This window comes from Mesorhizobium sp. B2-4-19 (genome assembly GCF_006441315.1).
Classification (GTDB): Bacteria; Pseudomonadota; Alphaproteobacteria; order Rhizobiales; family Rhizobiaceae; genus Mesorhizobium.
Genome location: NZ_VFUV01000002.1, coordinates 283351 through 339511, shown reverse-complemented (window position 1 = coordinate 339511; position 56161 = coordinate 283351). Strand labels below are relative to the sequence as shown.

Below are 56161 nucleotides of genomic sequence, written 5' to 3'. Positions count from 1 at the left end.
TCGCTCCTTTACCTGGTTGCCCGCCGAGGACGCTCTTGCAGTGCCACCCCGTTCGCCACTTGCCAACATCGGACACGGCAAAAATATGCGCTTGACTTCAATACGTACGTACGTATTATTTGACCATGGCTAGACAATCAGTCCGTGAAAAACTTCTCGACGCCGGTTTCCGGACCATCTGGAATTCAGGCTATGCCGCCGCCGGCGTGCGAGACATCGTTGCTGCCGCCGACGCCCGGCCGGGATCCTTCACCAATCATTTCGCCTCCAAGGAGGCGTTCGTAGGCGAAGTGCTGGACCGCTACTTCACCTATGTCAGTGGGCTGGTCGAGGCTGCGCTGGCGCAGGACGGCACGCCGCCCACGGGCAGGCTGCGCCGCTACCTCGACGTCATCACTTCGAAGCTCGAGGCGCATGACTGGGCGCGCGGCTGCATGATCGGCAATCTCAGCCTCGAGACAACCGTGCACAGCGAGCCGTTGCGCTTGCAACTCGTCGCCATCTTCGAGCGCTGGCGCCAGCCATTCGCCGTCTGCATCGCCGAAGGCCAGGCGGCTGGCGACATCGCCAAGACCTTCGAGGCCGAGGACCTCGCCGACTTCCTGCTGTCGTCCTGGCAGGGCGCCATGCTGCGCATGAAGGTCGAGCGCAGCCCTGAACCGCTCGAGCGGTTCAAGAAAGTCATCTTCAGCACAGTGTTTGCAAAGGAGCCGACCCCATGAGTTCGAAAGCCAACCCGCCTCAGCCCGTCGCCACCGCGCCGAGACGCTTGCAGATTCCCGTACTCGATTCGACCATGTCCTATGTCGAGGCGGGAGCGTCCGGCCCGACCGTGCTGTTCCTGCACGGCAACCCGACCTCGTCCCACATCTGGCGCAACATCATCCCGCATGTCGCGCCGTTCGGCCGCTGCATCGCGCCCGACCTGATCGGCTATGGCCAGTCCGGCAAGCCCGATATCGACTATCGCTTCTTCGACCAGGTCCGCTATCTCGATGCCTTCCTCGACGCCCTCGACATCAGCGATGTGGTGCTGGTCGCGCAGGATTGGGGCACGGCCCTTGCCTTCCATCTCGCGGCAAGGCGGCCGCAGCGCATCCTCGGTCTCGCCTTCATGGAATTCATCCGCCCCTTCGAGCGCTGGGAGGATTTTCACCAGCGCCCGCAAGCCCGCGAAATGTTCAAGGCGCTCCGCACGCCCGGCGTCGGCGAAAAGCTGGTTCTGGAGGACAATGTCTTCGTCGAGAAAGTGCTGCCGGTCTCGGTGCTGCGCACGATGAGCGACGAGGAAATGGCCGCCTATCGGGCGCCGTTCCCGACGCCGCAGTCGCGCAAGCCGGTGCTGCGCCTGCCCCGGGAGATGCCCATCGAAGGCCAGCCCGCCGACGTCGCCGCCATCAGCGCGCACGACCATCGCGCGCTGCGGCTGTCCACCTATCCGAAACTGCTGTTCGCGGGTGATCCGGGCGCGCTGATCGGGCCGCAGGCCGCGCGCGAATTCGCGGCCGGTTTGAAGAACTGCAGTTTCATCAATCTTGGGCCTGGTGCGCACTATCTTCAGGAGGATCATGCCGACGCGATTGGCGGCGCCATAGCCAGCTGGCTTCCGGAGGTCGTTTGGGCGAACCGGATGGGCGAGATGGCCTGAGGCAAGCCATGGCATCCGGCGGCGTCCGCGCCGCCGGACCGGTCGACAGCCCGGCACTACGCTGCTAGAAGCCCGGCCTGTCACACGGAAATCCCAGAGAATGCCCGAAACAATACCAGAGGAAGTGGCGCGCCGCCGCACCTTCGCGATCATCGCGCACCCCGACGCCGGCAAGACGACGCTCACCGAAAAGCTGCTGCTGTTCGGCGGCGCCATCCAGCTTGCCGGCGAGGTCAAGGCCAAGAAGGACAAGATCCAGACGCGCTCCGACTGGATGAAGATCGAGCGCGAGCGCGGCATTTCGGTCGTCACATCGGTGATGACCTTCGAGTATGAAGACAACGTCTTCAACCTGCTCGACACGCCCGGCCACGAGGATTTCGCCGACGACACCTACCGCACGCTGTCGGCGGTCGACTCGGCCGTCATGGTCATCGACGCCGCCAAGGGCATCGAGCCGCGCACCCTGAAACTGTTCGAAGTCTGCCGGCTGCGCGACATCCCGATCATCACCTTCGTCAACAAGATGGACCGCGAAAGCCGCGATCCGTTCGAGATCCTGGACGAGATCGAGCAGAAGCTGGCGCTGGATACCGCACCCATCACCTGGCCGATCGGCCGCGGCAGGACGTTTTCCGGCACCTATCACCTGGCGTTGAACGCGGTGCGCAAGGGCGACGACGAGAAGGAACGCACGCCGGTCAACGGTCCCGATTCCAACCGCGTCGCCGGGTTGCTGCCGGAAAACGAGCGCGAGGCCTTCATCGAGGAACTGGAACTCGCGCGCGAAGCCTGCCGGCCGCTCGACATCGACGCCTTTCGCGAGGGCCATCTGACGCCGGTCTATTTCGGATCCGCACTGCGCAATTATGGCGTGCGCGACCTGATCGAGGCGCTCGGCGCCTTCGGGCCTCCGCCGCGCGCGCAGGAGGCCGACACCCGCAAGGTCGAGGCGACCGAGGACAAGATGACCTCCTTCGTCTTCAAGATCCAGGCCAATATGGATCCCAACCACCGCGACCGTATCGCTTTCGTGCGCGTCTGCTCGGGCAAGCTCGAGCGCGGCATGAAGGCCAAGCTGGTGCGAACGGGAAAGCCGATGAGCCTGTCGGCGCCGCAGTTCTTCTTCGCCCGCACCCGCGTCACGGCGGATGAGGCCTTTGCCGGCGACGTCGTCGGCATTCCCAACCATGGCACGCTGCGCATCGGCGACACGCTGACCGAGGGCGAGGAGATTCTTTTCAGGGGCGTGCCGAACTTCGCCCCGGAAATCCTGCGCCGCGTGCGCCTCGGGGACGCCATGAAGGCCAAGAAACTCAAGGAAGCGCTGCACCAGATGGCCGAGGAAGGCGTCGTGCAGCTGTTCTCGCCCGAGGATGGCTCACCGGCCATCGTCGGCGTCGTCGGCGCTCTGCAGCTCGATGTGTTGAAGGAGCGGCTGAACTTCGAATACACGCTGCCGGTCGAATTCGAAATGCCGCGCTTTTCCGTCTGCCGCTGGATTTCGGCCGACGACAAGGCCGAGACGCTTCGCTTCATCGAGGCGCATCGCGGCGACATCGCCAGGGACCTCGACAACGACCCGGTGTTTCTGGCCCAGCACGCTTTCTCGCTGAACTACGAAGCCGAACGCTGGAAAGCGATCCGCTTCGCCACGATCAAGGACTACCAGGTCCGCGACAAGGCGGCGTGAGCCAGCCACTTTCCTTCTCCACGTTCATGGGGGTGAGGAGTGGTCCGCGCAGCGGACGAAAAGCCAATTGCTTGGCTTTTCGAACGACGAACGCCCGACGGCGACGGATGAGGGGTGGCGCCGACATCGAAGGCTAATACTCACCCTTTCGCCGCCTCTTCTAGCTTGGCGATGTCGATCTTGCCCATCTGCATCATCGCATCCATCACCCGGCCGGCCTTGGCCCGGTCCGCATCCCCGAGCAGGCGCGGCAGTTGCTCCGGCACGACCTGCCAGGAGACGCCGAACTTGTCCTTCAACCAACTGCATTGCGATGGTTCGCCGCCGCCTTCGATGAGCCTGTCCCAGAAATAATCCACCTCTTCCTGCGTCTTGCAGTCGATCGACTGTGACATCGCTTCGTTGAACTTGAATTGCGGTCCGCCGTTCAGCGCCTGGAACTGCACGCCGTCGAGCTCGAACGTGGTCACCAGCACCTTGCCTTCATCGGCGTGCCCTTCGGGCCAACGCATCACGCTCAGCACCTTCGAATTCTTGAAGATGGAGACGTAGAAATTCATCGCCTCTTCGGCCTGGCCGTCAAACCACAGGCAGGTGGTGATCTTTTGCATGTCGTGCTCCTCGGTTGCTTTTTGCTGTTACGATGAAACGGTTGGCTCCGAGAATGGTGCCATCTCCGTGCCGTCCGCCCAAGGACGGCCGTGCGCGACGCGATCCGACAGCCGCATGTAATTTTTTTGGAAGCTCGCGTTTTTCGCGAGACTCTGGCGCATTGCAAAAATGTGGCCAGACCATACTTGCGCGTCTATAAAGCCTGCGATCCGAATTCAGCTCCGCCGCGTCATTCCCGGGCCGAGGCCAGCCACCAAGGAAAAAACATGCCTGCCTATCGCTCCCGCACCACCACCCATGGCCGCAATATGGCCGGCGCCCGCGGCCTTTGGCGCGCCACCGGCATGAAGGATTCGGATTTCGGCAAGCCGATTATCGCGGTGGTCAATTCCTTTACCCAGTTCGTGCCGGGCCATGTGCATTTGAAGGACCTCGGCCAACTGGTGGCACGCGAAATCGAGAAGGCCGGCGGCGTTGCCAAGGAATTCAACACCATCGCCGTCGATGACGGCATCGCCATGGGCCATGACGGCATGCTCTATTCGCTGCCGTCGCGCGAGCTGATTGCCGATTCCGTCGAATACATGGTCAACGCCCACTGCGCCGACGCCATGGTCTGCATCTCCAATTGCGACAAGATCACCCCTGGCATGCTGATGGCCTCGCTGCGCCTCAACATCCCGACCGTCTTCGTCTCCGGCGGGCCGATGGAAGCCGGCAAGGTGGTGCTGGCCGGCAAGACGCAGGCGCTCGACCTGGTCGACGCCATGGTCGCGGCCGCCGACGACAAGATCTCCGACGAGGACGTCAAGGTCATCGAGCGCTCGGCCTGCCCGACCTGCGGCTCCTGCTCGGGCATGTTCACCGCCAATTCCATGAACTGCCTGACCGAGGCGCTCGGACTGTCGCTGCCGGGCAACGGCTCGACACTGGCCACGCATGCCGACCGCAAGCGGCTGTTCGTCGAGGCCGGCCATCTCGTCGTCGATCTCGCCCAGCGCTATTACGAGCAGGATGACGAGACGGCGCTGCCGCGGACCATCGCCTCGAAGGGCGCCTTCGAAAACGCCATGACGCTCGACATTGCCATGGGCGGCTCGACCAACACCGTGCTGCACATTTTGGCCGCCGCCCATGAGGGCGAGGTCGACTTCACCATGGAGGATATCGACCGGCTGTCACGGCGGGTTCCGGTGCTCTGCAAGGTGGCGCCGGCCAAGTCCGACGTCCACATGGAAGACGTTCATCGCGCCGGCGGCATCATGGCCATCCTGGGCCAGCTCGACAATGCCGGGCTGATCAACCGCGACCTGCCGACCGTGCACACATCAAGCCTCGGCGAGGCGCTCGACCATTGGGATGTTTCCCGCACCTCCAGCCAGAATGTCCGCGGCTTCTTCCTCGCCGCCCCCGGCGGCGTGCCGACGCAGGTCGCCTTCAGCCAGGACCGCCGCTGGGACGAGCTCGATCTCGATCGTGAAAAGGGTGTCATCCGTTCGGCGGAAACGCCATTCTCGAAAGATGGCGGTCTTGCCGTGCTGAAAGGCAATCTGGCGCTCGACGGCTGCATCGTGAAGACGGCCGGCGTCGACGAGTCGATCCTGAAATTCACCGGCCCGGCGCGGGTGTTCGAAAGCCAGGACGCTTCGGTCAAGGCAATCCTGTCCAACGAGATCAAGGCCGGCGACGTCGTCGTCATCCGTTATGAGGGGCCGCGCGGCGGCCCCGGCATGCAGGAAATGCTCTATCCGACCAGCTATCTGAAGTCGAAGGGCCTGGGCAAGGCCTGCGCACTGGTCACCGACGGCCGCTTCTCCGGCGGCACGTCTGGCCTGTCGATCGGTCATGCGTCGCCGGAAGCCGCCGAAGGCGGCACGATCGGACTGGTGCAGGAAGGCGACACGATCGAGATCGACATCCCCAACCGCACCATCCGCCTCGCTGTCAGCGACGCCGAACTTGAAGCGCGCCGGGCGGTGATGGAAGCCAAGGGCGCCCTGGCCTGGAAGCCGGAGGAAAAGCGCAAGCGCAAGGTGACGACCGCGCTGCGCGCCTACGCCGCCTTCGCCACCAGCGCCGACAAGGGGGCCGTGCGGAAAGTGCCGGAGTGACCTGCCGAGGCTAGTGGTACTGGCCGTACCAAGGCCATTCCGCATTGGGAAGATAGGGCCAATCCGCTCGGGTTGGCAGCGATCGCTTTGCGTCCTCCGCCTGTGACGGTGTCAAGAAGATGCCGAAGAGATCGTTTCCGCCGTTAAGCGCATAGAAGCGCACGTCCGAACTAGCGAGTTGGTCGTTGATGATTTTGAAGAATACGTAAGTGGCGGTGCCCCAGCTTTTGCGCTCGCTATCCGGAACATCTGGGGCATATATCACGAATTCTTGGGCTGCTGCACGCACTACATATCGGGTCGCGTGCGCGTCGATGCTCTCCTCGATAGCGATCGGGTTTTTCAGATACTGTCGAAGCTTTGGGAAAACCTGATAGTACGCCTTAGCTATTCCTTGCTCAGCCAGGTTCTCCGCATCGAGCATGTGCGCCTTGTCGTAGTCGATAGCCATGGCCGGAGATTGCACGGCAAAGGTGCCGAACAAAACGCACCGTAGAAAGGACACGAGTCGAGCACAGCGCATAACCGAACTCCGCTACGGCATCAGCTGATATTCATAAAGCTTCTGGTAAAGCCCGCCCTGCGTGAGCAGAGCACGATGCGGCCCGCTCTCCACCAGCTTGCCGCCTTCCAGCACGACGATCGTGTCGGCCTGGTGCACGGTCGACAGGCGGTGCGCGATGACGATCGTCGTGCGGCCTTCGGTCAGCTGCTGCAGCGCGTCGCGGAACAGCGCTTCGGATTCGGCGTCGAGCGCGCTGGTCGCCTCGTCCAGCAGCAGGATTTCGGCGTTGCGCAGCATGGCGCGCGCGATCGAGATGCGTTGGCGCTGGCCGCCCGACAAGAGGCCGCCATTCTCGCCGACATCGGTCTCGTAGCCTTTCGCCTGCGCCATGATGAATTCATGCGCGTTGGCGGCCTTTGCGGCGCCGATCACCTCCTCGTCGGTCGCGTCCTGCCGCCCAAGCCGGATGTTGTGCATGATGGTGCCGGCAAACAGGAACGTGTCCTGGCTGACATAGGCGATCTTTTCCCGCAGCGAGGCGAGGGTGGCATGGGAAATGTCCTGGCCGTCGAGCAGCACCTTGCCGCTCTTCGGGTCATACATGCGCATGATCAGGTTCAGGATCGTCGACTTGCCGCCGCCGGAGGGCCCGACCAGCGCTGTCATCTTTCCCGGCGCAAGGGTGAGGTCGAACCGGTCGAGCACCGGCGGCCCATTCTGGTAGGCGAAGCTGACGGCGTCGAACCGGATCTCGCCCGGTCCGGCCGTAAGCGGCTTTGCATCGGGCTCCTCGGCCAGCGTCAGCGGCTCGTCGGCGAGTTGGAACATCATGCGCACGCCGACAATGCCGCTTTCCAGTGAGATCCGCACGCGCGCCAGGCGCTTTGCCGGTTCATAGGCGAGCAGCAGCGCCGCGATAAACGCCATGATGTTGCCGGGCATCTGGCCGCCCTGCAGAACCAGGAGGCCGCTGACCATGACGGCGCCGGCGATCGCCAGCCCGGCCAGCGTCTCCATCACCGGGCTGGTCACCGCTTCCAGCGCGGCAATGTTGTTGGCCCGATCCTCGACGTCTGCCACCGCCTTGTACATGCGCTTGCGCATCAAGCTTTCGAGGTTGAAGGATTTGACCACGCGCACGCCGATAGCGGTTTCCTGCATCACCTGAATGATCTGGCCAACCGAGCGGAACTCCATGGCGGCGAACTTGCGCACGCGCTTCAGGATGCGGTTGACGCCATAGATGGCCACAGGCCCGGCGACGAAGCAGATCAGCGACAGCACCGGCTGCTGCCAGACCATGACACCAACCAAGGCAAGCAGGGTCACCAGATCGCGCACATAGGAGGTGACGATCAGGTCGAGCACGTTGCGTGCCGCCTGGGCATTGTTGGTCATGCGGGTGATCAGGTCGGATGAGGAGGTCGAATGGTAGAATTCGATGCCTTGCGCCAGGATGCGGTCGTAGATCTTGCGCTGCCGGTCGGCGATGATGGCATTGCCGACCCGGCTCATGAAATAGGCCTGGACGAAATTGGCGAGGCCCTTGAGGATGAAGATCCCGGCGACCGCCGCGGCAATCATGTTGACGCGGTCGACCCGCTTGTCGATCACGAATTCATTGGTGATTTCGCGCAGGATCCAGGCGCTGGCGGCGGTCATGCCGGCCACCACCAGCATCGAAAGAATGGCCGCGCCATATCCGAACATATGCTCCCGGAACGATTCCTTGACCAGCCTTGCCACGAGGCGCTGGTTTTCCGTCGAGCGGAAGAAACGAAACAAAGGCTGATCCTTGGTGGCGCAATGACGAAGGCGGCTTATAGAGGGTGTTGTCGCCGGATGGAACCATTGGCGGCTTCTGGAAAGAAACCGCTGCGTCATGCTGTCTTTTGCGACACGATGGCAAAGTGATTCTTCAGGCGAGATGACGACAGATGGATTTCGACCTTATCGTTCGTGGTGGCACGCTGCCGGATGGCAGGATTGCCGATATCGGCATCAGCGGCGAGACAATCGCCGCGATCGAGCCCAAATTGCAGGGTTCCGCCCGGGCCGAGGTCGATGCCGGCGGGAATCTGGTCTCGCCCCCCTTTGTCGATCCGCATTTCCATATGGATGCCACGCTGTCCTACGGCATTCCGCGCATCAACGCCTCGGGCACGCTGCTGGAAGGCATTGCGCTATGGGGTGAGCTGAAGCCGCTTTTGACGCACGAGGCGGTGCGCGACCGGGCGCTCGCCTATTGCGACTGGGCGGTGTCGATGGGCCTGCTCGCCATCCGCACCCATGTCGACGTCTGCGACGACAGGCTGCTGGCGGTCGAGGCCCTGCTCGACGTCAAGAAAGCGATCGCGCCCTACATCGACCTGCAACTCGTGGCCTTTCCGCAGGACGGGTTCTACCGCTCGCCGAAGGCGCGTGAAAACACCATCCGTGCGCTGGACATGGGCGTCGACATCGTCGGCGGCATTCCGCATTTCGAGCGCACCATGGCCGACGGCACGCGCTCGGTGACGGAACTGTGCGAGATCGCGGCCAAACGTGGCCTGATGGTCGACCTGCATTGCGACGAGACCGACGACCCGCTGTCGCGCCACATCGAGCAACTGGCTTATGAAACGCAGCGCCTTGGCCTGCAGGGCAAGGTGGCCGGCTCGCACCTCACCTCCATGCATTCGATGGACAATTACTATGTCTCGAAGATTCTGCCGCTGATCGCCGAGGCCGGCGTTTCAGCTATCCCCAATCCGCTGATCAACATCATGCTTCAGGGTCGCCACGACACATTTCCAAAGCGCCGCGGCCTGACCCGGGTCAAGGAGATGCAGGCGCTCGGCATCCGTGTCGGCTGGGGTCAGGATTGCGTGCTCGATCCCTGGTATTCGCTGGGCACCGCCGACATGCTCGACGTCGCCTTCATGGGCCTGCACGTCGCGCAGATGTCGAGCCCCGCCGACATGGCGCGCTGCTTCGACATGGTCACCAACGTCAACGCCGCCATCATGGGTCTGGACCATCTCGGTCTCGCCGTCGGCAAGCGCGCCAGCCTCGTCGTCCTCGACGCCGGCAATCCGATCGAGGCCCTGCGCCTGCGCGCCGAGCGCATCTGCGTCATCGCCAGGGGCAAGGTCGTGGCGCAACGGACGCGGCAGGATACAAGGCTTTCCATCCCGGGCAGGCCGGCACTGGTCAACCGCAGGCACAAAGCCACGTAGGCCCAGCCGATTCCCGGTCCTGGTCTGGCGATTTCCCGGATTCTTCTCGTCAAAGCCGCCGCTTCCGTCTACGACGCGACTTGAGCGAGGGAGGAATCGGGATTGGCATGACGCAACCCGTTGCGCAGAATTCCACAATCAGGAACGTGCTTCTGGCCGGCATTCTGCTGATGCTGGCCGGCGACTTCCTGTTTGCGCTGAACGATGCGATGGGCAAGTGGCTGGTCGCCAGCTTCTCCGTCGGCCAGGTGGTGCTGATCCGCTCCATCGGCGCCTTCTTCGTTCTCGCGCCGATGATCGCGCATCAGGGCCCCGCCAGGCTGTTTCGCATGGAACGCCCTGAACTGCAGATCTTGCGTGTCGTCATGACCACGCTCGACACCGCACTCTTCTATGCCGCGGTCGTCTATCTGCCGCTTGCCGACGTCATGAGTTTCTACATGGCGGGGCCGATCTATGTCGCGGCGCTCTCGCACCTGCTGCTCGGCGAAAAGGTCGGCTGGCGCCGCTGGGTGGCGATCCTGCTCGGCTTCTGCGGCGTGGTGATCATGCTGAAGCCCTCCTCGGCCGCGTTCTCGCTGTCGTCGAGCTTCGCGCTTGCCGGCAGCATCGCCTTTGCCTTCGCCATCATCCTCAACCGGCGGCTGCGCGGCACCAGCGACACCAATCTGGTGACATGGCAGACGATAGGCACGCTGCTGGTCGGCGGCGTGCTGACCATTGGCGCCTGGCAAACCCCCTCGGCGCTCGATTTCGGCGCCATGCTGCTGCTCGGCATCGTTTCCTGCAGCGCCCATCTGATGATCACGCGGGCGCTCAAGCTGGCGCCGGCCTCGACGCTGGCGCCGCTGCACTACACGCTGCTCCTGTGGGCCGTGGTGTTCGGGCTGGTGTTCTTCGGCGACGTCCCCGGTCCGCGCATCCTGATCGGCTCCGGCATCATCGTGCTGGCGGGCCTGTTCATTTTCCATCGCCAAAAGGTGGTCGACGCCACTGTGCCGCCCGAAAACGTGCCGAAGGGCGTGAATTAAGGCGGTTCCAGGAAAGTGTAAGAAGGCTTTCCGTCCGCGATTGCGTCGAAACAAAGCATACGGCACGTCACAGGCTGCCGTTTCGAAGCTCCGCATCCAGCGGCCGAAGGCTATCATGCGGAATTGTTGGAGTCTCTGGCCAGAAAGTCCGATATTTACATCGATACTTTGCGGTGTACGTTGCCATTCGGGCGCAATACGGGATTGATTCTTGCCTGGGAGAGGCAGGATCGACATCTCAAAAAAACGCGGCGACAGAGGGGGTGATGATGGGAAGTTTTTCCATATGGCATTGGCTGATCGTTTTGATCCTAATCGGCTTGCCGCTGGTGTTTGTTCTAAGAGCAGCAACCGGTGCGAACCGGTTCGGAGAAATGCCGCCTTCGATGAATTTCGGTGAAGCCGTTTCAAGCTTCTTTCGAAATTATGTGAATTTTTCCGGCAGGGCCAGCCGCTCGGAGTTCTGGTATTCCTATCTCTTCATTTTCATTGCCGGCGTCGTTCTTGTCATAGTCGATGCCATCGTGAAGAATGAAATCGTCTCATCGATCTGGAATCTTGCCATCCTTCTGCCGACCCTTGCCATGACCGCTCGCCGGCTGCATGACATCAACAGAAGCGGTTGGCATCAACTCCTTGCGGGATTGGTCCCCATCGGTCCCATCGCGCTGATCATTTGGTATTGCAAAAAATCCGACGACACGGTGACTTTGACCGAAATAGAGAGGGTTTTCAGGTAGGCTGGAGCCCCTGCCATATGGATTTGCTTTAACCCATACGCACAGCCGCCAGATGCCTTGAAAATTCCGGCGTCTCCATCAACGCCTTGCAGCGGGCGAAGCGGCCGTCGGCATAGGCGCGGAAATCGTCGACGGGATTTTCGTTGGCAAGCTGGATCAGCCCCCACAGCGTCCAGAGCAGATCGCACATCGCCTTGTAGATGACGACGCGGCCGCGTTCCGCCGGCCTCGCCTCGCCGCCGAAATAGGCGCGCATCAACTCTTCGTCCTGGTCGGCATCGAACTTGCCTTCCACGCTGAGGTCGCCGAGATCCCAGAGCGGGTCGTTCATCCCCGAATATTCCCAGTCGACGATCCACATCCGCTCGCCCGTATCGAGGAAGTTCTCGCAAAGCGGATCGCAATGGCAGGCGACGAGCGGAAGCGGATGAGCTGCAAGCGCCGAGCGCACGCTGCCGGCCTCGCGCACCACGTCGTGATAGCCGGCAGGCAGGGTCACGTCCTTGGTCGACAGCACCTTGAGATAGTCGTCGATCATCGCGAAAAGTTCGAAGCGGAAGGGGAACACCGCACCGGACGCGTGCAGCTTGCGGAAGGCTTCGCCGGCCCGGGCGGGACTGCCCGGTCTCTCCCTGAATTTCTCCGGCGACATGGTCTGCGCGCCCGCGATGAAACGCGTCACCATCACACCGGTATCGGCGTCGGCCTGCAGCACTTCGGGGCTGACGCCGGCTTTGGCCGCTTCGCGCGCGGCCACCGCTTCGTTGGCGCGGTTGATGTATTCCTCGGTGCCCTTGCCTGGAATGCGCAGGCAGAGATCGCCGGCTCTGAAGACGAGATTGGTAAGGCCGCCGAGCCGCTCCAGTGGCCCGGTATAGCCGGCCAGCATGGGAATGGCAGCCAGTTTTGCCCGCGCCTCGTCTGTCACCATGCCCGCGCCCCCACGCCGTTATTTCTCACCGCAACGGTTCCACAATTTTCGCCGTTTGGCTATCATCCCCTGTGAGACCCATGGATTGGTGGACAGGACAAAAGTGGCGGACAACAGACATCAAGGCGCGCTTGGCGCGGCCTACGCAGCCAAGCGCCCTGAAGAGGTGGCCGCACTCTATGACCGCTGGTCACAGACCTATGACGCCGACATGTCGGCCGCCGGTTATCGTCATCCGACGATCTGCCTTGCCCTGCTGGCCCGCCATTTGCCGCGCGGCGCGGCGCCGTTGCTCGATGCCGGCGCGGGCACCGGGCTCATCGGCGAATGGCTCGATATTGCCGGCTATCCTGAAGTCGAGGCGTTGGACATCTCGCAAGGCATGCTGGACCAGGCCGCCCGCAAGGGCGTCTATTCCGCGCTGCATTGCCTCGCGCTCGGCGGCACGCTGCCCTTTGCCGACGATGCCTATGCCGGGATCGTCTCGGCCGGTGTCTTCACTTCAGGCCATGTCGGCGTCGAAGGGCTGGATGAGCTGATCCGCATCTGCCGGCCCGGCGGGGTGATCGTGCTGACGGTCAAGAACACGCTGTGGGATCAGGGTTTTGCCGCACGCATCGCCGAACTGGAGGCGCAAGGCGCCGTCACCCGTGTCGAGGAGACGCGCCCTTACGTCTCGATGCCGGGCGAGGCCGACACCGTGCCCAGCCGCGGCCTCGCCTTGCGGGTGAACTAGGCCTTTACCCTCTCCGCTGTCGGGTCGAACATCGGCTCAAGATGGATTCTGGCCGGCGTCCGCTCCATTGCGACAACCAGTTCGTAGTCGCCGGCGGCGAGGAAATCGTCGCTCACCCCGTCGCCGTTGCGCACATAGCCGTAGCCGATGTTCTTGCCCAGCGTGTAGCCATAGCCGCCGCTGGTCAGATAGCCCACCGGCTCGCCATTGCGCAGAATGGTCTCTCGGCCGAGCAGCACGATCTCCGGATTGTCGACCGTGAAACCGGCAAAGCGCTTCTTCAACGGCGCGCCGACCACTTTCTCCAGTGCGCGCCGTCCGACGAAATCGGTGTTCTTCCTAAGCTTGACCGCCCAGCCGAGGCCGGCTTCCTGCGGCGTGTCGTTGGGTGTGATGTCGGAACCCCAGGCGCGGTAGCCCTTTTCCAGCCGCAGCGATTCCAGCGCCCGGTAGCCGACCGGGCGGATGCCGTGCGTCTTGCCGGCCGCCATCAGCGCGTCGAAGACTTCGCCTGTCGCTGCGATCGGAACATGCAGTTCCCAGCCGAGTTCGCCGACATAGGTGACACGCAGCGCCCGAATCGTGTGGCCGGCGATGGTGACCTCGCGCACATGGCCGAACGGGAACGAAGCATTCGACACATCGGCATCGGTGACAGCGGAGAGCACGTCGCGCGCCCGCGGACCCATCAGCGACAGCGTGCCGAAATCCTCTGTGACATCGGTCAACTCCGCATCATGAGCCTCGCCTATATGGTCGCTGATCCACGAGGCATCATGCGTGCGGAAGCCGGTGCCTGTGACGATGTAGAATTTCTCCTCGGCCAGCCGCGCCACGGTCAGGTCTGCCTCGATGCCGCCGCGCGTGTTGAGAAGCTGCGTGTAAGTCAGCCTTCCGACCGGCTTGCTGGCGTCGTTGGCGCAAATCCAGTCGAGCGCCTTGGCCGCGTCGGGTCCGCTCAATTCGTACTTGGCGAAGGACGACTGATCGAAGATGCCGACCTTCTCGCGCACATGCCGGTGCTCGTCGCCGACCGCCGAAAACCAGTTCTGCCGGCCCATGGAATAGATGTCCCGCGGCTCGACGCCTTCCGGTGCGAACCAGTTCGGCCGCTCCCAGCCGAGCTTCGAGCCGAACACGGCGCGCTGCTGCTTCAGCCTGTCGTAAAGCGGCGAGACGATGCGCGGCCGGCCGCTGGCATACTCCTCGTGCGGGAAGCCGATCGTGTAATGCTTGCCATAGGCTTCCAGCGTGCGCTCGCGTACCCATTGCCGGTCGCGGTGCAGGTTGGAGAAGCGCCTGATGTCGACCACCCACAGGTCGAGCGGCGCCTCGCCGTCGACCACCCATTGCGCCAGCACCCAGCCGGCGCCGCCGCCAGAGGCGATGCCGAAAGCGTTGAAGCCGGCGCCGACGAACATGTTGGCGCATTCTGGAGCCGTGCCGAGAATGAAATTGCCGTCCGGCGTGAAGCTTTCCGGCCCGTTGATCATCTGCTTGACGCCGACGGTTTCCAGCGCCGGCACCCGCGCGATCGCCTGTGTCATATGCTGCTCGAAATGGTCGTAGTCGTCGTCGAACAGCCGGAACTCCCAGTCGTTGGGCACGTCGCCGCCGGGGAGATCGGTCGCCCAGGCCTGCGGGTTCGGCTCATAGCCGCCCATCACCAGTCCACCGACCTCCTCCTTGAAATAGGTGCGCCGGTCGGGGTCGCGCAGCGTCGGCGCGTCGGTCGCCAGGCCATCGATCTTCTCGGTGATGATGTATTGGTGCTTCACCGGCTGCAGCGGCACGTTGATGCCGACCATGGCGCCAACCTGCCGCGCCCATTGTCCGGCGCAGTTCACCACCTTGTCGCAGGCGATGCCGCCTTGATCGGTCTTCACCGCCGTGATGCGGCCGCCCTTCATCTCGAAGCCGGTGACGCGGACATTCTCATAAAGCCTGGCGCCATGCATCCGCGCGCCCTTGGCCAGCGACTGCGTGATGTCGGAGGGGCTGGCCTGGCCGTCGGTCGGCAGCCAGGAGGCGCCGACGAGATCGCCGGTTTCCATCAGCGGCCACATCGCCTTGACCTCGGCCGGGGACAAAAGATGCATGTCCATGCCGAAACTCTTCGCCGTGGTCGCCAGTCTCTTGTACTCGGTCCAGCGGTCGGCATTGGTGGCGAGCCGCAGGCAGCCGGTCATTTTCCAGCCGGTGGCAAGGCCGGTTTCGGCCTCCAGCCCCTTGTAGAGGTCGACCGAATATTTGAGCACGCGGGTGATCGAGGCGGACGAGCGCAATTGCCCGACCAGGCCGGCGGCGTGCCATGTCGAGCCCGAGGTCAGCTTGCCCTGTTCGAGCAGCACGACGTCGGCCTTGTGGTCGCGCGCCAGATGATAGGCCGTCGAGCAGCCGATGATGCCGCCGCCGATGACGACGATGGCGGCCTGGCTGGGCAAGGTCATGGTTTCAGGATCCCGTATTTTGTCCGGTAGTTTTCCAGCGCCGCGTCGAGCCGCACCAAATTTTCCTCGGTGTAGGCGACGTAGTCGATGTCGGGCGCGTCGAGATAGAGTTCCGAAACCATGCTCCACATCGCCTCGCGCAACAGCGAGGCGCATTGCATGGCGGCGTGCGAGCGGCGGATCGCCTCGTCCGGTTCCTTCATGAAATAGGCGGTCAGGAAGGCGAAGGATTCCGCGTCGCTCATGCCGGCGTTCGAGGCGACGCCGGCGAGGTCGAACATTGCCGTGTTGAAGCCGGCATATTCGAAATCGATCAGCCACAGCCTGTTGCCGTCGTCGAGAATATTCGCCGGCAAAAGATCGTTGTGACCGAAGACGATCGGCAGCAATTTCTGCGCCCGCTCCAGCTCGTCGGCCAGCGTCAGCAGACGCGGCAAGTCGTTGCGCTTGCGGCTGTTGCCTTCCTCGAGCGTGCGCGCATAGTCGCGGATGACGTGGAACACCCAGAACATGAAGCCGGCGCCGGAGACATGGTTCGGCATCTCGCGATGGAAGGATCGCAGCAGAGCCGCCACGCGGCCGAGATTGGCGCGCACGTCCTCGGCGAGGAAGGTCCTGGCGCCGAGAAACTGCGTCACCAGGATGCCGGGTTCGGAATAGCGCACGGCCGGCGCGAAGCCGGCGGCATGGGCCGCCCGCGCGGTCATCACCTCGCGCTCGCGGAAGACATGGTGGAAGGGATAGTCCTGGCCGAAGCGCACGACATGTTTGCCGGCGGCGTCGCTGACCACATAATTGGCGTTGCTCAGGCCGCCGGGCAGGGGGGCGATCTCGATGGCGCCGGTCCAGCACGGCAGGGCGCGGATGCGATCTTCGGCAATCACGGGATCATCCCTGGTTTGCTGGGCTTCGACAAGGCGCCATGGACAACGCGATGAGGGCGGGGAAAAACGCAAATAGTCTCGTCGGTGCGGGACGCCAGGATCGGTATCCCGCACCGCACCGACGAGCCCCTTGGCCAGGATTCTGATCCCGGCATCCGCCCCCGCGGATCTGAAAATTCCTTACCCCAGACACGTTCAAGACCGCCCGGCCAGTGAGTTGCGGCTCTGCCATCGCCCTCCCGTTGCAGCTCCGAACCCCTGCTGGTGCGTTAGATTTCACGCCAAGGTTGCCCGGTTGTCAATAAAATGATGTGACTTTTTTTGGGTGTTTTGCCCGAAAGCAAGGGGCGATATCTTTAAAACTGCTTGAATTACCTTAAAACCGGTCAAAAGGCGAAGTCCGGGAAACCCAATGGTCCATTCCAAACGCCACGGCGACATCCTGCGGCTGCTGCAGGAAGAAGGAACCGTCACCATCGCCAGCCTGGCCGATCGGCTGGGTGTTTCGCTGGAAACCGTGCGCCGCGACGTCAAGCCACTCACCAGCGACGGCTCGGTTCTGAAGATGCATGGCGCCATCGGCCTGCCGTCCATGGTCGGCGAGGCGCCGTTCGAACGGCGCATGCGCGAGAATGCCGATGCCAAGCGCATCATTGCCCGCATGGTCGCCGCCACCATCCGCGACGGGGAATCGGTCATGCTCGACACCGGCACCACCACCTCGTTCCTGGCCCGGGAACTGCTCGGCCACCGGCGCCTGACGGTCGTCACCAATTCTTCCGACATCGCCCGCACGCTCGCCACCATCAACGGCAACAAGGTCTATATGGCCGGCGGCGAATTGCGCAGCGATTCAGGTGCCGCGTTCGGCACTTCGGCCATCGAGTTCGTCGGCCGCTTCTCGGTCAGCCATGCCATCATATCCACCGGCGCCGTCGATGCGGTGACGGGTGTCATGGACTACGATCTGGAAGAGGCCGAATTCGCCCGCATGGTGCTGTCGCGCGGCCAGCGCTCACTCGTCATCACCGACCACACCAAGTTCGGCCGTCAGGGCCTGGTCCAGGTCTGCGGCTTCGACGGCTTTTCCGAACTCGCCACCGACCGTTCGCCGCCGCACGACATCGCCGCGGCGCTGGCGCAGGCCGGCGCGCGGCTCAGCATTGCCGGCGGCGAAGCCGGATTCTAACTGAACACCAGCGATTGGTGGGCGCACACGCCCGCGAAGGTGCCACCCGATACCGCGAAGGCGATGTTATGCATCGCGCGTGCGGCGTCTCCGGCGGCATAGACGCCGGGAATTGTCGTCTGCTGCCGATCGTCGACGGATATTACCGGACCGAGCAAGCCATCCGTGAAGCCGCAGCCGAGCTGCTCGGCCAGCGGGCTCGCCATCGTGTTGCGCGGCGCGGTGAACATCGCCCTGACGCCAGCTTTTCGGCCGCCCTCGAGATGGACGATCAGGCCGCCGGAGCCGTCTTCCCTGAGTTCGCTGACGATCGCGGGTTCGAACGTGATAGTCTTGCTTTCCAGGGCGAGCATCTGCTCGGCGTCGGGTTCGATCTGGCCGTTGCCGAACAACGTGACGTCGCCCCAGTCGGCGATCAGCTGCGCCTGATGCATGGACATCGGGCCGGTCGCCAGCACGCCAAGCGGCCCGCCGGAAACCTCGTAGCCGTGGCAATAGGGGCAGTGCAACACCGTCTTGCCCCATTGCTCGGCAAGCCCGGGCACCTCCGGCAGGATGTCGCGCACCCCGGTAGCCAGCACCAGCCGCGCGGCGCCGAATGTCTCGCCGCCATCGGTGGTGATCTCGAAATCGCTGCTGCTGTTGGCGACGGCTCTGTCCGCACGGGCATTGACAAGCCTGGCTGTGGGATAGGCCAGCAATTGCCGCCTTGCATCATCGAGGATGGCGCCGGGCGTGCGCCCGTCCTGGCCGAGAAAGCCATGCGAATGCGCGGCAAAGCGGTTGCGCGGCTGGCCGGCGTCGATCACCAGCACGTTGCGCCGGGCCCGCGCCGCCTGGATGGCGGCGGACAGGCCGGCAAAGCTGCCGCCGATGACGGCAAGATCATACTGCATGGCTGGAGACTCCAATGAGGTCGTAACGGCGGCGGAAATCGGCGGTCAGGTCGGCCAGCGTGATGCGGCTGAGCTTCTCCGCCAGCAGCCTTTCGGCCGCGACGCGAAAATCGTCGAGCACGGCGATCACCGCTTGCTCGACAAGGCACCCCGGGCTTTCCGGCTCGGTGCCGAACGGCAGCAGCGTCTCGCCAAGCGCGGCGCTGATCTCGGCCAGCGAGATGTTTTCGGGCGCCCGCCCGAGCAGCCAGCCGCCACCATGCCCGCGCGACGAAGTGACGATGCCGGCGTCTCGCAAGCCGGCGATGGTGCGGCGCACCACCACCGGGTTGGTGTGAATGAAGGTGGCAAGCTGCTCGGAGGTCAGCGCGTGCTCTGGCTTCTCGGCCATGTGGACGAGAATGTGCAAGGTGGAGGACAGTCGGCTGTTCCGCTTCATGTAACTTATTTAGTTACGATTTCGGCGATGTCAAACACGCCAGCGCAATTTTGTCGTTGAGGCCGGTGCTATGCCGGCAAGGCACGAAAACTCATCCTGAAGCACGCGCCGCTCGGCTTGCCGTCGAGGATCTCGATGCGCCCGCCATGCAACTGCATGATTTCCTGCACGAGGTTGAGCCCGAGCCCGGCGCCGTGATCCTGCGGGCGCAGCCGGTAGAAGGGCTCGAAGATGCGTTCGCGCTCGGCTGGCGGCACGCCGTCGCCTTCGTCCCGCACCTCGATGACGGCCGGAGCGGTGACACTGACGGTGATCTTGCCCGCGCGCCCGCCATGCTCGATGGCGTTCTGGACGATGTTGGTCACGGCGCGCTCGATCGCGGTGCGATCGCCGACGGCGAAAACCGCTTCCCGTTCCGGCTCGAACGACATCTCGTATCCGGCCGAAAACGCCATCGGCGCGAGGTCGACGATGACGCCGCGCGCGATCGCCACGAGATCGACTTTCTCGAACGGCGAGGTCTGCCGGTCGAGGCGTTGCAGGTCGAGCAACTGGTCGGTCAGCGTCGAAAGCCGCGCTGCGTCCTGCAGCAGCCGGGCTCGCTCCAGTGTCGCCGGCAGCGAGGCCAGGCGCGTGTTGAGGATGGCCACCGGCGTCCTCAGTTCATGGGCGGCATCGGTCAGGAAGCGCTTGTGGCGCTCGTAGCCCTTGTCCAGGCGTGCAAGGGCGGCGTTCACCGCCTTGACCAGCGGCGTGACCTCCTTTGGCACATCCTTCAGCGGCAGTTGCACGCCGCGCTGGTCGATGTCGATGCGTTCGGCTTCGGCGGCCGCATGGCCAAGACCCGACAGCGCGCCGCGCACCACCCACGGCGTCGCGAACAGCGTGGCCAGCGCCATCAGGCCGGCGAGCGGCAATATGCCTTGCAGGAAGAATTGCGGCGCCTGTCCGAGCAGCCGCAGCAGCGAAAGCCCGCCCTTGGTGCCGGTGAATATCTGGAGGTTGCCCGCGGCCGTTTCGGTCCAGCGGATCTTCGCATCCGGCGGCGCGCTCTCGCCTATGGAATGGTCGATACGCGCGTCGCTGATCGTGTCCAGCAGTCCGGCGAAAGGCTGGAAGATGGCCGGCACCGTGCCTTCCTGCAACCGCTGCCCCTGTCTGTCGCGGATGATGAACCAGAGGTCGGGGACTTCGGATCGCAGCCTCGTCAGATCCGAGGTCTCGCGCAGCGCAAGCTTGCCGCCAGCGTCACGCGCGACCGCATCCGCCAGCACGTCCATCGTGCCGTCCTCATAGTCGTGCGGAATGAGGCCGGTGGCGAGCAACGCACCGAGAATGCCGACGATGATCAGCGTCAGCATCGCGCATTGCAGCAAGGCGATGCGCAGCACCAGGCTCCATTTGAGCGAACGCGGGCGTTTGAGGCTCATCGATCGAGGCTCACGTCGTTTCGCGCAGCAGATAGCCGACGCCGCGAATGCCGTTGATCGTCACCCCGGCATCGGCGTCGGCGAGCTTGCGGCGCAGGCGCGAGACATGGGTGTCGAGCGCATTGGACTGGATCTCGTCGTCGAGGCCGAACACGGCTTCCATCAGCGCCTCGCGCTGCACCATGCGGCCGGTACGCCGCATCAGCGCCTCCAGCACCAGGAGTTCGCGGCGCGGCAGGCTGAGCGGCTCGCCGCGGATCGCAGCCTCGCGGTGTCCGACATCGAGCACCAGATGGCCGGCGCGGATGAATTGTGACTGCATCGGCGCCGGCCGCCTGAGCAGGGCGCGCAAGCGGGCCAGCAATTCCTCGAAGGCGAACGGCTTTGCCAGATAGTCGTCCGCGCCCATGTCCAGCCCATCGACCTTGTCGGACGTGTCGCCCTTGGCCGTCAGCACCAGCACGGGCGTGGTGTTCGCCGCCGAGCGCAATCTCGGCACCAGCGACAGCCCGTCGCCGTCAGGCAACTGGCGGTCGAGCAGGATGGCGTCGTAGCTGTCGACGGCAACGAAGCCTTCCGCCTCAAGCAATGTACCGGCGTGATCGACCACCATGTCGTGGCGCTTCAGCGCGGCACGCAGCGCCGAGACCATCTCGGGCTCGTCTTCGACCAGCAAGATACGCATCCACACCCCCGGCAACGAGCACATCGCATCGGGCGCTACCGCGCCAACATTGCGTGGACATGGCAAAGCCGAATGGCCGGCGGTCGGCAAGTTCTTTCTTTGCGTCCAAGCTATTGCGCAATGTCTATGCAATCCAGCCACGGCAAACAGCGCCGGTCGGCGGGAACCGCCCATGCCGGCGTCAAGGCGTCGGGCCCGACGATGCAACAGGTTCGGGTCCGACGCCGAAACGAAATCAAGCGGCCGCGCCAAATGGTTGGCGTGCCGTTGTTCGGGATTGAGGTTGGTTATGCCTGCACATGATGCCCTGTCTTTTCTCATGGCGTGGACCGTGGCGCCGTTCAGGGTCGGCTCCGTCACGCCGTCCAGTTCCAGCCTGGCGGCCTTGATGACACGCGACATCGGTCCCGAGACCGGCCCCGTGCTGGAGCTCGGTCCCGGAACCGGCCCGTTCACGCGGGCGCTGCTGTCACGCAGGGTGCGGGAAGAGGATCTGACGCTGATCGAGTCCGATCCGGATTTTGCGGCACTTCTCATGCGGCGCTTTCCCGCCGCCCGCATTTTCGAGATGGATGCCGCCGGCCTACGCCATCTGTCGCTATTTCCCGGGCCGGTGGTTGGCGCCGCCGTCAGCGGGCTGCCCTTCCGCCTGATTTCGCCGCGCAAGACGCTTGCCATTCTCGAAGGTGTTTTCGCAAACCTTCGCCCGGGCGGAGCGCTGTATCAGTTCACGCTCGGCCGGCGCTGCCCGTTCGACCAGTCGCTGCTCGACCGGCTCGATCTCGAGGTCACGCGGGTCGGCCATACCTTTCGCAATTTCCCGCCGGCGACGGTCTATCGCATCGCCAGGATCAAGACGCTCGGAACCTATGATTGGCGCTTTGCATGACCGGTCCGTTGTCGGCCATTCTCGGCTTCGGCCTGTTCGGCGTCTTCTGCCTCGCCTTCACCGAAAAGATATTGCCGGTTCCGCCGTCGCATGTGCTGCTGCTGTTCCTCGGCATGACGGCGGCGCCGGATAGTTCGATGCTGGCTAACCTGCTGGCGGTGACGACGGCCGCTTCTTTCGCCGGCTGCCTTGTCTGGTATGGGGTTGGCCGCCGGATCGGATTTGACCGTGCCGACCGGCTGATCGAACGGATCGGCAGATATGTCTTCCTGCGCCCGGCAACCTACCGCAAGCTTGGCCAAGCCTACCGCCGCAATCATATCCGGGTGTCGCTGCTGGCGCAATTCATCCCGACGGTGCGCAACTATCTGCCGATCGCGGCCGGCGCGCTTTGTCTGCCGGCGCTGCCCTTCGCGATGGCGACGCTGCTCGGCGCCACTATCTGGAATGCGGGCTTCCTCCTGACCGGCTATCTCCTGCGCGGCAGCGGCCAGGATTCCTTCACCGTGGGCTTGCGCATCATCGTCATTGTCGTGGCGCTGGAGACGGCCTTCATGCTTGCATTGCGCTATGGCCCCGCATGGCGGCGGCGCATCAGGCTGGCGCTCGGCTGAGCACCAGTCTCCAGCCATGGGATAAGTACCGACGTCGGCTTTCCTTCGCCCGGCCGCCGGTGTTTAGTCCGGCCATGGCCTTCACAATCCGCCAGCTGCAGTTCTTCATCGCCGTCGCCGAACAAGGCACGGTGTCCGGCGCCGCACAGAACCTCTCCATCTCGCAATCGTCCGTCACCGGAGCGATCAAGGAGCTCGAAAGCGATCTCGGCGTCGAACTGTTCGAACGCCATCCGCGCGGCCTCAACATCACGCATAAGGGCCACCAGTTCCTGCGCCACGCGACCAAGATCCTGGCCGACGTGTCCGACGCCCGCCGCTCTTTTTCCGGCGAACAGGCGGTGGGGGGAGGGCGGCTGCAGCTTGGCGTCACCTCGCTGGTCGCCGGCTATGTGCTGTCGGATCTGCTTGCCCGCTATCGCCGCGCCTATCCGGGCGTCGAGGTCTCGGCCATCGAGGACAATGGCGACTACCTCGAACATCTCCTGATCGGCGGCAAGCTCGATATCGCCGTCATGGTGACCTCCAATCTGCGCGACCGCACGGCGCTGCAATCGGAAATCCTCGAGGTCTCGGCCTACCGCCTGTGGCTGCCGCTCGGCCATTCTCTCGTCGGCGCCGACATCATCAGCATTGGCGATATCGCCGGCGAGCCTCTGATCATGCTCACCGTCGACGAGATCGAGGAGAACACGGGAAAACTGCTGGCGGCGATCGGCGCCAAGCCGCATGTCGCCTTCCGCACCCGTTCGGTGGAAGCGGTGCGCAGCCTGGTCGCTACCGGTGCCGGCGTGGCGCTGCTGCCCGACCTCGTCTACCGGCCATGGTCGCTGGAAGGCGACCGCATCGAATCGCGCGATATTTCGGGCTCCTTGCCAGTTGTGCAGGTCGGCATGGTCTGGCGGCGCGGTTCCAGCTTGCCGCAGGCGGCGCGCGACTTCATCGGCCTTGCCCAGTCGCAGCGGACAGTCCGTCGCTAGTGGCCTACTCCAGGCTGACGCGGCCAGTCTCGCGCTTGCGCCTTGTGACGGAAACCGCCTCCGCCTTGAACGGCGCGAGCGGAGCAACCTCGAAGCGGCCAGCACCGGCAAGCCTGACGGCGCGGCGGAACGTCGGACACTCCATCGGCCGGGCGGCCGGACATTTAGCGGCGTGACGCAAAGCCGCTCGGATCGCCGTCAGGCGTTGGATGATTTGGTCCAGTTCGTTCGCCTTGGCATCCATGCGCCCTCGATCCATTTTAGGCAGGCCGTCGGGCGTTAGCATCGAGGAAATCTCGTCCAGTGCGAATCCACCGGCGCGTCCGAGCGCGATCAAGGCGAGTCGGTCCAGGACGGCAGGGTCGAACAGCCGGCGCTGGCCGCGACGTCCGATCGAGGCGACGAGGCCTCTCTCCTCGTAGTAGCGAAGTGTGGAGGCGGGCACGCCGGTGCGGCGCGACACTTCGGCAATGTCCATGTCTTTCATGCTTGACCTCAAGTCGGCTTGAACTCGTAGAGTGCTCGCGACGATCAGCGAGAGCAATACGAAAGCGAGGTCCGTTATGCCGCAATCCGCGCCGCCAAACACACTCCAAGCCGCGCTCTGGAACGATGTCAGCGGAAAGACCTGGGTCGAGATGCAGCCGATCCTCGACGAGATACTGGCGCCGTTCGAGCGGCTGGTGGTCGATGCCGGCTATCCCCGGGAAGGGGGCAATGTCCTGGACGTCGGCTGCGGTGCCGGCGCCACGACTCTGGCGATGGCGCGCCGCGTGGGCAACGACGGAAATTGTGTGGGGCTCGACATCTCGCAGCCGCTTGTCGCCCTGGCGACGGAGCGCACCAAGGTGGCAGGGGTAGCAAACGCAAGTTTTGAAGTGGGCGATGCCCAGGCACATGCGTTCGAATCGGGGTACTTTGACGCTGTTATCTCGCGCTTCGGTGTCATGTTCTTCGATGATCCCGTGGCCGCGTTCACCAACATAAGAAAGGCCGCGAGGCGCGGTGGCAAACTCGCCTTTGTTGCCTGGCGCAGTCCGCTCGAGAATGATTTCATGACGACCGCCGCGCGAGCGGCGGCGCCCTTCCTGCCGCCCGCACCCACGCCGGACCCCGATGCGCCGGGTCAGTTTGCCTTTGCCGACGGCGCCAAGGTGAAGCGGATCCTGGAAGCGAGCGGCTGGGCTTCAATCGCAGTCGAACAGGCAGACGTCGCGTGTCGGATCGCCCAACGCGATCTGATGACGTTCGTCACCCGGCTAGGGCCAGTCGGCGCCGCGCTGCGCGAGGTTGACCGGGCGACGGCCGAAAAAATCACCACGGTGTTGCCGGCTGCGTTCGCGCCTTTCGTCGAGGACGGCGAGGCTCGCTTCAATGCCGCCTGCTGGCTGGTGACGGCGCTTGCTTGAAACGGTGGCTGCCTATCGGAAAAACCGATACCGTCTTTCTGATAAATGAATTTGCGAAACCGGAATTTTCAAAGCACCTTCGGTTCCACGGACCAAAGCCGCCAGCAGAGCGACATCAAGTCCACAGGACGAACTGATACGTTTTTCAGTCCGCGCGTGATCTGGCGAAAACCGGAGCGGTTTCGGGGGCATGCGCCAAAATGGGAGATCGATGATGAATTCATTCCTGAAGTCTTGCACTGCGCTGACCGTCGCGCTGACCTTCTCCGGTCAGGCCATCGCCCAGGTCAAGGAACTCGGCAAGGGCGAGGGCCAGGTCAACATCGTTGCCTGGCCGGGCTATATCGAGCGCGGTGAGACCGACAAGGGCTATGACTGGGTCACCGCCTTCGAGAAGGAGAGCGGCTGCAAGGTCAACGTCAAGACCGCCAACACGTCGGATGAGATGGTCTCGCTGATGAACGAGGGTGGCTTCGACCTCGTCACGGCTTCGGGTGATGCCTCGCTGCGCCTCGTCGCCGGCAAGCGCGTGCAGCCGATCAACACCGATCTGATCCCGAGCTGGAAGACGGTCGACGACCGGCTCAAGGACGCGCCCTGGTTCACCGTCGACAAGGTGCATTACGGCGTTCCTTACCAGTGGGGACCGAACATCCTGATGTACAACACCGAGGTGTTCAAGGAAGCGCCCAAGAGCTGGAACGTCGTCTTCGAGGAGATGAAGCTGCCGGACGGCAAGTCCAACAAAGGCCGCGTCCAGGCCTATGACGGGCCGATCCATATCGCCGACGCCGCCAACTATCTGATGTTCCACAAGCCGGAACTCGGCATCAAGGATCCCTACGAACTGAACGAGGACCAGTACAAGGCAGCCCTCGAACTGCTGCGCGTCCAGCGCACGCTGGTCGGCCGCTACTGGCATGACGCCGCCATCCAAGTCGACGATTTCCAGAATGAAGGCGTCGTCGCCTCCGGTTCATGGCCGTATCAGGTCAACACGCTGGTCGCCGCCAAGAAGCCGGTTGCCTCGACCGTGCCGGAAGAAGGCGTCACCGGCTGGGCCGACACCACCATGATGGAAGCCGACGCGGCTCACCCGAACTGCGCCTATATGTGGCTCGAACATTCGCTGTCGCCGAAAGTGCAGGGCGATGTCTCGGCCTGGTTCGGATCGCTCCCCGTGGTGCCCGCGGCCTGCAAGGGCAACGAGCTCTTGACCGATGAAGGCTGCAAGACCAACGGCTACGACAATTTCGACAAGATCAAGTTCTGGAAGACGCCGGTCTCGAAATGCGCCACCCAGAACGACCAGTGCGTGCCTTACTACCGCTGGGTGTCGGACTATATCGGCGTCATCGGCGGACGGTGATTTCGCTTACCCTCCCCTGTGGGGAGGGTCGATGCGCAGCGTCGGCGTGGGGACTGCCCGAAACGTCGGCGCCGTCACCCCCACCCGCGGCTTCGCCGCGACTTCCCCCATCGAGGGGGAGGTGGACTGCCGCGCCGGTCCTAATCGGGCGGCAAGAGCCATTTCGACCAAAGACAAACCGGCAACAGACTGACAGCCAATGACATCAGCCGTCTCCTTCCAGAAAGTCTCGCGCCATTTCGGCAGCGTGCGGGCCGTCGACGCGGTCGATCTCGACATTGTGCCGGGCGAGTTCTTCGCCATGCTCGGGCCGTCAGGGTCCGGCAAGACGACATGCCTGCGCCTCATCGCCGGCTTCGAGCAGCCGACTTCGGGTTCGATCTCGATCTTCGGCGAGCGCGCCGAAGGCGTACCGCCCTATCGCCGCAACGTCAACACGGTGTTCCAGGACTACGCGCTGTTCCCGCATCTCAATGTGCTCGACAACGTCGCCTACGGGCTGATGGTCAAGGGCGTCGGCAAGGCCGGACGGCACAAGGCTGCCGAGGAAGCCCTGTCGCTGGTGCGGCTGCCAGGCTACGGCGCTCGCCGCCCCGGACAGCTTTCCGGCGGCCAGCGCCAGCGCGTCGCGCTCGCCCGCGCTCTGGTCAACCAGCCCAAGGTGCTGCTGCTCGACGAGCCGCTCGGCGCGCTTGACCTGAAGCTGCGCGAGAACATGCAGGAGGAGCTGAAATCGCTGCAGAAGGCGCTCGGTATCACCTTCGTCTTCGTCACCCACGACCAGGGCGAAGCGCTGTCGATGGCCGACCGCGTCGCCGTCTTCAATGACGGCAGGATCATGCAGATCGGCACGCCGGAGGATATCTACCAGCGGCCCCGCACCCGCTTCGTCGCCGATTTCGTCGGCTCCTCCAACGTGCTGCCGCCCGATTTCGTCCAGCGTTATTCCGGTCAGCACCGCTGGGGCAGTCTGCGCCCCGAATCCATTCGCGTCGGCCGCGCCGCAAGCGGCGAAGGCGTCGCCGCCCGCCTCGTCTCGACCAACTATCTCGGCGCCACCACCAGGCTAGCGCTCGATGCCGACGGACTGAAGCTGCACGCCGTGGTCCCGGCTGGCACGGTGCTGCCTGCCGAGGGCGAAGCGGTGGTGCTCACCTTCAATCGCGAGCACCTGCATCTGATGGATGAGCCGGCATGAGCGTCTACGTCACCATGCCGCGCGCCACGGCCCCCGCCATCCTGCCCGGCAGCGGCGGCATGCGCGGCGCGCTGTCGGACCTGTTCTGGCGCCGGCCGCAACTGCTTCTGCTGCTCATGCTTTTGCCGCCGGTGCTGTGGCTCGGCATCGTCTATATCGGCTCGCTCTTCGCGCTGCTGGCACAGAGCTTCTTCTCCATCGATGAGTTCTCAGGCCTCGTCAACCGCCAGTTCACGCTGAAGACCTATGGCGACCTGCTGCAGGCCGCCAATCTCGACATCATCCTGCGCACCGTCACCATGGCGGCCCTGGTCACGCTGGCCTCGGCCATTGTCGCCTTTCCGATCGCCTACTATGCCGCGCGCTATGCCCGTGGCCGCTGGAAGGCGCTGTTCTATCTCGGCGTCATGCTGCCGCTATGGTCGAGCTACCTGGTCAAGATCTACGCCTGGAAGCTGATCCTGGCCAAGGAAGGCATCCTCACCTGGCTCTTCGCCAAGCTGCATTTGCTGTGGCTGCTCGATGCCTGGCTGGCGTTGCCGGTCGTCGGCGGCAACTCGCTGTCGGTGTCGTTCACCGGCACCTTCATCGTCTTCGTCTATGTCTGGCTGCCCTTCATGATCCTCCCGGTACAGGCGGCCCTCGAGCGCGTGCCCGGCAATCTGGTCGAAGCCTCCTCCGATCTCGGCGCTTCGCCCGGCCAGACCTTCCGCAACGTGCTGTTTCCGCTGGCGCTGCCCGGCATTGTCGCCGGCTCGATCTTCACCTTCTCGCTGACATTGGGCGATTACATCATCCCGCAGATCATCGGCACGTCGCGCCTGTTCATCGGCCAGGCCGTTTATTCGCAGCAAGGCACCGCCGGCAACATCCCGCTCGCCGCCGCTTTCACCGTGGTGCCCATCGTCATCATGGGTTTCTACCTCTGGGGCGCCAAGCGCATGGGGGCTTTCGATGCGCTCTGACCGTGGTCAATCGGCTCCGCTCGGCTTGAGGATCGCGGCCGCCTGCGGCCTGCTCTTCCTGCATTTGCCGATCCTGCTGATCTTCGTCTACGCCTTCACCACCGAGGAGAAGAGTTTCGTCTGGCCGCCGCCGGGGCTGACCACGCAGTGGTTCGCCGTCACATGGAACCGGCCTGACGTATGGGAAGCGCTGTCGCTGTCGGTGCGCGTCGCCGCCATCTCGACGGCGATCGCGCTGGTGCTCGGCACGCTGTGCGCCGCCGCTGTGTCACGGACGAAATTCTTCGGCCGCGAAACCATCTCGCTGCTGGTCATCCTGCCGATCGCGCTGCCCGGCATCATCACCGGCATCGCGCTCCGCTCGGCCTTTTCGCTCGCCGACATTCCTTTCTCGTTCTGGACGATCGTGCTCGGCCACGCCACTTTCTGCGTGGTCGTCGTCTACAACAATGCGGTCGCCCGTTTCCGCCGCACATCCGGTTCGATGATCGAGGCCTCGATGGATCTCGGCGCCGACGGTTTTCAGACCTTCCGCCATGTCGTGCTGCCCAACATCGCGACCGCGCTGCTTGCAGGCGGCATGCTGGCCTTCGCTTTGTCTTTCGACGAAGTCATCGTCACCACCTTCACCGCCGGCCAGCAGCAGACCGTGCCGATCTGGATGCTGGAGGAACTGATCCGCCCGCGCCAGCGCCCGGTCACCAATGTCGTGGCCATGGTCGTCGTGCTGGTGACGCTGCTGCCCATCCTGTTTGCCTATTACCTCACCCGCGACGGCGACCAGATCGCCGGTTCGGGCAAATAATGTCAGTTCGTAAGGGAGAGACGCCCATGGACACCCAGATGCTGATCGGCTCGAAATTCGAGAACGGCGCCGAGACCGAGGAGCCGATCCTCAATCCGAAGACCGGGGCGACCATTCTCAACCTGCCCGAGGCCAGCCAGGCGCAGATCGAGGCGGCGGTGGCGGCCGCCGAACAAGCGTTCGTCCTGTGGTCGCGCACGACGCCGGCGCAGCGCTCTGGTTATCTCCTCAAGATCGCCGACCGCATCGAGGCCGAGGCCAAGGACTTCGCCGCTCTCGAGGCGCTGAACTGCGGCAAGCCGATCAATTCCGTGCTCAATGACGAGATTCCGGCCATCGTCGACTGCTACCGCTTTTTTGCCGGCGCGGTCCGTACGATGCCGGGCGTTGTCGCCGGCGAATATCTGCCCGGCCACACCTCGATGGTGCGGCGCGACCCGATCGGCATCGTCGCCTCGATCGCGCCCTGGAACTACCCGCTGATGATGATGGCCTGGAAGCTGGCGCCGGCGATCGGCGGCGGCAACACCGTTGTCTTCAAGCCATCGGAGCAGACGCCGCTGACGGCGCTGAAGCTGGCCAGGATCCTGGCCGAAATTCTGCCCAAAGGCGTGGTCAATGTCGTGCTCGGCCGCGGCGACAGCGTCGGCAATGCGCTGATCAACCATCCCAAGGTCAACATGATCTCGATCACCGGCGATGTCGCCACCGGCAAGAAGGTGCTGCAGGCGGCCGCCAAATCGGTCAAGCGCACGCATCTCGAACTTGGCGGCAAGGCCCCGGTCATCGTCTTCGACGATGCCGACCTTGGCGCGGTGGTCAACGGTCTGCGCGCCTTCGGCTACTACAATGCCGGCCAGGACTGCACCGCCGCCTGTCGCATCTATGCCGGCAAGAAGGTCTACGACAAGCTCGTCGCCGACCTTTCTTCCGCCGTCTCGACCATCAGGTACAACCAGCCGGACGACACCGAAAACGAGATCGGCCCGCTGATCTCGCGCCGCCAGCGCGACCGCGTGTCGAGCTTCGTCGAACGCGCCTCCGAGCTGAAGCACATCGAGATCACCACCGGCGGCAAGCCGGGCGAGGGCACCGGCTTCTACTATCAGCCGACCGTCGTCGCCGGCGCGCTGCAGGAGGACGAAATCGTGCGCCGCGAAGTGTTCGGCCCGGTCGTCTCGATCACCCGTTTCACGGAAGTCGACGAGGCGGTGAACTGGGCCAATGACAGCGACTACGGTCTGGCGTCATCGGTTTGGACCAAGGACGTCTCGCGCGCCATGGCGACGGCGGCCCGCCTGCAATATGGCTGCACATGGATCAACACCCATTTCATGCTGACCAACGAGATGCCGCACGGCGGGTTGAAACAGTCCGGCTACGGCAAGGACATGTCGCTCTATGCACTGGAAGACTACACCGCCGTGCGGCATGTGATGGTGGCGCATGGGTAGAGTCCGGTCGCTTCAGATGCGGGCGGGACTATCGCAGTGCTGACGACCCCTTGTTGGGAGGGTCGTCAGCGTGGCGTTCCACTTTGCGGTATGCATTTGGCGCCCGAAGCAGCACCTACGCGGCTGTCCTGCCTTGCACACCCGATGCCGCGGGCTTGATGTTCTGGTTGACCCGGAAGACGTTGGAGGGGTCATAGGTGCGCTTCACCTGGCTCAGCCGCTCGTAGTTTGCGCCATAGCTCGCCCGCACGCGCGCGTCTCCTTCGTCCTCCATCATGAAATTCACGTAACCGCCTTCGCCGTTATGAGGATGGATGCTCGCCCAGTAGTTCTTGGCCCACTTGGTGAGGTCGGCGGCCTTGCCCGGATCGGGATCGATGGCGGCGATAACCATTGACCAGGTTGCGTCGCGCGCGTTCCAGGCGGTCTCGTTCTTGCCGACGCGGCGAACAGCGCCGTCGATCGGGTAAAGATGCATAAGCGACAATTCGCTCGGCGCCTCGGCCGCCTGCGCGATATGGGTCGCGATGGCTTCATCGGGAAGCGACTTGACGAAATCGCCCTTCCAATACCATTGCAGACCTTTCGGAAGCAGCGGGTCGAATAGCGCCTGCAGCGCAGGATACGGCATCACGCCCATCCAGTTGAAGATCGGCGGCGGCAAATTGTCCAGCAATGGTGCCATCGCTTTGCGCCCGTCCGCCTCTGTGCCGTTGTAGCAGGAGATGATAGCGCAGGCGCGCTTGCCCCAGTAATCGCGCGGAAACGGATCGGTCGAGGGAACGGACTTCAGGCCGACAAAGGCGCCGAGGTCTTCCGGCGCCGCCGGCAGGTAGTCACGATAGGCACTCATGACGGCCGCAGCGTCCTTGGCCTCCCAGAACACCGGCCCGCCGAAGATCATGTTCACGGGATGGGCCTGGAACAGGAAGCTGGTTACGACGCCGAAATTACCGCCACCGCCCCGGAGCGCCCAGAACAAGTCGGGGTTCTCAGCTTTGCTGGCTCTCACCACGCTGCCGTCGGCCAGCACCAGATCGGCTTCGACCAGATTGTCGATGGTCAGACCGTATCTGCGCGTGAGATAGCCCGTCCCTCCGCCGAGCGTAAGACCGGCAACGCCCGTGGTCGAGACGATACCGAACGGAACTGCGAGCCCGAAAGGATGCGTGGCATGGTCCACGTCACCCGACGTGCAGCCGGGCGCGACCCTCACGGTGCGTGTTTTCGGGTCGACATGGACACCCTTCATCATCGATAGGTCGATGACGAGGCCGTTGTCGCAAATCCCCAACCCGGCTCCATTATGCCCTCCGCCGCGCACGGCGATCAGGAGGTCGTTGTCGCGTGCGTATTTCACGGCGGTGATCACGTCGGCGACATCGGCGCATCTTGCAATCAGCAGCGGCCGCTTTTCGATCATGCCGTTGTAGATCTTGCGTGCCTCGTCATAGCCGCCATCGTCGCGCAGGATCACCTCGCCGCGCAGGCTTTCACGCAGTTTTGCATGGGTTTCGTCAGTCATCGTTCTTGCTCCCTTGATTGCGCCACTGCCATGCGGCGTCGACGCGACGCACTTGTTGCTTTGTTATGCCGCCTCCACGGGCGGGTGCGTTGGATGGTGCAGAAGGGCACATTGCATCAAACCGATCTGCGCCGCTTCGCCCGAAAGGACCAGCGGGGAATGGCCCGGGAGAGCCATGCCATGGCGGCCAAAGCTGCCGCCGGGAATGGACGTGCGGGGATGCTCGGCTCCTGGCTCTTGGGTCGATCTCATGATGAGGAGTGGCCGCGCAGTGTCGCAGCCACTCTTGCCATCGTGCTTGCCGCTGCCTCTCAGCCCTGGCTATTCGACGATGCAGCTATTCCACGATCCGGAAGATCTGCCACAGGCTGGTACCCGACACTACATAGGGCTCCAACTCCTTGCCCCACTTGGCGTGTGCGTCGATCTTGCTGATCTTGGCGAACATCGCCTCCAACTGGGCCAGGTTTTCGACCTGATGGTGCGACTCGACTGTCGCTTCGCGTGCGCCGATCGATCCGGTCATGATCTGGAACTTCAGCTCGGCGAGGCCGACCTGCGAGCCAATCTCGCGTTCCCATTTCTTCAACAGGTCGAGCACGGTCTGTTTATGCCCGAACTTCGCGTCGATCTGCCATCTAGCGCTGAACATGCTGGTTCCTCCCAAGGTTGAGTTGGCGGCTGTTTGCCTATTCGTCCCAGGCTTGCACGACGGTCTGCCGCGCGATCCGCCCGTTCTTCAACTCCAGCATCGCGGCGGCGAACACTTTCGTACCGTCCGGATAGGCGCAGGCCTGGGTGAAGGCGAGGCTGTCGCCGTCGGCGATCGTGGTGTCGACCTTGTGGGTCATCGCCCGGCTGCAGATGTCGTCCCAGAAGGTGGCGATCGCCGCGCGCCCGCGGACTTCCCGCGGCTTGCTCGGCGGGTTGTTGCGGTCGATCACCCGCACCAACGCGTCGTCGGCATAGAAACTAGACAGCATCTTGCCATCGCGGCTCTCGATCGCCTTCTTGATCGCCGCGCCATCCACGACTTGAGTCTTGGTCAGCATCTTATCCTCCATATGCCCGTCTTCACGATCGGGCGGTTGATATTCAATAGGGGCTGCCCGACGCTCGCCGCCAGGCAGGGGTTCTCACTGCGACTTCGCCTTGACGGCCGCGAAGACGTCGTCGGTCTGCTTCTTGAAAGTGGCGAGATCGACCTGGCTGCCATTGAGCATCGTCGACCAATGGCGCACGATCGCCGCCATCGCGATCGTCTCCTTGATCTCCTCGTCGCTCGCGCCGTTGAGCTTGGCGGCCTCGGTATGGAAATAAATGCAGTACTGGCAAGGTATCTGCGAGGCCACCGCAAGGCCCATCAGTTCCTTGGTCTTGCCGTCCAGAGCGGTTTTCGGGTTGAGCTGGACGCCCTTGATCTCGGCCCAGGCGCCGGCGACCGCCACGTCAGGCAGTGTCTTGAACATGTCCGGCACTGAGCCGAGCGTCGCCTGGATGTCCTTGTAGGCGGCTGTCGCCGACGCATCCTCGGCCTTTGCGGGAGAGAGCGTGAACAGCGCGCCAATCCCTGCCGCGATCACAAGTGATCTCACATTCAGTTTTGACTCGAGCATTTCATCCTCCGTTCGCAGTGCCCTTCCGGCGATATCCGCCTGGCCTGCATGGGGGAATTGATAGCGCTTACATCCGCCTGGCCGCTTCGCCCGAAAGCGCCATGGCTCTCATGGCCCGTCCGGGCCAGTGTGCCGGACCGAGAATACCGCCGCCGCCGCTCGCGACGGCAGGTCGAGCTTGAGCAATATGTTGGCGACGTGGCGCTTGACCGTGTGTTCGCTCAGCCTGAGCTCGGCTGCAATCGCGGCATTGCTCTTGCCGTCGGCAATCAGGCTCACCACCTCGCTTTCCCTCGCCGTCAGCACGGCCGGTTCGGTCGCTTTGGTCCTGGCGCGGCAGTCAGGCTCCAGATGCTGTTCCGACATTGCCCGCACCAGCGCCATCGGCTCGTCCAGATCGTCCGGCGTGACCCGGCTGGCGTCTTCGAAATGCAGGCCTGAGCCGGTTGCCAGATCAGCGACCAGCCGCGACGCCAGGATATCGCCCCGGCTGGCGTGCGCCGCGATCTGCATCGTCACGCGGGCCGTCAGCCCCACTGGCGGCCCGCGCAGTTCGATCTCCCCGACATGCGCGCCCTGCGCGCTGGCCACGCCGATGCCTTGCGCTGCCTCGCGCAGCGCCGCTGCACAGCGTATGGCGCGCGCCGGTCCATCGAAGCGCGAAATCATCATCTCGCCCTGCCTACCCAGGGCTCGGCCGCCATGGCGCCCGACCAGCAACCGCCAGGTTTCCTGGAAGCGCTCGCTGCGCTCGCTCCACATACGGTCGCCCATCCGCGTCGTATCGTAGATGCGCGTCACCAGAAGTGCCGCCAGCACGCGGTCCGCTTCGGCGACGGCGCGCTCGCCGGTCAGGAATTCCTCGATCAGGTCGGCGACCCGGTCGACATCGCCGGTCCAGATCGGATGGTCGCGCCCCGGAATCTCGACCAGCCGCGCATTCGGGATTTTCTTGGCCAGGAAGCGGCTGGCGTCGGGATCGACCCGCGCATCGTTGCGGCGATGGATCAGCAGGGTCGGCGCGCAGATCGTCGCCAGCACACCACGTACGTCGATTTCCGCATTCATTCGCGCCAGTGCCGCCGCTGCCGTCGGGCTTGCCGACAGCCGCTCGAAACGCGCCCACCACTGGGTAAAATGCGCGTCGTCGACCCGGCCCGGCGCGAAATTCGGCAAGGTCGCACCGGTGCCCCAGGCCGTCTCGGCCGTGGCGATGAAGGCATTGAGGCGTTCGGGTGGCATCACCCATTTGTGGAAGTGCGCATAGCCGCCATAGAGCGCCAGCGCGCGCGTCCGTTCTGGATAGGTGGCGGCGAACAGCATTGCCATCGGCGCGCCTTCTGAAGCGCCAAGCAGGGCGGCGCGACCGCTGCCGGCGGCGTCCATCACCGCGCGCACATCGTCCATACGCGTTTCAAGACTGGGCAGGTTGTGCGCATCGACACGGTCGGAAAGGCCGGTGCCGCGCTTGTCGAACAGGATCAGCCGCGAGAACGCCGAAAGCCGCCTCAGGAGTCTTGCATAGCCCTCGTCTTCCCAATGCAGGTCGAGATTGGAAATGAAGCCCGGGACGAAGACAAGATCAAGCGAGCCCTGGCCGACCACCTGATAGGCGATCCGCGCCTCGCCACTGAGGGCATATCGGGTCTCGATCGGCCTCACGAGTTTCTTCCGCCCGGCCTGACGATTTCTGATCGGCAACCATAGCAGAGCCGCGTCGATAGCGGCAGCTCAAACTTTAGTGGAAATGAATATAAGCTCGCGCAGCCGGCTTGCGGCTACTTTTGCGACGCGGCGGCGTCGGCCGGGAAGGGTTCGAGCCCGAGCTTGAGATCGGCCTCGGCTGGCGTGATCGGCCGCTTGATCCTGGCCGATGCCGCCACGACGAGTTCGTCGAAGCCTTCGCCGCTGTCCAGCAGTTCGAAGAACTGCCGCCGCATCCTCGGTTCCCAGAATTTGTTGATGTGCTCGGCGATGCCGGCAACACCTTCCTCGCGCGACTTGGAATGGAAGAAGGCCGCGATCTGGTTGGCCATGCGCACCAGCTTTTCGCTGGTGCTCGTGATGTGGTCTTCGTCATGCGACATGCTGGGCAACTCCCAAAACCACCCGGTCGGGGTGGGTGAAAACATCGAAATCCTCGCCGCGCACCAGCGCCACCAGCGTCATGCCGGCCTCATCGGCCGTGCGGATGGCAAGCGCGGTCGGCGCCGAGACGGCGATGATGAAGGCCGAGCCGATCGCCGCCGTCTTCTGCACCATTTCGACCGACACGCGCGACGTCACCACAACGGCGCCCGAGGCGCCGTCAATACCGGCTTTGGCCAACGCGCCTGCGAGCTTGTCCAGGGCATTGTGGCGGCCGACATCCTCGCGCGCCATGACGACGCCCTTGCCGGGAATATAGAAGCCGGCGGCATGCACGGCTCCGGTTTCCTGATGCAGCGGCTGCACCTTCGACAGCAGCTTGACGGAGCGGACGATGTCGTCGGCATCAAGCGTAAGTTTTGACGCACCAACGGCGTCGACGGACCGCATCGCTTCCTCGATGGATTCAATGCCGCACAGCCCGCAGCCAACCGGCCCGGCAAGCCTGCGCCGCCGCGCCTCAAAGCGTGTATTGGCCTGATCCTTCAGCCGGATCTGGATATCGATGCCGGCGCCATGATCCTCGACTTCGATCGCCTCGATCTCTTGCGGGTCGGCAATGATGCCTTCCGTCAGCGAGAAGCCGAGCGCGAAATCCTCGAAGTCGGCGGGGCTCGCCATCATCACCGCATGCGTGGTTCCGGCAAAGGAAAACGCCACCGGGGTCTCCTCCGGCACCATGCGGTTGGCAACAGCCGTGCCGCTGGCGCGGTGCGCCAGCCGCGATATCTCAGTCGTTGCTTTGCGGCGCGCGGCCACGGCTACTCCGCCGCCTGCAGCGAGGCGATGCGGCGGCTGTTCCTGGCCTGCTCGTCATACTCGCGTTGCCAGTCCGACGGGCCGTTCGAGGCGCCGACCTGCACCGCCGTCACCTTGTACTCCGGACAGTTGGTCGCCCAGTCCGAGAAGTCGGTGGTGATGACGTTGGCCTGCGTGTCCGGATGGTGGAAGGTGGTGTAGACCACACCCGGCGACACCCGGTCGGTGATCAGCGCCCGCAGCGTCGTCTCGCCGGAGCGGCTGGTCAGCCGCACCCAGTCGCCATCGCGCAGGCCGCGGTTCTCGGCATCGTGCGGGTGGATCTCCAGCCGGTCCTCCGAGTGCCACATGACGTTGTCGGTGCGCCGCGTCTGCGCGCCGACATTGTACTGGCTGAGGATGCGGCCGGTGGTCAAAAGCAGCGGGAAGCGCGGCCCGGTCCTCTCGTCCGTCGCGACATATTCGGTGCGGATGAACTTGCCCTTGCCGCGCACGAAACCGTCTATGTGCATGATCGGCGTTCCGAGCGGCGCCTTCTCGTTGCACGGCCACTGCACCGATCCGACGCGGTCGAGCAACTCGAAGGAGACATTGGCGAAGCTCGGCGTCGTCTGGGCGATCTCGTCCATGATCTGCGACGGATGCGTGTAGTTCCAGTCGAGCCCGATCGCGCGGGCAAGCTCCTGCGTCGCCTCCCAGTCGGCATAGCGCGCCTTCGGTTCCAGCACCTTGCGCACCATGTTGATGCGCCGCTCGGCATTGGTGAAGGTGCCGTCCTTTTCCAGGAAGGTCGAGCCCGGCAGGAAGACATGCGCGTAATTCGCCGTCTCGTTGAGGAAGAGATCGTGCACGACGACGCATTCCATGGCGGCGAGACCGCCCGCGACATGCTTGGTGTCGGGATCGGACTGCAAGATGTCCTCGCCCTGGATGTAGATGCCCTTGAAGGAGCCGTCGACGGCGGCATCCAACATGTTGGGAATGCGCAGGCCGGGTTCGTCGTCCAGCTTCACGCCCCAAAGGCTCTCATAGATATCGCGCACGGCTTCGCCGGAGATATGGCGATAGCCGGGCAGTTCGTGCGGGAAGGAGCCCATGTCGCACGAGCCCTGCACATTGTTCTGGCCACGCAGCGGATTCACGCCGACGCCCGGGCGGCCGATATTGCCGGTGGCCATGGCGAGGTTGGCGATCGCCATCACCGTGGTCGAGCCCTGGCTGTGCTCGGTGACCCCGAGGCCGTAATAGATCGCACCATTGCCGCCCTTGGCGTAGAGCCGTGCGGCACCCCGGATCAGTTCCGGGTCGACGCCGGAAAGCTTGCCGACGGTCTCAGGGCTGTTCTCCGGCAAGGCGACGAAGGAGGCCCAGTCCTGGAACTCCGTCCAGTCGCAGCGTTCGCGGATGAAGGTTTCGTCGAAAAGCCCTTCGGTAACGATGACATGCGCCAGTGACGTCAGCACCGCCACGTTGGTGCCGGGCTTCAGCGGCAAGTGATAGTCGGCCTCGATATGCGCCGACTTGACCATCTCGGTGCGGCGCGGATCGAGCACGATCAGCTTGGCGCCCTGGCGCAGCCGCTTCTTCAGCCGCGAGGCGAACACCGGATGGGCGGAAACCGGATTGGCGCCGATGACGACCGCGACGTCGGTGAATTCGACGGAGTCGAAATCCTGCGTGCCGGCCGAGGTGCCGTAGGTCTGGCCGAGCCCGTAGCCGGTCGGCGAATGGCAGACGCGGGCGCAGGTGTCGACATTGTTGTTGCGGAAACCCTGCCGCACCAGCTTCTGCACGAGATAGGTCTCCTCATTCGTGCAGCGCGAGGACGTGATGCCGCCGATCGAGGTGCGGCCGTATTGATACTGGATCCGGCGGAATTCCTTGGCCGTGTGGGCGATCGCCTCTTCCCAGCTCACCTCCCGCCACGGATCGCTGATCCTCTCGCGGATCATCGGCGACAGGATGCGGTCCTTGTGGGTGGCGTAGCCATAGGCGAAGCGGCCCTTGACGCAGCTATGGCCATGGTTCGCCTTGCCGTCCTTGTAGGGCATCATGCGGATGACTTCGTCGTCCTTCACCTCGGCCTTGAACGAGCAGCCGACGCCGCAATAGGCGCAGGTGGTAACGGCCGAGCGTTCCGGCATGCCCTTCTCGAGCACCGTCTTCTCGCGCAGCGCGTCGGTCGGGCAGGCCTGCACGCAGGCGCCGCAGGACACGCATTCGGAAGCGATGAAATCCTCATGCATGCCGGCGACCATGCGCGATTCGAAACCGCGGCCCTCGATGGTCAGCGCGAAGGTGCCCTGCACCTCCTCGCACGCCCGCACGCAGCGCGAGCAGACAATGCACTGCGCCGGATCATAGGTGAAATAAGGATTGGATTCGTCGCGGGCGATGTAGTCGACCGCCAGCGAGCCATGGCCGGGCGCCACGCCGTCTTCCTGCTTGACGTGGTTGCGGCCCTCGACGCCGTAGCGGTTCTCGGTCAGACCGACCGATTTCGCCACCGTGTCGAATTCGCTGGCGCCGGTGCCGGCCTTCTCGTTCCAGCCGGTCGGATGGTCGGAGACGTAAAGCTCCATGACGCCGCGGCGGATGGCGTCGAGCCGGTCGGACTGCGTGCGCACCACCATGCCTTCGCCGACCGGCGTCGTGCAGGACGCCGGCGTGCCGCCGCGCCCTTCGATCTCGACCAGGCAGACGCGGCACGAGCCGAACGAGTCCAGCATGTCGGTGGCACAGAGCTTCGGGATCTCGACACCACCTTCCATAGCGGCGCGCATGATCGAGGTGCCTTCCGGAACCGTGATGCTGCGGCCGTCGACGCTGAGCGTGATCTGCTTTTGCGCCCGCGATTCCGGGGTTCCGTAGTCGATCTCTTCGATCAGTGTTGGGAAGTCGGCCTTGATGTTCATCTGCCAGCTCCTACTCAGCGGCCACGCGCGCCGGCGCGGGCTTGAAATCTTCGGGGAAATGCGTGATCGAACTCATCACCGGGTAGGGCGTGAAGCCGCCCAGCGCGCACAGCGAACCGAACTTCATCGTGTTGCAGAGGTCGGTGACCAAAGCGAGATTCTTTTCCGGCTCGATCCCGGCGGCAAGCCTGTCGATGGTCTCGATGCCGCGCGTCGAGCCGATGCGGCAAGGCGTGCACTTGCCGCAGCTTTCGATGGCGCAGAACTCCATGGCAAAGCGCGCCTGCTTCAGCATGTCGGCCGTGTCGTCGAACACGGTGATGCCGGCATGGCCGATCAGCCCGTCGCGCTTGGCGAATTCTTCATAGTCGAACGGCGTGTCGAACAGGGCGCGCGGGAAATAAGCGCCGAGCGGGCCGCCGACCTGTACTGCCTTCACCGGACGGCCAGTGGCCGTGCCGCCGCCGATGTCATCGACGATCTCGCCCAGCGTCAGGCCGAAGGCGGTCTCGAACAGGCCGCCATTCCTGACATTGCCGGCGATCTGGATCGGGATGGTGCCGCGCGAGCGGCCCATGCCGAAATCCTTGTAGAAGGCCGCACCCTTGTCCATGATGATCGGCACCGAGGCCAGGCTGATGACGTTGTTGATCACCGTCGGCTTGCCAAACAGGCCCTGGATGGCCGGCAGCGGCGGCTTGGCGCGCACCACGCCGCGCTTGCCTTCGAGGCTGTTCAGCAGCGAGGTTTCCTCGCCGCAGACATAGGCGCCGGCGCCGACGCGGATTTCCATGTCGAAGGCGTTGGGCGAACCCAGCACATTGACGCCGAGGACGCCGGCCTTGCGGGCGATTTCGACGGCCTTGTTCATTGTCGCCACCGCATGCGGATATTCCGAGCGGATATAGACAAAGCCCTTGGTCGCTCCGGTGGCGATGCCGGCGATCGTCATCCCCTCGATCAGCACGAAGGGGTCGCCCTCCATGATCATGCGGTCGGCGAAAGTCGCGCTGTCGCCCTCGTCGGCGTTGCAGACGATGTATTTGCGCTCGGATGTCGTATCCAGCACCGTCTTCCACTTGATCCCGGTCGGGAAGCCTGCGCCGCCACGGCCACGCAGGCCTGAGTCGGTAACCTGCTTGACAATATCGGCCGGCGCCATGGCCACGGCGTTCTGCAAACCCTTGAGCCCGCCAAGCGATTTGTATGCGTCGAGCGACAGCGGGTCGTTGATGCCGCAGCGGGCAAAGGTCAGCCGGGTCTGCTTGGCCAGGAACGGGATCTTGTCGGGCGCGCCGAGCCAGCGCTTGTGGTGGCCACCGGTGAGGAAGCCGCTGTCGAACAGGCTCTTGACGTCGGAAGGCTTGACCGGTCCGTAGGCGACGCGGCCGTTGGCGGTCGCCACTTCGACCATCGGCTCGAGGAAATAGGCGCCGCGCGAGCCGTTGCGGACGATCTTGGCCTCGATGCCACGCTCGGCGAGTTCCGCGCGAACAGCCTTGGCGACCTTCTCGGCGCCGAGCGCCAGCGCGCCGGAATCGCCGGGAATGTAGATGCGGGGGATCATGAGCGCACCTCGGCAAGGATCTCGTCGATCTTCTCGTCATCGAGCCGCCCGATCACCTCGCCGTCGAGCATCGCCGACGGCGAACAGGCGCAAAGCCCGAGGCAATAGACCGGCTCGAGTGTAACCGATCCGTCGCTTGTGGTCTCGTGGAAACCGATGCCCAGCAACTCTTTGACCTTGGCGGCGACGGCATCCGAGCCCATCGACTGGCAGGCTTCCGCCTGGCACAGCTTGAGGACATGCCGCCCGGCCGGGCGGGCACGGAAATCATGGTAGAAGGTGACGACGCCGTGCACCTCGGCCCTGGAGAGATTGAGCCCATCGGCGATAACGGGCAGGGCCGCCTGCGGCACATGGCCGAATTCCTCCTGGATCTCGTGCAGGATCGGCAGCAATGGGCCTTCGAGGCCCTTCATCTCTTGGATAATCGCCGCCGTGCGCGATGCGATCTCGGTACTTGCAGGCTGCATCGTCATGCAGCGCCCTCCCTGGTCGGTAGCGCTCTAGCGCTAAGTCGTTACAAAAACAGAGGAAACCAGCGAAATCAATAAAGCTGATCCGTCGCTTGATAGAAATCTTCTATCAAATGCGCTCAGCCGCCATTCTCTACCCTAGCGATGGGCGCGGAAATCGTCTGCCAGCGCCATTGCCTCGTCCAGCAGCGCCTGCACCAGCGGCGTGTGCGGCTCGCGCGGCGCGGCCACCAGGCCGACCGTGTGGCTGGCGTCGGGCTCGACGATCGGAATGGCCCGGATCGGCTCTGAAAAGCCGAATGTTTCCGCAAGGTTGAGCGGCATGACCGACGACCATTTGCCGGTGTGGATGTGCGAGAACAGCACGATCATCGAGTTGGATTCAAGCGTCGGCCGTACCTCCACGCCGGCCTCGGCCAGATGCTGGTCGATGATGCGGCGGTTCTGCATATCCGGCGTCAGCAGGCACAGCGGCAACCGGCTGATCTCGGCCCATGTCACTTTGTCGCGGTCAAAATAGGGGTTTCCGACCGCCGTGATCAGCTGATAGCGCTCGTCATACAGCGGCACGCTGGTGACCCGCCCGAGCGGCTCGTTGTCGAGATAGGTGATACCGGCATCGATGTCGAAATTGCCGAGCAGCGACAAGACTTCGATCGAGGTGCGCGACAGCACCGAAAAGGTGACGCCCGGGTGCTTTTCGCGAAACGGCGTCGTCAGCCGCGCCACCATGGCAAGTGCGGTCGGGATGGCGGCAATGCGGATGCGTCCGGAAAGGCCGTGGCGCGCCGCGCGCATCTCCTCGCGCATGCTCCTTGAATCACCGACGATGCGACGCGCCCAGACCAGCACCTGCTTGCCTTCCGGCGTCAGCCCCTGGAACCGCGACCCGCGATTGACCAGCATGACGCCGAGTTGCCCCTCCAATTGCTTGATGCCGGCCGACAAGGTCGGCTGGGTGACCCCACAGGCCTCCGCCGCCCGGCCGAAATGCTCTTCCTTGGCCAATGCGATGAAGAATTCGAGTTTGTCGATCATGCCATCCTTCCGGTCATCATGCGCAGGCTCGGGGAAATTCGCCTTTGCCGCAAGTGCCATGCGTAATCGTTCCGCATCCTGGGCTGGGCTGGTTCTGCAAGCTGCTGCCGCGCGAAGATCGTTTCTTCGAGCTGTTCGAGCGGCATTCCCGCACGGTGGTCGGCGGCGCGGAAGCGCTGCAGCACCTGCTTCAGGCAAGGACATCGATCGCTGGTGCCAGAAGATCGCTGAAACCGGCGGCGCCATCACGCTGTTCGCCGCCACCTGGCTTGGTGTTCCCGTATCGACCACGCATATGATTACCGGCGCCATCATCGGCGTCGGGGCCGCCCGCCGCGTCTCGGCGGTGCGCTGGGGCATCGCCGGCAACATCGTCATTGCCTGGATCGTCACCTTGCCGGCGACGGCGGCGGCTCTCACTTATTTCGTCTTCCGTCACGAACCTGGCAGGCTGACGCGGAGCCCCGAAGCCTATTTGTCGACGAGGTTCAGGATGTTGCCGTCCGGGTCCTTGAACCATGCGACCTTCATGCCTTGGCCGACATGGATGTCGCCCTTGATCGTCAGGCCGGGCATTTCGTAATGCTCGAAGACAACGCCTTTCGATTTCAATGATTTGACGACAGTCTCGATCCGATCGCCCACCGTCCACGTCACCGCCGTCGCCTTGTTGGTACCTGCGAATTGGGAATGGTAGACATTGATGAGCGTGTCGCCGCTTTTGTAGACGACAAGCTCGCCGCCCATGTCGTCGACCTGCTTGAGGCCTAGCGTGCCTTCATAGAAGGCCTTTGCCTTTGCCAGGTCCTTGACCGCCAGATTGGCCGTTGCGTTGCTGTTTTCGAGCATGACCGTCTCCTTCCTGGATTGTCGTGTCCTCGCTCAGGCAACCGAAATAGGGCACGCGGCCCGTTTGGCCATCGGCAATCGGCCGGAAGCGTCATCCGGCAAAAATCCGACAGCATCGGTCGTTTTCCGAGGCACGCCGGGCAAGCCTTTGCGTCACGGCTTGGTTCTCGCTGGAAACTGCACTATCTGGATTGCCAAACGCCGAGGAAAGATCATGTCCGTCACCAAGGAAATCGTCACCGAGCGCCTGAAGACGGTCAACGGGCCGGACTTCACCGGCAACATCGTCGATCTCGGCATGGTTTCCGAGATTTTCATCGCCGATTCGAAAGTCTTCTTCTCGATCACCGTTCCCGCCGCCAGGGCGCAGGAAATGGAACCGCTGCGCGCCGCCGCGGAGCGCGTGGTCAAGGCAATTCCAGGGGTTGCCGGCGCCGTGGTGGCGCTGACTGCAGAGAAGAAAGGCGGCGGCATGGAGGCGCCGGTGCCAGCGCGCCCCGCGACCAGACCGGCACCACCAGCCGCTGCCGCCCCGCGCCCCGCGCCGCATGCTCCCGCCTCGCACAGTTCGGGCAAGCGCGGCGTGCCCGGTATCGAAGCGATCATCGCGGTTGCTTCCGGCAAGGGCGGCGTCGGCAAGTCGACCACCGCCGTCAATCTGGCGCTTGGCCTTGCCGCCAACGGCTTGCGGGTCGGCGTGCTCGATGCCGACATCTACGGCCCGTCCATGCCGAAGCTGCTCAACATCCATGGCCGGCCACAGACGGTTGACGGCAAGATCCTGAAGCCGATGGAGAATTACGGCCTCAAGGTGATGTCGATGGGCTTCCTCGTCGATGAGGAGACGCCGATGATCTGGCGCGGGCCGATGGTGATGTCGGCGCTGACGCAGATGCTGCGCGAGGTCGAATGGGGCCGGCTCGACGTGCTTGTCGTCGACATGCCGCCCGGAACCGGCGACGCGCAGCTGACCATGGCGCAGCAGGTGCCGCTGGCCGGCGCCGTCATCGTCTCGACGCCGCAGGACCTGGCGTTGATCGATGCCCGCAAGGGGCTGAACATGTTCAAGAAGGTCGACGTACCGCTGCTCGGCATCGTCGAGAACATGAGCTATTTCATCGCGCCCGATACCGGCAAGCGCTACGACATTTTCGGCCATGGCGGCGCGCGTCGCGAGGCCGAACGCCTCGGCGTCACCTTCCTCGGCGAGGTGCCGCTGGAAATGGGCATCCGCGAAAGCTCGGATGCCGGGGCGCCGGTGGTTGTCTCGAAGCCCGATGGCGCCGAAGCGAAAACCTATCGCGATATCGCCGCCAAGGTCTGGGACAGGGTCAATGAAGAGCGCGGCGCGGCCGAAGCGGCGGTGCCGAGCATCGTCTTCGAGTGACCTCTTTTTGGTTTTGACGCAAATCCCAAGGGAAAGCCCTACGCGCTTTCCCCGGGAAGACCGTTTCACACTTTTCCTGGCATTGCTCTGGCGGGAGGGTCAGCCGCCGACCTTCTCGCCAAAACTCGAAAAGAACTGCCCCGCCAGTTTCTTCGACGTCGATTCGATCAGCCGGCTGCCGAGCTGGGCAATCTTGCCGCCGACATCGGCCTTGGCCGCGTATTTGAGCACCGTGGCATCCGGCCCATCCTCGGTCAGCGTCACGTCGGCGCCGCCCTTGGCAAAGCCGGCAATGCCGCCCTTGCCTTCGCCCTGGATGGTGTAGGAATGCGGCGGCTTGAGATTTTTCAGCATCACTTCGCCGTTGAAGGTCGCCTTGATCGGCCCAATCTTCAGCACCACCGTCGCGGCCATCTCGGTCGGCGACTTCATGTCGAGGCTCTGGCAACCGGGAATGGTCGCCTTCAAAACCTCGGGATCGTTCAGCGCTTCCCAGACTTTTTGCAGGGGTGCGGCAATGCGTTCCTCGCCTTCGATCACCAAAGCCATCAAGAACCTCCCGGAAACAATGGTTTGAAGCCCTAGCGCAGAGGTGCTGTTGTGTCTATCGCACCAAAGTGCGGGTTGGGAACGCGCGTGCCCCTTGCTTGCATTGACGCGTTGTCATATCGATTTGTCATACAAATACGGAGACCGTGATGGCCGGCGCCCCCACCAAGAAGAAAAAATTCCGCTCGCAGGAGTGGTTCGACAACCCCGACAACCCCGGCATGACGGCGCTCTATCTCGAGCGCTACCTGAATTACGGGCTGACGCGCGCCGAACTGATGTCGGGCAAGCCACTGATCGGCATCGCCCAGACCGGCTCGGATCTGTCGCCGTGCAACCGCCACCATATCGAGCTCGCCAAGCGCGTGCGCGAAGGCATCGTCTCGATGGGCGGCATTCCCTTCGAATTCCCATGCCATCCGATCCAGGAGACCGGCAAGCGCCCGACCGCTGCCCTTGACCGCAACCTTGCCTATCTCAGCCTCGTCGAGGTGCTCTACGGCTACCCGCTCGACGGCGTCGTGCTGACCATCGGTTGCGACAAGACGACGCCGGCGCTGCTCATGGCGGCAGCCACGGTCAACATCCCGGCCATCGCGCTGTCGGTCGGTCCTATGCTCAACGGCTGGCACAAGGGCAAGCGCACCGGCTCCGGCACCATCGTCTGGGAATCGCGCCAGCGCCTGTCGGCCGGCGAGATCGACTATGATGAGTTCATGGATATCGTCGCCTCCTCGGCGCCCTCGACCGGCTACTGCAACACGATGGGCACCGCCACCACGATGAATTCGCTGGCCGAGGCGCTCGGCATGCAATTGCCGGGTTCAGCCGCTATCCCCGCCCCCTATCGCGAGCGCGGCCAGATTTCCTATGAGACGGGAAAACGCATTGTCGAGATGGTACATGAGGATTTGAAGCCGTCCGACATCATGACGAGAGAGGCTTTCGAGAACGCCATTGTGGTCAATTCGGCCATTGGCGGCTCGACCAACGCGCCTATCCATCTCAACGCCATCGCCCGCCACCTCGGCGTCAAGCTCGACAATGACGACTGGCAGACGGTCGGCCTCAATGTGCCGCTGCTGGTTAATTTGCAGCCGACAGGCGAATATCTGGGCGAGGATTATCATCACGCCGGCGGCGTGCCGGCGGTCATCGCCGAACTGATGAAGGGCGGGCTGTTGCCGCATCCCGGCGCGCGCACGGTCAACGGCAAGTCGATCGGTGAGAATAGCGAGGGCGTCGCCAATGAAAACACCGACGTCATCCGCAGCGTCGACAAGCCGCTGAAGGTCAATGCCGGCTTCATCAACCTCAGCGGCAATCTGTTCGATTCGGCGATCATGAAGACCAGCGGCATCTCACCGGAATTCCGCGAGCGCTACCTCTCCAATCCGAAGGACCCGGAAGCCTTCGAAGGCAACGCCATGGTCTTTGACGGGCCGGAGGATTACCACGCCCGCATCGACGATCCGGCGCAAGGCATCGACGAGCACACGATCCTGTTCATGCGCGGCGCCGGCCCGGTCGGCTATCCCGGCGGTGCCGAGGTCGTCAACATGCAGCCGCCGGCATACCTCATCAAGAAGGGCATTCATGCGCTGGCCTGTATCGGCGACGGCCGCCAGTCGGGCACGTCGGGCTCGCCGTCGATCCTCAACGCCTCGCCGGAAGCCGCCATTGGCGGCGGGCTGGCGCTGCTCAAGACAGGCGACCGCGTCCGCATCGACCTGAACAAGGGCACCGCCAACATTCTGGTCAGCGACGAAGAGATCGCCAAGCGGCGCGCGGCGCTGCAGGGCAATGGCGGCTACCACTATCCGCAGCACCAGACGCCATGGCAGGAAATCCAGCGCGGCATGGTCGACCAGTTCGACCAGGGCATGGTGCTGAAGCCGGCGGTGAAATACCAGGATGTCGCTCACACGAAGGGCATTCCGCGGGACAACCATTGATTGCTCCGGGGGACAATCACAGACGCTGAATCGGCGGCGGCCTTGTCAATCGGGCGGCCGTCGTTTTCCGTTCAGCGTGGTTCGTTCCGGTCGAGGCCGGTCACCATCCTTGACAAGCGCTCGCAACAATTCCACCATTGTAGCCAAGGGGTGCATCGCGACGACCCCGTGAGGCGTCAGCCCAACGTTCGCGTCCAGGCTTCTCTATCAGGAGGTGGACGCCATGCCGTCAACAACCGCTATCACCGTATCGCAACTGTCCCGTCTGGTCGGCCTGCCGGGAGCCCCGGCAATCATCGATGTTCGCATCGATGAGGATTTCGACGCCGATCCGCGCCTGCTGCCGGCCTCGATCCGGCGTGGCTTCAAAACCGTTTCGACCTGGGCGCCCGATTTCGCCGGCAAGCCTGTGGTGGTCGTCTGCCAGAAAGGCCTGAAGCTTTCGCACGGTGTCGCCGCATGGCTGCGCCATGAGGGGATTCCCGCCGAATCCCTCGAAGGCGGGTTCGAAGCCTGGCGCGAGGCAGACGGGCTCTTGGTCAGCACCGACAAATTGCCACCGCGCGACGAAAAGGGCCGCACTGTGTGGGTGACGCGGGCACGCCCGAAGGTCGACCGCATCGCCTGCCCCTGGCTGATCCGACGTTTCGTCGATCCTCATGCGGTCTTCCTGTTTGTTGAGGCAGCCGAAGTGCCTGCTGTCGCCGACCGCTTTCAGGCCGTGCCTTTCGACATAGACGATGTGTTCTGGAGCCATCGCGGTGAACGCTGCACCTTCGATACGATGATCGAGGAATTCGGGCTGGAATCCACCGCACTCGACCGCCTCGCCGCGATCGTGCGCGCGGCCGACACCGCAAGGCTCGATCTGGTGCCCCAGGCGTCCGGCTTTCTGGCTGCCTCGCTTGGCCTGTCGCGGATGTTTCGCGACGACCTGGAACAATTGGAAGCAGGCATGCTGCTCTACGATGCGTTCTTCCGCTGGTGTCGAGACGCCACCGAGGAAACGCACAACTGGCCCAGCGCGGGTAAACCGTCATGAGCGCCGTTGTGCCTGCGCACGGGTCCGGGAACGTCGAGGCGCCGGCTGTGCCGACCTTTGCCGAAGCCGTGAAGGTCTGGGCGAAGATCGGACTGCTCAGCTTTGGCGGGCCGGCCGGGCAGATCGCCCTCATGCACAGGGAACTGGTCGAGGAGCGGCGCTGGGTCGGCGAGCAGCGTTTCCTGCATGCGCTGAACTACTGCATGCTGTTGCCTGGCCCGGAAGCCCAGCAACTCGCCATCTATATTGGCTGGCTGCTGCACAGGACGATCGGCGGCCTTGTCGCCGGCATCCTGTTCGTCGTGCCCGGCGCGCTCGTCATGCTGATCCTGAGCAGCCTCTACGTGCTTTATGGCGACATGCCGCTCGTCGAGGCGCTTTTCCTCGGGGTGAAGGCGGCGGTGCTTGCCATCGTCATCGAGGCGGTGATCCGGATCGGACGGCGCGCCCTGAAAAACCCGGCCATGGTGTCGATCGCGGTCGCGGCCTTCGTCGCCATCTACGCGTTGAGTGTGCGGTTCCCGCTGATCATCCTGCTCGCCGGCCTGACAGGATGGCTGGGGGACCGCCTCGCTCCTGGTCTCTTCTCCGGTTCGGCGCACGGCAAGGATGATGGTCCCGATATCAAGGGAGCGGTCGACCTGATGTTCGAGCGCGGCGAACTGACCCATGTCAAACCGACCAGATGGCATGCGCCGCGCACTCTCGCGATCTGGCTGCCGATATGGCTCGGACCGGTTCTCCTGATCTGGTTGTTCACCGGCTCTGCCAGTGTGTGGACCGAGATAGGCCGGTTCTTCAGCCTGATGGCGGTCGTCACCTTCGGTGGCGCCTATGCGGTGCTGGCCTATGTCGCGCAGGCAGCCGTCCAGTCCTTCGGCTGGCTGGCTCCCGGTGAAATGGTCGATGGGCTTGGGCTCGCCGAGACCACGCCTGGCCCGCTCATCCTGGTGCTGCAGTTTGTCGGCTTCATCGCTGCGTTCCGTCACTCCGGGTCGCTGAACCCATTGCTCGCCGGATCGCTCGGAGCGCTGCTGACGCTGTGGGCGACCTTCACGCCGTGTTTCTTCTGGATATTCCTTGGCGCGCCCTATATCGAGGCCCTGCGCGGCAACAGGACCTTGTCGGCGGCGCTCGGTGCGATCACCGCCGCCGTTGTCGGCGTCGTCATGAATCTCGCTTTGTGGTTTGCCTTGCACGTCGTTTTCCGTGAAGTGCACGCAATAAGCCTCGGCATGAATGTGCCGGTGCTTTCGTCGATCGACTGGCGTGCTGCGCTGCTTTCCTTGGCCGCGATGATCGCCATCCTGAAGCTGAAGATCGGCATGCTGCCGACGCTCGCCGGATCGGCCCTTGCCGGTGTCTTGCTGCTGCTGGCGGCCAGCGGCTAGACGCCCGCCGCCTTTGTATTCCGCTTTCCAACCACCTAAGTGGTTGGAAACGGATTGGAACATCATGGCGCAACGACGCTCTTCCCTCGGCTTCCTCGGCATGTTCGGCCGCTCGGGCGACCTGAGGCAGCTCGATACCGCCTTGCGCGGCGCCGACCTGCATCCAGCCCTCGTGCCGGAGGGCGTGAAGCTCACAATCGTCAATCTGATGAAGGATCGCTGGCCCGACGAGCCACCGCCACAGGCCTATCCGGACGTGGCGCGGCTGTTCAGCTATTGTATCGCCGGTCCGGAAACCTTCGAAAGCGCGCATGGCTTGCAGCAGCGGCAGGACGTCGAACGCCGGATCGAGGCCGCGGTGGAAGCCGGCGGCAGTTTCGACGCCCAGATCGTGCTGATGGCTCTGCACGCCAAGCTGATCAATGCAGAGGTCGTCGAGCGCTTTGGGCTGGGCGCCGACTAGGGCATTGATCATCAGGCGATGATGCCGGTCCGCAAACCGGCTATCCACCCATATTGGCGCGCGGCAGCTTGATCATGTCGCCGAAGCGGGCGCGCAGTTTGTCGTCGAGCAGTTTTGCGACATGGCGCGGGAAACGCTCGGCCAGGATGCGCTTCTTCTCGATGATCGCGCGCTGCAATATGTCGGGACGGCCCTTCTCGTTCCATTCCTTCGGCGAAAACCGGTCGCCGACGGCCGGGTAGAAATACTCCGTCTGCATCAGCCGCAGCGTCTGCTCGTTGCCGAGATAGTGGCCTGGCCCTTTCAGGCAGACTTCGGCGATGGTATCGATCGACAGCGCTTCGTCGGTCACCTCGATGCCGCGCACGCAGCGCAGGCAATGGCCGAGCATGTCATTGTCGATGATCAGGCTTTCCAGGCAGAAGCCGAGCAGCGAGGCATGCATGCCGGCAGATTCATAGACGAGGTTGAGCCCGGCAAGGCCGGCCATCACGTCGGTGATGCCCTTTTCGTAGCCTGACTGGATGTCGGGCAGTTTCGAATCCGTCATGCCGGCGGCCGAACCGCCCGGCAGATCGTAGAACTGCGCCATCTGCGCGCAGGCCGCAGTCAGCACCGCCTGTTCGGCCGAGCCGCCCGACATGGCGCCGGTCCGCAGGTCCGACACGAACGGCCAGGTGCCGAAGATTGCCGGATGCCCCGGCTTGATCGCGTTGACATAGACCAGGCCGGCCAGCACTTCGGCCACGGCCTGCACCACGGCACCGGCAATCGCCGCCGGAGCGGTCGCACCCGCCTGGCCGGCTGACAAAAGCAGGATCGGGATGCCGCCTTCGACGCAGGCCTCGAGCACGCCGCAGGCGTCCTCGGCGAATTTCATCGGCGGCACGACGAAGCAGTTGGAGTTCGACACGAACGGTCGGGCGCGGAAATTCTCCTCGCCGCCGGCAATGGCATAGAGCATTTCCAGCGCCGGCTGCACGTTCTCGCGCACCGTGAACGAGGTGCCGACATGCTTGGACGTGCCCATCACGCAGGCATAGAGCGTGTTGAAGTCCATTTCGAGCGGATCGGGAATATCGCGCGGCACCATCGGCCGCTGGAAGAAATGGATGTTGTCGAGCCCGTCGACGATGCGGGCGGCGTCATAGATGTCCTGCAGCAGCGATTCGCGGTATTCGCGCTTCTCGACATCGACCAGATGCACGGCGGCGCCGGCCGTGCCGTAGTGCACGCGCTTGCGCTGGATCACCATGTCGTGTTTCGGGTCCTGGCCGTGCAAGGTGAAATTGCGTGCCGCTTTTTTGATGGTATCGAGCACCAGAGCGCGCGGGAAACGGATACGGCCATCATCGCCATAGGTGGCGCCGGCCTTGGTCAGCGCCTCGATGCAAGAGGGGATGGCATTGGCGAAGCCGACCGTCTCCAGCAGCGTCAGCACTGCCTCGTGGATGCGCTCCTGGTCGTTGCCGCGCAACGGTCCGTAGCTGCCGCCCTCGAGACCGGCGCGTACCGGCCTGATGTCGTCGGCGAGCGGCGCTGCCCGCATCGCGCGGCGCGCTTCGCGTCCACCGGAGCGGCGCGAGCGCTGATCCGCCGCCGCTTCCTGCTTTTCAAGAACCACTGACATGGAGGCACTCCACCTTTTCTCGGAAACAGGGCGGCGGTTGGTCCACCATCGGCTGCTTCTTCCCCTTTGTGCCACGACTATGCCGCCGGCATTGGCACAGACCATGAGCCAGCCGGTCTGGTTGCATATGCCAGCGCTAAAGGAAACGGGGCCGCGATTGGGCGGCCCCGGTCAAAGGATCAGATAAGTGGATCAGGCGGCGGCGGGCCTGCGTCCGGCGGCCGTGGCCAGTTCCCGGATGCCTGGCTCGATGTGCTGCAGCGCGATCGAGGAAATGCCCAACCGCATGAAACGCGAAGGCTTTTCGGTGCGGTCGAAGAAGCGGTCTCCCGGCTCGATGATGACGCTGCGCGAGGCCGCAGCCTCGGCCAAACCGCGGGAATCGGTGCCGCGCGGGCCTTCGAGCCAGAGCGACGTGCCGCCGGCCGAGTCGGTCGAGCGCCATTCCGGCAGGAAAGCGGAAATCGCATGGACCAGACGCTTGCGCCGCTCGTCGAAGGCGCTCGACAGACGCCGCACCAACGCCTCGTGATGGCCGAGCGACAGGAAGAGCGCCACGGCACGCTGGTTGTTGGCCGGCGGATGGCGCAGCATGAAGCGGCGCAGTGCCCTCAGCTCCGAGATTAGTCCAGCAGAGGCCACGATATAGCCAAGCCGCAGGCCGGGAGCCAGCGTCTTGGACATCGAGCCGACATAGACGACGCGGCCCGAACGATCGAGGCTCTTCAGCGCCTGCTGCGGCGCCTCGTCGAGAAGCTGGCTGTCATAGCCGTCCTCGATGATGATCTGGTTGTGCCGGTTGGCGCGCGCCAGAAGGTCCTGCCGCCGCTCGGCCGACAATGGCACCATGGTCGGGCAATGATGGCTGGGCGTGACGAAGACGAAGCCGGAATCGTTGGGGATAGAAGAGGTTACGATGCCGGATTGGTCGACCGGCACCGGCTGGATGTCGGCGCCCGCAAGCCGGAAGATCGAGCGTGCGTCGGGGTAGCCGGGGTCTTCCATCGCCACCTTCGAGCCCTTGGTCATCAGCAGCGAAGCCAGCATGTAGAGCGCGTTCTGGGCGCCAAGCGTGACGATGATCTCGTCGGGATTGGCGAAGATGCCGCGCCGGGGCAAGAGCCGCGCCTGGATCTGCTCGATCAGCAGCGGATCGTCGCGATCGACCATGTCGGACGCCCAGTTGCGGATTTCGAGCACCGCCAGCGCCATGCGGTTGCACTCGCGCCATTCGGCGGTCGGGAACAGCGCCGGGTCGAACTGGCCGTAGACGAAGGGATAGGACGACTTGATCCAGTTCTCGTGCTTGGCCGGCGGCGGCATATCGCTGGCGGCGATCTGCCGGCGTGCCTTCCAGTCGATCTCATTGGCCTGGTCGGGCGCCTTCTGGTGCGGCTTGGCCGGTGTTGCCAGCACGTCGGGATTGACGAAATGGCCGCGCCGCTCGCGCGCCACCAGGAACCCCTGGTCGACGAGCTGCTGGAAGGCCAGAACCACCGTCCCGCGCGCGACGCCCAGCTTCTCGGCCAGGATGCGGCAGGAGGGAAGCGGCATCGAGGCGGCGATCTGCCGGTCGAGAATGGCGGCCACGATGGCCTGGCGGATCTGCGCCTGCAGGGTTTGGCCGGATTCGGCCGAAATCCGGAACAGGCCGGACCATATGGCCGTGTCGTTGCGCTGTGGCATGGGAAATCTTCCTCGGATGGCCAGCCATTTTCATTTGGCTGGACCAGTCGAGTGTATGGGTGGCACAAGGGGTTGCGCCAATCAATTTTTCTGATCTTTGGGATTTATGCCAGTGATCCTTCAGCCGAAATGGAGCTCTGCTGCCGCCCGGAGTGACACATTGTGTCATCGCATCGTGATGCGATGCGGCATCGCCGCGTATTGACCGCACGGAATTCGGCTCAATAGGTTTGTCGCGACGACACGCGCCGGAAACATCCGGTCTGATAAAGTACGTCGAAAAACGCCAGGAGCTCCCCGCCATTGGATAAGTCAGCCTTCCAGAAACAGCTCGCCGCCTTGCGCGATCATCGCACCGCGGCGCCTGCCAGCATGCGCCAGGCCTTCGCCGACGATCCACGGCGTTTCCAGACATTTTCAGCCACCGACGGTGACCTTTTGCTCGACTGGTCGAAATGCGCCGTCGATGCCGTCACCATGGACTTGCTGGAGAAGCTCGCCGCTGCTGCCGATCTCGAGGGTCGCCGCGCCGCCATGTTCGCCGGCAAGAAGATCAACATCACCGAGGACCGCGCCGTGCTGCACACGGCGCTGCGCAATCTCAGCGGCAAGGGCGTCACGGTCGACGGCCAGGACGTCAAGGCCGACGTCATTTCCGTGCTCGACGCGATGGGCGCCTTCGCCGATGCCATCCGCTCCGGCAAGGCTGTTGGCGCCACCGGCAAGAAGATCACCGACATCGTCAACATCGGCATTGGCGGCTCCGACCTCGGCCCGGCCATGGCGACGCTGGCGCTGGCGCCCTATCATGACGGGCCGCGCGCGCATTATGTCTCCAACATCGACGGCGCTCACATCCATGACACGCTGAAGGGCTTGTCGGCCGAAACCACGCTGTTCATCATTGCCTCCAAGACCTTCACCACGGTCGAGACGATGACCAACGCGCAGACGGCGCGCGACTGGGTGCAGAAGGCGCTCGGCAAGCAGGCGGTCGGCAAGCATTTCGCCGCCGTTTCGACGGCGCTCGACCTGGTGGCCAAGTTCGGCATCGAGCAGGACCGCGTCTTCGGTTTCTGGGACTGGGTCGGCGGCCGCTATTCGGTCTGGGGCGCGATCGGCCTGCCCGTCATGATCGCCGTCGGTCCGCGGAATTTTCGCGCCTTCCTCGATGGCGCGCACGAGATGGACGAGCATTTCCGCACCGCCCCGATCGCCGGGAACCTGCCGGCGCTTCTCGGGCTGGTCGGCTGGTGGCATCGCGTGATCTGCGGCTATCCGGCCCGCGCGGTCATCCCCTATGACCAGCGCCTGTCCCGGCTGCCGGCCTATCTGCAGCAGCTCGACATGGAATCGAACGGCAAGGGCGTCACCCTCGACGGCACGCCGGTGGCGACGCCGACCGGGCCGCTGGTCTGGGGCGAGCCGGGCACCAATGGCCAGCACGCCTTCTTCCAGCTCCTGCACCAGGGCACCGACTTCATCCCGGTCGAGTTCCTCGCCGCGGCCGTCGGCCATGAGCCGGAGCTGAAGCACCAGCATGATCTGCTGCTTGCCAATTGCCTGGCGCAGTCGGAAGCGCTGATGAAGGGCCGCACGCTGGACGAGGCACGCGCGCAGATGCTGGCCAAGGGCATGAAGCCGGCAGACGTCGACAAAATAGCGCCGCACCGTGTCTTCTCCGGCAACCGGCCTTCGGTGACCATCCTCTATCGCAAGCTCGACCCGCGCACCTTCGGCCGGCTGATCGCGCTCTACGAGCACCGCGTCTTCGTCGAGGGCACGCTGTTCAATATCAATTCCTTCGACCAGTGGGGCGTCGAGCTCGGCAAGGAGCTGGCGACGGGCCTGCTGCCTGTCGTGGAAGGCAAGGAAAGCGCCGCAAACCGGGACGCCTCGACCAGGGGCCTTGTGGAACGCATCCACCAATTGCGCGGTTCGGAGTGACTGATTTGGCAGACATCAAGGGTATATTGTTCGACAAGGACGGGACACTTGTCGACTTCAACGCGACCTGGCTCGGCGTCGCCGATTTCATGGCCATGGATGCCGCCGATGGCGACCGCTGGAAGGCCGACAGGCTGCTTGCGGCCGCCGGCTTCGATTTCGCCAACCGGCGCTTCAAGCCCGATTCGATCTTTGCCTCGGGCACCAACATGGATGTCGTCGAGCTGTGGTTCCCGCGTCTGTCCGACGAAGACCAGATGCTGGCCGTCGCTCGCTTCAACGAGATCACCTCGGTGCAGGGCTCGACGATGGCGGTGGCGCTGCCGGGCATCGTCGATAC

Annotated in this window: 51 protein-coding genes and 2 pseudogenes (1 of these 53 cut by a window edge); 27 read left to right on the top strand and 26 right to left on the bottom strand. The window is 64.0% G+C overall.

The window, feature by feature from the left end; all coding sequences use genetic code 11:
- Nucleotides 1-125: 125 nt before the first annotated feature.
- The 3 genes from FJ546_RS04860 (at nucleotide 126) to FJ546_RS04850 (ending at nucleotide 3341) form a co-directional block, all read left to right on the top strand.
- Nucleotides 126-722 (top strand): TetR/AcrR family transcriptional regulator, encoded by a 597-nt coding sequence (locus FJ546_RS04860; protein WP_140888315.1) that lies wholly within the window; start codon nucleotides 126-128, stop codon nucleotides 720-722.
- Nucleotides 719-1648 carry a haloalkane dehalogenase gene (locus FJ546_RS04855; protein WP_140888314.1) on the top strand — a complete coding sequence of 310 codons (930 nt, stop codon included), beginning with the start codon at nucleotides 719-721 and terminating at the stop codon, nucleotides 1646-1648. The genes FJ546_RS04860 and FJ546_RS04855 overlap by 4 nt, the downstream gene beginning before the upstream one ends.
- 100 nt (nucleotides 1649-1748) lie before the next feature.
- Nucleotides 1749-3341, top strand: coding sequence for a peptide chain release factor 3 (locus FJ546_RS04850; protein WP_140888313.1), 1593 nt, complete (start codon nucleotides 1749-1751; stop codon nucleotides 3339-3341).
- 140 nt (nucleotides 3342-3481) lie between these two features.
- On the opposite strand, the gene FJ546_RS04845 is transcribed toward FJ546_RS04850, so the two are convergent.
- A complete protein-coding gene (locus tag FJ546_RS04845) occupies nucleotides 3482-3952 on the bottom strand; it encodes a VOC family protein (RefSeq protein ID WP_140888312.1) in 471 nt (156 codons plus the stop codon).
- A 267-nt stretch (nucleotides 3953-4219) separates the two neighbouring features.
- Between FJ546_RS04845 and ilvD the strand changes: the two genes are divergently transcribed.
- The gene (gene ilvD / locus FJ546_RS04840) at nucleotides 4220-6064 is read left to right on the top strand and encodes a dihydroxy-acid dehydratase (protein ID WP_140888311.1); all 1845 of its coding nucleotides are present in this window, start codon (nucleotides 4220-4222) and stop codon (nucleotides 6062-6064) included.
- Nucleotides 6065-6074: 10 nt separating this feature from the next.
- On the opposite strand, the gene FJ546_RS04835 is transcribed toward ilvD, so the two are convergent.
- Together FJ546_RS04835 and FJ546_RS04830 are read right to left on the bottom strand one after the other, a co-directional pair.
- A complete protein-coding gene (locus FJ546_RS04835) occupies nucleotides 6075-6515 on the bottom strand; it encodes a hypothetical protein (protein WP_140888310.1) in 441 nt (146 codons plus the stop codon).
- Nucleotides 6516-6599: 84 nt separating this feature from the next.
- Nucleotides 6600-8354: an ABC transporter ATP-binding protein gene (locus FJ546_RS04830; RefSeq protein ID WP_140888309.1), complete on the bottom strand. Its 1755-nt coding sequence runs from the start codon at nucleotides 8352-8354 to the stop codon at nucleotides 6600-6602.
- Between the two features lie 152 nt (nucleotides 8355-8506).
- On the opposite strand from FJ546_RS04830, the gene FJ546_RS04825 reads away from it, so the two are divergent.
- The 3 genes from FJ546_RS04825 (at nucleotide 8507) to FJ546_RS04815 (ending at nucleotide 11558) form a co-directional block, all read left to right on the top strand.
- Nucleotides 8507-9787 carry an amidohydrolase family protein gene (locus tag FJ546_RS04825; protein ID WP_140888308.1) on the top strand — a complete coding sequence of 427 codons (1281 nt, stop codon included), beginning with the start codon at nucleotides 8507-8509 and terminating at the stop codon, nucleotides 9785-9787.
- 107 nt (nucleotides 9788-9894) lie between these two features.
- On the top strand, nucleotides 9895-10818 hold the full coding sequence (locus tag FJ546_RS04820) for a DMT family transporter (RefSeq protein WP_140888307.1): 924 nt from the start codon (nucleotides 9895-9897) through the stop codon (nucleotides 10816-10818).
- Nucleotides 10819-11087: 269 nt separating this feature from the next.
- The gene (locus tag FJ546_RS04815) at nucleotides 11088-11558 is read left to right on the top strand and encodes a DUF805 domain-containing protein (RefSeq protein WP_140888508.1); all 471 of its coding nucleotides are present in this window, start codon (nucleotides 11088-11090) and stop codon (nucleotides 11556-11558) included.
- 28 nt (nucleotides 11559-11586) lie between these two features.
- Here the strand turns inward: FJ546_RS04815 and FJ546_RS04810 are convergent, their stop codons facing one another.
- Entirely contained in the window at nucleotides 11587-12489 is a 903-nt protein-coding gene (locus FJ546_RS04810; RefSeq protein WP_140888306.1) for a phosphotransferase family protein, read from the bottom strand.
- Between the two features lie 103 nt (nucleotides 12490-12592).
- On the opposite strand from FJ546_RS04810, the gene FJ546_RS04805 reads away from it, so the two are divergent.
- The gene (locus FJ546_RS04805) at nucleotides 12593-13225 is read left to right on the top strand and encodes a class I SAM-dependent methyltransferase (protein ID WP_181167816.1); all 633 of its coding nucleotides are present in this window, start codon (nucleotides 12593-12595) and stop codon (nucleotides 13223-13225) included.
- On the opposite strand, the gene FJ546_RS04800 is transcribed toward FJ546_RS04805, so the two are convergent.
- Nucleotides 13222-15675 carry an FAD-dependent oxidoreductase gene (locus FJ546_RS04800; protein ID WP_140888304.1) on the bottom strand — a complete coding sequence of 818 codons (2454 nt, stop codon included), beginning with the start codon at nucleotides 15673-15675 and terminating at the stop codon, nucleotides 13222-13224. The genes FJ546_RS04805 and FJ546_RS04800 overlap by 4 nt on opposite strands.
- A complete protein-coding gene (locus FJ546_RS04795) occupies nucleotides 15672-16559 on the bottom strand; it encodes a phosphotransferase family protein (protein ID WP_140888303.1) in 888 nt (295 codons plus the stop codon). Before FJ546_RS04795 ends, FJ546_RS04800 begins: the two co-directional genes overlap by 4 nt.
- Nucleotides 16560-16971: 412 nt before the next feature.
- Here FJ546_RS04795 and FJ546_RS04790 point away from each other — a divergent pair, with 412 nt between their 5' ends.
- Nucleotides 16972-17748, top strand: coding sequence for a DeoR/GlpR family DNA-binding transcription regulator (locus FJ546_RS04790; RefSeq protein ID WP_140888302.1), 777 nt, complete (start codon nucleotides 16972-16974; stop codon nucleotides 17746-17748).
- Here FJ546_RS04790 and FJ546_RS04785 read toward each other — a convergent pair.
- The 4 genes from FJ546_RS04785 to FJ546_RS04770 form a co-directional block, all read right to left on the bottom strand.
- Nucleotides 17745-18644 carry an NAD(P)/FAD-dependent oxidoreductase gene (locus FJ546_RS04785; RefSeq protein WP_140888301.1) on the bottom strand — a complete coding sequence of 300 codons (900 nt, stop codon included), beginning with the start codon at nucleotides 18642-18644 and terminating at the stop codon, nucleotides 17745-17747. The genes FJ546_RS04790 and FJ546_RS04785 overlap by 4 nt on opposite strands.
- The gene (locus FJ546_RS04780) at nucleotides 18634-19083 is read right to left on the bottom strand and encodes an Rrf2 family transcriptional regulator (RefSeq protein ID WP_140888300.1); all 450 of its coding nucleotides are present in this window, start codon (nucleotides 19081-19083) and stop codon (nucleotides 18634-18636) included. Before FJ546_RS04780 ends, FJ546_RS04785 begins: the two co-directional genes overlap by 11 nt.
- A gap of 68 nt (nucleotides 19084-19151) precedes the next feature.
- Nucleotides 19152-20513, bottom strand: coding sequence for a HAMP domain-containing sensor histidine kinase (locus FJ546_RS04775; RefSeq protein WP_140888299.1), 1362 nt, complete (start codon nucleotides 20511-20513; stop codon nucleotides 19152-19154).
- A gap of 10 nt (nucleotides 20514-20523) precedes the next feature.
- Entirely contained in the window at nucleotides 20524-21198 is a 675-nt protein-coding gene (locus FJ546_RS04770; protein WP_140888298.1) for a response regulator transcription factor, read from the bottom strand.
- Nucleotides 21199-21487: 289 nt separating this feature from the next.
- Between FJ546_RS04770 and FJ546_RS04765 the strand changes: the two genes are divergently transcribed.
- The 3 genes from FJ546_RS04765 (at nucleotide 21488) to FJ546_RS04755 (ending at nucleotide 23681) form a co-directional block, all read left to right on the top strand.
- Nucleotides 21488-22087: an rRNA adenine N-6-methyltransferase family protein gene (locus FJ546_RS04765; RefSeq protein WP_140888297.1), complete on the top strand. Its 600-nt coding sequence runs from the start codon at nucleotides 21488-21490 to the stop codon at nucleotides 22085-22087.
- The gene (locus tag FJ546_RS04760) at nucleotides 22084-22701 is read left to right on the top strand and encodes a DedA family protein (protein ID WP_140888296.1); all 618 of its coding nucleotides are present in this window, start codon (nucleotides 22084-22086) and stop codon (nucleotides 22699-22701) included. The genes FJ546_RS04765 and FJ546_RS04760 overlap by 4 nt, the downstream gene beginning before the upstream one ends.
- A gap of 74 nt (nucleotides 22702-22775) precedes the next feature.
- Nucleotides 22776-23681 carry a LysR substrate-binding domain-containing protein gene (locus FJ546_RS04755; protein WP_140888295.1) on the top strand — a complete coding sequence of 302 codons (906 nt, stop codon included), beginning with the start codon at nucleotides 22776-22778 and terminating at the stop codon, nucleotides 23679-23681.
- A gap of 4 nt (nucleotides 23682-23685) precedes the next feature.
- Here FJ546_RS04755 and FJ546_RS04750 read toward each other — a convergent pair whose 3' ends face one another.
- The gene (locus FJ546_RS04750) at nucleotides 23686-24168 is read right to left on the bottom strand and encodes a helix-turn-helix domain-containing protein (protein WP_140888507.1); all 483 of its coding nucleotides are present in this window, start codon (nucleotides 24166-24168) and stop codon (nucleotides 23686-23688) included.
- Between the two features lie 31 nt (nucleotides 24169-24199).
- Between FJ546_RS04750 and FJ546_RS04745 the strand changes: the two genes are divergently transcribed.
- The 6 genes from FJ546_RS04745 (at nucleotide 24200) to FJ546_RS04720 (ending at nucleotide 30881) form a co-directional block, all read left to right on the top strand.
- Nucleotides 24200-25090, top strand: coding sequence for a class I SAM-dependent methyltransferase (locus FJ546_RS04745; protein ID WP_246686746.1), 891 nt, complete (start codon nucleotides 24200-24202; stop codon nucleotides 25088-25090).
- A gap of 214 nt (nucleotides 25091-25304) precedes the next feature.
- On the top strand, nucleotides 25305-26459 hold the full coding sequence (locus FJ546_RS04740; RefSeq protein WP_032933996.1) for an ABC transporter substrate-binding protein: 1155 nt from the start codon (nucleotides 25305-25307) through the stop codon (nucleotides 26457-26459).
- Between the two features lie 199 nt (nucleotides 26460-26658).
- The gene (locus FJ546_RS04735; protein WP_140888293.1) at nucleotides 26659-27657 is read left to right on the top strand and encodes an ABC transporter ATP-binding protein; all 999 of its coding nucleotides are present in this window, start codon (nucleotides 26659-26661) and stop codon (nucleotides 27655-27657) included.
- Between the two features lie 14 nt (nucleotides 27658-27671).
- Nucleotides 27672-28622 carry an ABC transporter permease gene (locus tag FJ546_RS04730; RefSeq protein ID WP_210243097.1) on the top strand — a complete coding sequence of 317 codons (951 nt, stop codon included), beginning with the start codon at nucleotides 27672-27674 and terminating at the stop codon, nucleotides 28620-28622.
- Nucleotides 28612-29427: an ABC transporter permease gene (locus FJ546_RS04725; RefSeq protein WP_140888291.1), complete on the top strand. Its 816-nt coding sequence runs from the start codon at nucleotides 28612-28614 to the stop codon at nucleotides 29425-29427. The genes FJ546_RS04730 and FJ546_RS04725 overlap by 11 nt, the downstream gene beginning before the upstream one ends.
- A 26-nt stretch (nucleotides 29428-29453) precedes the next feature.
- Nucleotides 29454-30881, top strand: coding sequence for a gamma-aminobutyraldehyde dehydrogenase (locus FJ546_RS04720; protein WP_140888290.1), 1428 nt, complete (start codon nucleotides 29454-29456; stop codon nucleotides 30879-30881).
- 115 nt (nucleotides 30882-30996) lie between these two features.
- Here FJ546_RS04720 and FJ546_RS04715 read toward each other — a convergent pair whose 3' ends face one another.
- The 11 genes from FJ546_RS04715 to FJ546_RS04665 all read right to left on the bottom strand — a co-directional run bounded on the left by FJ546_RS04715 (nucleotide 30997) and on the right by FJ546_RS04665 (nucleotide 42922).
- The gene (locus FJ546_RS04715; RefSeq protein ID WP_140888289.1) at nucleotides 30997-32406 is read right to left on the bottom strand and encodes an FAD-binding oxidoreductase; all 1410 of its coding nucleotides are present in this window, start codon (nucleotides 32404-32406) and stop codon (nucleotides 30997-30999) included.
- Between the two features lie 337 nt (nucleotides 32407-32743).
- Entirely contained in the window at nucleotides 32744-33058 is a 315-nt protein-coding gene (locus FJ546_RS04710) for a hypothetical protein (protein ID WP_140888288.1), read from the bottom strand.
- A gap of 37 nt (nucleotides 33059-33095) precedes the next feature.
- Nucleotides 33096-33458, bottom strand: a complete 363-nt coding sequence (locus FJ546_RS04705; RefSeq protein WP_027047699.1) for a nuclear transport factor 2 family protein — start codon at nucleotides 33456-33458, stop codon at nucleotides 33096-33098.
- Between the two features lie 84 nt (nucleotides 33459-33542).
- Nucleotides 33543-34022, bottom strand: coding sequence for a carboxymuconolactone decarboxylase family protein (locus tag FJ546_RS04700; RefSeq protein ID WP_140888287.1), 480 nt, complete (start codon nucleotides 34020-34022; stop codon nucleotides 33543-33545).
- 108 nt (nucleotides 34023-34130) lie between these two features.
- Nucleotides 34131-35684 carry an alpha/beta fold hydrolase gene (locus FJ546_RS04695; RefSeq protein WP_140888286.1) on the bottom strand — a complete coding sequence of 518 codons (1554 nt, stop codon included), beginning with the start codon at nucleotides 35682-35684 and terminating at the stop codon, nucleotides 34131-34133.
- Nucleotides 35685-35800: 116 nt separating this feature from the next.
- Nucleotides 35801-36109: a formate dehydrogenase subunit delta gene (locus FJ546_RS04690; protein ID WP_140888285.1), complete on the bottom strand. Its 309-nt coding sequence runs from the start codon at nucleotides 36107-36109 to the stop codon at nucleotides 35801-35803.
- Nucleotides 36099-36929 carry a formate dehydrogenase accessory sulfurtransferase FdhD gene (fdhD, locus tag FJ546_RS04685; RefSeq protein ID WP_140888284.1) on the bottom strand — a complete coding sequence of 277 codons (831 nt, stop codon included), beginning with the start codon at nucleotides 36927-36929 and terminating at the stop codon, nucleotides 36099-36101. Before fdhD ends, FJ546_RS04690 begins: the two co-directional genes overlap by 11 nt.
- A gap of 2 nt (nucleotides 36930-36931) precedes the next feature.
- Nucleotides 36932-39844, bottom strand: coding sequence for a formate dehydrogenase subunit alpha (gene fdhF, locus FJ546_RS04680; protein ID WP_140888283.1), 2913 nt, complete (start codon nucleotides 39842-39844; stop codon nucleotides 36932-36934).
- A 10-nt stretch (nucleotides 39845-39854) separates the two neighbouring features.
- Nucleotides 39855-41411, bottom strand: a complete 1557-nt coding sequence (locus FJ546_RS04675; RefSeq protein ID WP_140888282.1) for an NADH-quinone oxidoreductase subunit NuoF — start codon at nucleotides 41409-41411, stop codon at nucleotides 39855-39857.
- Nucleotides 41408-41887 (bottom strand): formate dehydrogenase subunit gamma, encoded by a 480-nt coding sequence (locus FJ546_RS04670; RefSeq protein WP_140888281.1) that lies wholly within the window; start codon nucleotides 41885-41887, stop codon nucleotides 41408-41410. The genes FJ546_RS04675 and FJ546_RS04670 overlap by 4 nt, the downstream gene beginning before the upstream one ends.
- A gap of 135 nt (nucleotides 41888-42022) precedes the next feature.
- Nucleotides 42023-42922 (bottom strand): LysR family transcriptional regulator, encoded by a 900-nt coding sequence (locus FJ546_RS04665; RefSeq protein WP_140888280.1) that lies wholly within the window; start codon nucleotides 42920-42922, stop codon nucleotides 42023-42025.
- An 83-nt stretch (nucleotides 42923-43005) separates the two neighbouring features.
- Between FJ546_RS04665 and FJ546_RS31490 the strand changes: the two are divergent.
- Nucleotides 43006-43154 (top strand): annotated as a pseudogene (locus FJ546_RS31490) (nuclease PIN); the annotation flags it as partial.
- A pseudogene (locus FJ546_RS04655) lies at nucleotides 43149-43349 on the top strand (inorganic phosphate transporter); the annotation flags it as partial. The pseudogenes FJ546_RS31490 and FJ546_RS04655, both read left to right, overlap by 6 nt.
- A gap of 44 nt (nucleotides 43350-43393) precedes the next feature.
- Here FJ546_RS04655 and FJ546_RS04650 read toward each other — a convergent pair.
- Nucleotides 43394-43771, bottom strand: a complete 378-nt coding sequence (locus FJ546_RS04650) for a VOC family protein (RefSeq protein WP_140888279.1) — start codon at nucleotides 43769-43771, stop codon at nucleotides 43394-43396.
- A gap of 214 nt (nucleotides 43772-43985) precedes the next feature.
- Between FJ546_RS04650 and FJ546_RS04645 the strand changes: the two genes are divergently transcribed.
- Entirely contained in the window at nucleotides 43986-45158 is a 1173-nt protein-coding gene (locus FJ546_RS04645) for an Mrp/NBP35 family ATP-binding protein (protein WP_140888278.1), read from the top strand.
- Between the two features lie 99 nt (nucleotides 45159-45257).
- On the opposite strand, the gene FJ546_RS04640 is transcribed toward FJ546_RS04645, so the two are convergent.
- Nucleotides 45258-45707, bottom strand: coding sequence for a carbon monoxide dehydrogenase subunit G (locus tag FJ546_RS04640; protein WP_140888277.1), 450 nt, complete (start codon nucleotides 45705-45707; stop codon nucleotides 45258-45260).
- A 149-nt stretch (nucleotides 45708-45856) separates the two neighbouring features.
- Here FJ546_RS04640 and FJ546_RS04635 point away from each other — a divergent pair, with 149 nt between their 5' ends.
- The 4 genes from FJ546_RS04635 (at nucleotide 45857) to FJ546_RS04620 (ending at nucleotide 50558) form a co-directional block, all read left to right on the top strand.
- Entirely contained in the window at nucleotides 45857-47662 is a 1806-nt protein-coding gene (locus FJ546_RS04635) for an IlvD/Edd family dehydratase (RefSeq protein WP_095787215.1), read from the top strand.
- Nucleotides 47663-47885: 223 nt separating this feature from the next.
- The gene (locus FJ546_RS04630) at nucleotides 47886-48704 is read left to right on the top strand and encodes a chromate resistance protein ChrB domain-containing protein (protein ID WP_140888276.1); all 819 of its coding nucleotides are present in this window, start codon (nucleotides 47886-47888) and stop codon (nucleotides 48702-48704) included.
- Complete coding sequence (gene chrA, locus FJ546_RS04625) at nucleotides 48701-50095, top strand: chromate transporter (RefSeq protein ID WP_140888275.1); 1395 nt, start codon at nucleotides 48701-48703, stop codon at nucleotides 50093-50095. The genes FJ546_RS04630 and chrA overlap by 4 nt, the downstream gene beginning before the upstream one ends.
- Before the next feature lie 64 nt (nucleotides 50096-50159).
- Nucleotides 50160-50558, top strand: a complete 399-nt coding sequence (locus FJ546_RS04620; RefSeq protein ID WP_140888274.1) for a hypothetical protein — start codon at nucleotides 50160-50162, stop codon at nucleotides 50556-50558.
- A gap of 40 nt (nucleotides 50559-50598) precedes the next feature.
- Here FJ546_RS04620 and FJ546_RS04615 read toward each other — a convergent pair whose 3' ends face one another.
- The gene (locus tag FJ546_RS04615) at nucleotides 50599-52188 is read right to left on the bottom strand and encodes a trimethylamine methyltransferase family protein (protein WP_140888273.1); all 1590 of its coding nucleotides are present in this window, start codon (nucleotides 52186-52188) and stop codon (nucleotides 50599-50601) included.
- Between the two features lie 192 nt (nucleotides 52189-52380).
- Entirely contained in the window at nucleotides 52381-53874 is a 1494-nt protein-coding gene (locus tag FJ546_RS04610) for a PLP-dependent aminotransferase family protein (RefSeq protein ID WP_010913204.1), read from the bottom strand.
- Between the two features lie 303 nt (nucleotides 53875-54177).
- On the opposite strand from FJ546_RS04610, the gene pgi reads away from it, so the two are divergent.
- Together pgi and FJ546_RS04600 are read left to right on the top strand one after the other, a co-directional pair.
- Entirely contained in the window at nucleotides 54178-55821 is a 1644-nt protein-coding gene (gene pgi, locus FJ546_RS04605) for a glucose-6-phosphate isomerase (protein WP_140888272.1), read from the top strand.
- A gap of 5 nt (nucleotides 55822-55826) precedes the next feature.
- Nucleotides 55827-56161 carry the beginning of an HAD family hydrolase gene (locus FJ546_RS04600; protein ID WP_140888271.1) on the top strand. 388 nt of this gene lie beyond the right edge of the window, so only the first 335 of its 723 coding nucleotides appear in the window; the start codon lies at nucleotides 55827-55829; its stop codon lies beyond the right edge, outside the window.

Excerpts from the sequence above, each read along its gene's own strand:
- FJ546_RS04770 (WP_140888298.1), bottom strand. The coding sequence starts at position 21,198 with ATGCGTATCTTGCTGGTCGAAGACGAGCCCGAGATGGTCTCGGCGCTG.
- FJ546_RS04640 (WP_140888277.1), bottom strand. The coding sequence starts at position 45,707 with ATGGCTTTGGTGATCGAAGGCGAGGAACGCATTGCCGCACCCCTGCAA.
- FJ546_RS04760 (WP_140888296.1), top strand. The coding sequence starts at position 22,084 with ATGACCGGTCCGTTGTCGGCCATTCTCGGCTTCGGCCTGTTCGGCGTC.
- FJ546_RS04675 (WP_140888282.1), bottom strand. The coding sequence starts at position 41,411 with ATGATCCCCCGCATCTACATTCCCGGCGATTCCGGCGCGCTGGCGCTC.
- FJ546_RS04755 (WP_140888295.1), top strand. The coding sequence starts at position 22,776 with ATGGCCTTCACAATCCGCCAGCTGCAGTTCTTCATCGCCGTCGCCGAA.
- FJ546_RS04825 (WP_140888308.1), top strand. The coding sequence starts at position 8,507 with ATGGATTTCGACCTTATCGTTCGTGGTGGCACGCTGCCGGATGGCAGG.
- FJ546_RS04710 (WP_140888288.1), bottom strand. The coding sequence starts at position 33,058 with ATGTTCAGCGCTAGATGGCAGATCGACGCGAAGTTCGGGCATAAACAG.
- FJ546_RS04670 (WP_140888281.1), bottom strand. The coding sequence starts at position 41,887 with ATGACGATGCAGCCTGCAAGTACCGAGATCGCATCGCGCACGGCGGCG.
- FJ546_RS04790 (WP_140888302.1), top strand. The coding sequence starts at position 16,972 with ATGGTCCATTCCAAACGCCACGGCGACATCCTGCGGCTGCTGCAGGAA.
- FJ546_RS04810 (WP_140888306.1), bottom strand. The coding sequence starts at position 12,489 with ATGGTGACAGACGAGGCGCGGGCAAAACTGGCTGCCATTCCCATGCTG.
- FJ546_RS04665 (WP_140888280.1), bottom strand. The coding sequence starts at position 42,922 with ATGATCGACAAACTCGAATTCTTCATCGCATTGGCCAAGGAAGAGCAT.
- FJ546_RS04860 (WP_140888315.1), top strand. The coding sequence starts at position 126 with ATGGCTAGACAATCAGTCCGTGAAAAACTTCTCGACGCCGGTTTCCGG.
- FJ546_RS04850 (WP_140888313.1), top strand. The coding sequence starts at position 1,749 with ATGCCCGAAACAATACCAGAGGAAGTGGCGCGCCGCCGCACCTTCGCG.
- FJ546_RS04835 (WP_140888310.1), bottom strand. The coding sequence starts at position 6,515 with ATGGCTATCGACTACGACAAGGCGCACATGCTCGATGCGGAGAACCTG.
- FJ546_RS04650 (WP_140888279.1), bottom strand. The coding sequence starts at position 43,771 with ATGCTCGAAAACAGCAACGCAACGGCCAATCTGGCGGTCAAGGACCTG.
- FJ546_RS04785 (WP_140888301.1), bottom strand. The coding sequence starts at position 18,644 with ATGCAGTATGATCTTGCCGTCATCGGCGGCAGCTTTGCCGGCCTGTCC.
- fdhF (WP_140888283.1), bottom strand. The coding sequence starts at position 39,844 with ATGAACATCAAGGCCGACTTCCCAACACTGATCGAAGAGATCGACTAC.
- FJ546_RS04615 (WP_140888273.1), bottom strand. The coding sequence starts at position 52,188 with ATGTCAGTGGTTCTTGAAAAGCAGGAAGCGGCGGCGGATCAGCGCTCG.
- FJ546_RS04715 (WP_140888289.1), bottom strand. The coding sequence starts at position 32,406 with ATGACTGACGAAACCCATGCAAAACTGCGTGAAAGCCTGCGCGGCGAG.
- FJ546_RS04740 (WP_032933996.1), top strand. The coding sequence starts at position 25,305 with ATGAATTCATTCCTGAAGTCTTGCACTGCGCTGACCGTCGCGCTGACC.
- FJ546_RS04765 (WP_140888297.1), top strand. The coding sequence starts at position 21,488 with ATGCCTGCACATGATGCCCTGTCTTTTCTCATGGCGTGGACCGTGGCG.
- FJ546_RS04720 (WP_140888290.1), top strand. The coding sequence starts at position 29,454 with ATGGACACCCAGATGCTGATCGGCTCGAAATTCGAGAACGGCGCCGAG.
- FJ546_RS04845 (WP_140888312.1), bottom strand. The coding sequence starts at position 3,952 with ATGCAAAAGATCACCACCTGCCTGTGGTTTGACGGCCAGGCCGAAGAG.
- FJ546_RS04820 (WP_140888307.1), top strand. The coding sequence starts at position 9,895 with ATGACGCAACCCGTTGCGCAGAATTCCACAATCAGGAACGTGCTTCTG.
- FJ546_RS04645 (WP_140888278.1), top strand. The coding sequence starts at position 43,986 with ATGTCCGTCACCAAGGAAATCGTCACCGAGCGCCTGAAGACGGTCAAC.
- FJ546_RS04730 (WP_210243097.1), top strand. The coding sequence starts at position 27,672 with ATGCCGCGCGCCACGGCCCCCGCCATCCTGCCCGGCAGCGGCGGCATG.
- FJ546_RS04690 (WP_140888285.1), bottom strand. The coding sequence starts at position 36,109 with ATGTCGCATGACGAAGACCACATCACGAGCACCAGCGAAAAGCTGGTG.
- chrA (WP_140888275.1), top strand. The coding sequence starts at position 48,701 with ATGAGCGCCGTTGTGCCTGCGCACGGGTCCGGGAACGTCGAGGCGCCG.
- FJ546_RS04855 (WP_140888314.1), top strand. The coding sequence starts at position 719 with ATGAGTTCGAAAGCCAACCCGCCTCAGCCCGTCGCCACCGCGCCGAGA.
- FJ546_RS04725 (WP_140888291.1), top strand. The coding sequence starts at position 28,612 with ATGCGCTCTGACCGTGGTCAATCGGCTCCGCTCGGCTTGAGGATCGCG.
- FJ546_RS04750 (WP_140888507.1), bottom strand. The coding sequence starts at position 24,168 with ATGAAAGACATGGACATTGCCGAAGTGTCGCGCCGCACCGGCGTGCCC.
- FJ546_RS04735 (WP_140888293.1), top strand. The coding sequence starts at position 26,659 with ATGACATCAGCCGTCTCCTTCCAGAAAGTCTCGCGCCATTTCGGCAGC.
- FJ546_RS04775 (WP_140888299.1), bottom strand. The coding sequence starts at position 20,513 with ATGAGCCTCAAACGCCCGCGTTCGCTCAAATGGAGCCTGGTGCTGCGC.
- ilvD (WP_140888311.1), top strand. The coding sequence starts at position 4,220 with ATGCCTGCCTATCGCTCCCGCACCACCACCCATGGCCGCAATATGGCC.
- FJ546_RS04815 (WP_140888508.1), top strand. The coding sequence starts at position 11,088 with ATGGGAAGTTTTTCCATATGGCATTGGCTGATCGTTTTGATCCTAATC.
- FJ546_RS04635 (WP_095787215.1), top strand. The coding sequence starts at position 45,857 with ATGGCCGGCGCCCCCACCAAGAAGAAAAAATTCCGCTCGCAGGAGTGG.
- FJ546_RS04800 (WP_140888304.1), bottom strand. The coding sequence starts at position 15,675 with ATGACCTTGCCCAGCCAGGCCGCCATCGTCGTCATCGGCGGCGGCATC.
- FJ546_RS04780 (WP_140888300.1), bottom strand. The coding sequence starts at position 19,083 with ATGAAGCGGAACAGCCGACTGTCCTCCACCTTGCACATTCTCGTCCAC.
- FJ546_RS04620 (WP_140888274.1), top strand. The coding sequence starts at position 50,160 with ATGGCGCAACGACGCTCTTCCCTCGGCTTCCTCGGCATGTTCGGCCGC.
- FJ546_RS04610 (WP_010913204.1), bottom strand. The coding sequence starts at position 53,874 with ATGCCACAGCGCAACGACACGGCCATATGGTCCGGCCTGTTCCGGATT.
- FJ546_RS04700 (WP_140888287.1), bottom strand. The coding sequence starts at position 34,022 with ATGCTCGAGTCAAAACTGAATGTGAGATCACTTGTGATCGCGGCAGGG.
- FJ546_RS04705 (WP_027047699.1), bottom strand. The coding sequence starts at position 33,458 with ATGCTGACCAAGACTCAAGTCGTGGATGGCGCGGCGATCAAGAAGGCG.
- FJ546_RS04630 (WP_140888276.1), top strand. The coding sequence starts at position 47,886 with ATGCCGTCAACAACCGCTATCACCGTATCGCAACTGTCCCGTCTGGTC.